Raw genomic sequence first — 54,777 nt, 5'->3', positions numbered from 1 at the left:
CAGATCGGCCCGAACGAGCACATCCTGTACAAACCCCGCTGGAGCGCCTTCTTCCGCACCCGGCTGCTGGAGCACCTCGCCGAACGCGCGGTGAGCACGGTCGTCGTGGCCGGCTGCAACTACCCGAACTGCCCGCGTTCCACGCTCGTCGATGCGACCCAGCACGACCTGCGCACCGTCGCCGTGCGCGACGCGGTGTCCGGCTGGACCGCCGACGCCGACCGCGAGATGACCGGCATGGGCATCGCCTGCCTGGACACGAGCGAGGTCGTCGCCGCCATCCGGACGGGCGCGGCGTCGCGCGCGTGACGGGGCGGCGCGGCCTCGGCCGGCGGCACCTTTAGACTTGTCCGACGTGACCGCCAAGCCGCGTAAGCCGCGTATCCCGAATGTCCTGGCCTCCCGTTATGCCTCCCCGGACCTGGCCCTGCTGTGGTCTCCCGACCACAAGGTCGTCGCGGAGCGGCGGTTGTGGCTGGCGGTGCTGCGGGCGCAGGCCGAGCTGGGGGTGGCGGTGCCCGAGGGCGCGATCGGCGACTACGAGAAGGTGGTCGAGCAGGTCGATCTCGACTCGATCGCGGCTCGCGAGCGGGTGACGCGCCACGACGTGAAGGCGCGCATCGAGGAGTTCAACGCGCTGGCCGGGCACGAGCAGGTGCACAAGGGCATGACCTCGCGTGACCTGACCGAGAACGTCGAGCAGTTGCAGGTGCGCGACAGCCTGCTGCTGGTGCGCGACCGGGTGGTGGCGCTGCTGGCGCGGCTGGCCGAGCTGGCGGGCGAGCACGCGGCGACGGTGATGGCCGGCCGCTCCCACAACGTGGCGGCGCAGGCGACCACGCTGGGCAAGCGGTTCGCCTCGGCGGCCGACGAGCTGCTGGTCGCCTACGGCCGGCTGGAGGAGCTGATCGAGCGTTATCCGCTGCGCGGCATCAAGGGCCCGGTGGGCACCGCCCAGGACATGCTGGACCTGCTCGGCGGCGACCGCGAGAAGCTGGCCGAGCTGGAGGGCCGGGTGGCCGCCCACCTCGGGTTCACGCGGCGCTTCACCAGCGTCGGCCAGGTCTATCCGCGCTCGCTCGACTACGAGGTGGTCAGCGCGCTGGTGCAACTGGCGGCGGCGCCCTCGTCGCTGGCCAGGACGATCCGGCTGATGGCCGGGCACGAGCTGGTCACCGAGGGGTTCAAGGAGGGGCAGGTCGGCTCGTCGGCGATGCCGCACAAGATGAACACCCGCTCCTGCGAGCGCGTCAACGGCCTGGCGGTGGTGCTGCGGGGCTACGCCTCGATGACCGGCGAGCTGGCGGGCGACCAGTGGAACGAGGGCGACGTGTCGTGCTCGGTGGTGCGGCGGGTGGCGTTGCCGGACGCGTTCTTCGCCTTCGACGGGCTGGTGGAGACGATGCTGACGGTGCTGGAGGAGTTCGGCGCCTTCCCCGCGGTGATCTCCGCGGAATTGGATCGCTATCTGCCGTTCCTGGCGACGACGAAGATGCTGATGGCGGCCGTGCGGGCCGGTGTCGGCCGGGAGACGGCGCACGAGCTGATCAAGGAGCACGCGGTGGCGTCGGCGCTGGCGATGCGCTCGCGCGGCGCCGCCAACGAGCTGCTGGACCGGCTGGCCGGAGACGCCCGCTTCCCGCTGGACCGGGCGGGGCTGGACGCGCTGCTGGCCGATCGGGTGTCGTTCACGGGGGCGGCGGCCGACCAGGTGGAGGCCGTGACGCGGCGGGTGGCCGACGTGGTGGCGGCGCATCCTGGGGCGGCGGCGTACCGGCCGGGCGCGATCTTGTGACGATCCGCGAGTTGCTCGACCCCGCCGAGGTGGCGGCGGCGTGCGGGGACGACGATCTGCTGGTCTGGGTGGCGCAGGGCCTGCGCGGCGGCGCGCGGGCCTGGACGCTGGAGACCGGCCGGGGCAGCGCGGTGGTGGCCGCCGCTCCCGGCGTGTCGCGGCGCGACCGGCTGGGCATGTGGGGCGACGCCGCGTGCGCGGTGCCGCTCGTACGTCACGTGCTGGCCGAGATGGGGCCGTCATATCGGCCGTTCGGGGAGCGTGAGCTGGTGCGCGAGGTGGCGGCCCGGCTGCCGGGCGTGCGGCCGGCCGGGCGGTTCTCCTGGATGAGCCTGTCCGGGGCCGCGCAGGAGCGCGCTCCTGCGGCTGTGGCCGGCGAGGTCGGCTGGCTGGCGAAGGACGCCGACGCGCAGGTCGCGGCGCTGCTCGCGGCCGAGGCGCCCGATTCGTACGCGGTGCCGGGCCTGCCCGGCGTGAGCCGGTGGGCGGGCGCGAACGTGGCGGGCGAACTGGCGGCGGTGGCGGCGGAGGCCTGGTCGGCGCCCACGGTCGGGCTGCTGGCCGGGGTCGCCACCCGGGCGCGCTTTCGCGGGCGGGGGCTGGCCGAGCGGGTGTGCCGGTGGGTGACGGGGGAGCTGCTGGCCGCGTACGGGCGGGCGGCGCTGATGGTCGACGACGAGAACGCGGCCGCCATCACCGTCTATGAGCGGATCGGCTACCGGCGGCGGCTGGTGATGGCCTCGCATGTGACGGCCTGACCAGGGCCACCACCACGCCGCCGTCCTGCCCGGATCGGGCGACGGTCCGCGCTCGGCCGTCGCGCGGGCGAAAGGCCGGTTCACAGCCCTCCTTCCCCTGAGCGTCGAGCCGGCTCCGGCGGGTGGAGGGTGGTGATGCCGGTGAGGATGAGGTCGATGCCGGTGAGGAACTGTTCGCGGTCGTCGTGCTCGCGCATCTGGTCCGCGATGGCCCGCATGAACGGGTAGTCGTCGGGGTCGAGATCTTGCCATGCCCTGGACGCGGTGCCGAGGAACTCGGCGCGCTCCGCCTCGGAGCTGGGGACTCCGGTGCTCTGGGAGGTCTGGGCGGTGGCGCCGAGGATGTAGTGGACCAGCGTCGAGGTCGTGGTGAACCAGACGCCCTGCGGCACGCCCAGCGTGCGGACCGGCCGGCCGATGTTCTCGAAGATGCGCAAGGTCACCGGCCCCCAGGGGTTGCGGGTGAGCTGCGCCGCGAGCTGGGCGGCGAGCCATGGGTGCTCGGTGACCGCGTCGAACAGGCCGAGCGCGACGGCGCGGATCTCGTCCTGGGGCGAGCCCGCTCCGGCGGGCCGGGTCGGCCGCGTGGCCAGGGCGTCGGCGACGACGGCGTCGGTCGCGGCCTCCAGCAGCTCGTCCATGTTGCCGATGTGCCAGTAGATCGCGCCGGACCCGGTGGCCAGGCGGCCGGTCAGCGCCCGGACCGTCAGGGCGTCCTTGCCCACCGTGTCCAGCAGCTCGACGGCGGTCTCGACGATGCGCTCCCGGGTGAGCACCTGCCTGCGTCGCTGTGATTGACGTGTCCGTGTGGCCATGCCCGCCATTCTCGCATCCGTTGGAGCATCGATCCAACATGGAGTACTGTTCCATTCTTGGAGCGGTGCTCCACAACGCCCGGGATCTCGCCGGGCGGTCTCGAGCGAAGGGGGATTCGACGTGTACGACGTGGTGATCGCGGGGGCCGGCCCGGTGGGCCTGTTCCTTGCCGGTGAGCTCGCGCTGGCCGGCTGCTCGGTCCTGGTGCTGGAGCGGGACCAGGAGCAGGACTCGCCGTGGAAGGCGCTCCCGCTGGGAATGCGGGGCCTGAACGCCGGATCGGTCGAGACGTTCTACCGCCGCGGGATGCTGGAAGAACTGCTGAAAGCCTCGGGCGCCGACGGGCGGCAGGTCGGCGCCGACCCCGGCGCGCACGAGCCGCCGGCTCCTCGCGGCGTGAGCCACTTCGCGGGCATGCGGCTCGACCCGGCCGGCATCGACGCCGCCCTCCCGTACCGGCTGCCAGGCCCGGCGATGGAGGGCGTCATGACCAGCCTGGACGCGGTCGCGACGGTGCTGGCCGGGCGGGCGGCCGGGCTCGGCGTGCGGATCCTGCGGGGCGTGCCGGTCGAGGCCGTGACCCAGGACGGCGACACCGTCGTCGCACGGGCCGGCGGGGGCGACCACCGGGCGCGCTGGCTCGTGGGATGCGACGGCGGGCGCAGCACGGTGCGCGAACTGGCGGGCTTCGACTTCGTCGGCACCGAACCGCTGTTCACCGGCTACGCCGCCCGCGTCACCTTCGCCGACCCGCAGCAGCTGGACCTGGGCTTCAACCTGACGCCGACCGGCATGTACCTGCGCACGTCCTTCGAGGGGCACCTGGGCATGATGGACTTCGACGGCGGCGCCTTCGACCGCTCGCAGCCGCTGACGCGCGAGCACCTCCAGACGGTGCTGCGCCGGGTCTCCGGCACCGACGTGACACTCACCGAGGTCCATCTCGCCTCCAGCTTCACCGACCGCGCGATGCAGGCCACGACCTACCGCGACGGCCACATCCTGCTCGCCGGCGACGCCGCCCACATCCACTCCCCGCTCGGCGGCCAGGGGCTCAACCTCGGCATCGGCGACGCCATGAACCTCGGCTGGAAACTGGCCGCCACCGTCCACGGCACCGCACCGGACGGCCTGCTCGACACCTACACCGCCGAACGCCACCCCGTCGGCGCGGCGATCCTCGACTGGTCACGCGCTCAGGTCGCGACCATGAACCCCGGCCCCAACGCCCCGGCCCTGCGACGGCTGGTCCACGACCTGCTCGGCACCCGCGACGGGACCACCCACGTCTTCCGCAGCACCTCAGGACTGTTCCACCGCTACGACGTGGGCAGCGACCGGCCACTCGCCGGCCGAACCGCCCCGGACTTCCGTCTGGCCGACGGCACCCGCCTCGGCGACCTGCTGCGCGAAGGACACGGCGTCGCGCTCGACTTCACCACCGGCCGGCGCCTGCACGACGCGGCGACGAGCTGGAAAGGCCGCATCCGGTACGCGTCCGGGCCGGTGAGCGACGACCTCGGCTTCGGCGCGCTGCTGATCCGGCCCGACGGCATCGTCGCCTGGACCGACGGCCACGACCCCGACCCCGAGGCGTTCCGGCACGCCGCGGCCGACTGGTTCGGGGACCCGCAAACCTGACCGGACGTCTCAGAGCCCCCCGGCGCGCGTCGGGCGAACCGGCCCCAAGCGCCCGTATCCACACCGATTTCCGGGGCACCGTCGACAAGAAAGGGACCTTCCATGCCGAGTGAGAACCCGACGCAGCCCGAGCTGAACAAGGAGGTGGTTCGCCGCTTCTACGAAGCCGTGCTGCGCGTACCCGGCAGCCCGGACTTCGCAACGATCGAAGAGCTGACCGACGAGCAGGAGATCGAGCTCAACTGGGGCCACCCCGCCAGCGGCGTCCACAGGGGAGCAGCCATCGGGCCGGCGCGGCACCGCATGCACGAGCTGACCGGGTTGGACATCCAGGCCGTCAGCATCGAGGAGCTCGTCGCCGACGGTCCCACTCGCGTGGTGGTGGTGGCCACGAACGGCGGCACCGACATCCACGGCAACCCGTGGCGGATGACCGTTCTCGAACTGGTCGACGTGGCGAACGGCAAGATCACCAGGAAGCGTTCGTTCTACCAGGACACGGCGCTTCTCCGGGACATCTCACTCCAACGCGAGGCCGCACTCGCGCGCAAGGCCGGAGAGGCCTGATCACCCAGCCGCCGCTTCGGGCGGGTGGGTGCGCGGTCCGCCGTCATGCGGTGCCCCGGATGCCGGCGGGGAGGTCGTGCGCGTCACGCCGGCGGCCGGGCGAGTCTGGCGGCCACGGCGTCGAGGACCCAGTCCAGCCCGGTCGCGAAGGACTCCTCGGCGTCCACCTCCGTGCCGTCGTGCACCATCTTGGCCACCGTCGGGAAGCGGCCCGTGGCCAGCATCCTGCTCAGGTGCGGGCCGGAGGCGCGCTGCCACTCGCGCACGGACAGGCCCGTGGCACGCTCGGCCCGCAGGTTCGCGATCTCGCGCCTGATCGCGCCGGTGAAGTAGGCGTTGACGGTCTCCACGGCGCGCATGACGGTGTCGATGTCGGCGAGGCCGTCGAGAGCGGCCAGCACGGCCTCGCCCGCGGCGAGGGCGTTCGGGCCCAGCGCCGGACGGCCGCCGAGCAGGTCGGCCAGCCATTCGTGACGGAGGGCGGCCCGCCTCGTGCGGTGGGCGCGTACGCGCAGCACCTCCCGCCAGTCGCCCGGCTGCTCCTCGGCGATGATCTCGGTGTGGACCTCGTCCACCATGAGGTCGAACAGCTCCTCCTTGGTGGAGATGTATCCGTACAGCCGCATCGGTCCGACGTCCAGCCGGGCGGCGACCTTGCGCAGCGACACCGCCTCCAGCCCGCCCTCGTCGGCCAGCGCGATGGCGGCCGCGACGATTCGCTCCCGGTCGAGCGGCGCGGGGCGAGTCGGCGGCTCCGGCCGGTCCCACACAGTCATGGATACATCGTACTGTTGCAATACACTGTATTGGCACAATACGGTGTATCGACATGAGTCACCGTATCGCCGTGGTGGGTGGCGGCCCCGCCGGCCTCACCTTCGCCCGCGTCCTGCACCGCCACGATCGCCCCGTCACCGTGCTCGAACGCGACCCCGGCCCGGACGCCAGGCCCCCGGGCGGCACGCTGGACCTGCACGACAAGCTGGGCCAGCTCGCGCTGGACAAGGCGGGGCTGCTGGCGGAGTTCCGGGCGCTGTCGCGTCCCGAGGGGCAGGCCATGCGCATCCTGGACGTGGACGGGACCGTGCTGCGCGACTGGCGGCCCCGTCCGGACGAGCAGGCCAATCCCGAGATCGACCGCGGGCAGCTCCGTGACCTGCTGCTCGGCCCCCTGGACGTCCGTTGGGGGCGGGGCGTCGCGGAGGTGGTGCCGGGGACCCGGGACGGCGTGCTGGTGCGTTTCGCGGACGGGCGGCAGGAGACGTTCGACCTCGTGGTCGGCGCGGACGGCGCCTGGTCCCGGGTCCGCCCGGCGCTCTCGTCCGTGAGGCCGCACTACACCGGCGTCACCCTGGTCGAGAGCTCCCTGGACGACGTCGACACCCGCCATCCCGACCTCGCCCGGCTGATCGGCGACGGTTCTGTCGCCGTGTACGGGGTGAACCGCGCCATCGTCGCCCAGCGCAACAGCGGCGGCCACGTCAAGGTGTACGCCCAGTTCCGCGCGCCGCTGGACTGGCACACGGACCTGGAGCGGCATCTGGGCCTGAACCGCCGCGCGCCCCTGTCCCCGGGCCTGTCCCCGGGCCGGGACGGCGGCCGGGACGCGGGGCTGGACCCGGGGCTGGGGCGGGGGCTGGGGCGGGGGCTGGATCTGGCCGACGTCGAGGCCGTGCGATCAAGCCTGCTGGCCCTGTTCGACGGCTGGGCCGCTCCCGTCCTCGGCCTCCTGCGCCACGGCACCGCCTTCGTCGTCCGCCCCCTCTACGTCCTGCCCGTGTCGCACACCTGGGCCCACGTCCCCGGGGTGACCCTCTTGGGCGACGCCGCCCACCTGATGCCCCCTCTGGGGGTGGGCGCGAACCTCGCGATGCTGGAAGGCGCCGAACTCGCCGAGTCCGTCGCCGCCTGCGGCCCCGGCGATCCGGACGAGGCCGTCCGCGCCTTCGAGGAACACATGTGGGCGCGGGCCGGCAGGTGGGCGAAGATGACGGCGGCCGGTCTTGAACGCCTCGTGAGCCCGGACCCCGCCGACGCCCTCGCCCTCTTCGACGAGGTTCAGCCATCCTGATGGCGTCCGCGACGCCGCTTGACCCTGACGCAGGGTCAAGCTTTCAGCATGGTGGCATGACCGACGAAACCAGTGACATCCAGGCCCCCGGATCGCCCACGCCGTACGGCGAGCACGACGCTATGGGAGACCGGGCGCAAAGAGGCGACAGGACGATGCGGCACTTCACGATCGAGCACGACGGCGTCACGATCCCGGTGTCCCGCGGCGGTCGGGGACGGCCGCTGGTCCTGTGCCCCGGGCTGAACTCGACGCAGGCGGACCTGCGCGAGCTGGCCGAGCTGCTGCGGCGCGACCATGACGTGGTGACCTTCGACCTGCGGGGCCATGGCCTCGCCTCGGCTGCCGGGCGGTACTCCTTCGAGGACTTCCTCGGCGATCTCGCCGCGGTGATGGCGGGACCGGCAGGCCGCGGCCTGCCCGCGGCGCCCGTGCTGGTGGGCTACTCCTTGGGCGCCGACCTGGCCGTACACTATGCCAGCGAGCATCCTGACGCCGTCGCCGGGCTCGTTCTCATCGACGGGGCGAACCCGGTGCCCGAACCGTTCATCACCGAAGCCGTCCTGCCGGAGTTCCGCGCCATGTGGGAGGAGCTGGCCACGCGGCAGGAGGCCGAGCGGGGCACCGCCCGCCAGGTGCTGCTCACCGCCCAGCAGATTCTCGACCTCAACCTGGAGATCGACGTGGTCCGGTCCGAGATCCTCGACCGGTACGGAAAGATCGACCGGCCCATCAGCATGATCATGTCGACGTCGATGGCCGGCGACGGTGGCGACGGGCACGCGCGGCGGTTCAACCAGAACTGGCGTGCCGGCGTCGAGCGGCTCGTCCGCGAGCATCCGCACATCGCCACCACCTGGCTCGAGGCCGATCACCAGCTGGTCTTCACCCACGCCCCGGAGATCGCCGACATCATCCGCAACGCACCGGGCCTGGCCTGGTGACCTCGTAAGCAGCTCGTGGAAGGCTGATCTGATGCTGACCATCGGCGAACTGGCCTCGTACGCCGGAGTGACGGTGCGCGCGGTGCGGCACTACCACGCCAAGGGGCTGCTGCCGGAGCCGGAGCGGGACCACTCCGGCTACCGCCGGTACGACGCCGGCGCCGTGGTCGAGCTGATCAGGATCCGGACCCTCGCCGAGGCCGGGGTCCCGCTGGCGCGGGTGCGGGAGCTGCTGCACGTGGGGGAGGAGGAGTTCGCCGCGGCGATCGCGGACATCGACCGGCGGCTGCGGGCGGAGATCCGCGAGCGGCAGCGGCATCGCGAGCGGATCGCGCGGCTCGCCGCCGGGGACAGCCTGGCGCTGCCCCCGGAGGTGGTCGAGTACCTCGACCGGCTGCGGGCGCTCGGGGTCGACGAGCGCATCGTCCGGGCCGAGCGCGACGGCTGGATCCCGCTGGCCGCGCGCTCACCCGAGCGGGTCCCGGAGTGGATGGCGCGCAAGCGGGAACAGATCGCCGACCCTTTGTTCGTCGACTTCCACCTCAGCCTGAGCCGGGCTCTCGACCGAGCCGGCGACGACCCCCGGCTGGTCGAGCTGGCCGACAAGCTGGCCGACTACATCACGCGGATGGCTGACGAGCGGGGCGAGGACTATGTCGATGACACCGATATCGACTCACCGCTCGTCAAGCTGATGGACGCCCTGGCGTTCGCCACCGTGCCGCCGGCGCGTCAGCTGATCGAGCTGCTGGAGCAGCGAGGCTGGACGGGGTGGACCAAGCTCGAACGCGTGGCCTCCACACGGCCCAGCCGCGGTCCCGGAGAAGGTGCCTGACCTGCACGGATGAGCGGTTCCGCGGGCCGGCCTGCCCGTGAGCCCATGGAGCTTGCATCTCCTGGAACGCGAGGTAACATACAACTGGAATTGAAGGTTACCTCTCACTCAGAGGAGGCTTTCCGATGCTGTTGACCTCGATCGACCCGTTCGTCCAGGAATTCGAGCGCCAGTTCACCCGCCTGGCGCGGCAAGCCTTCGACGCCGGTGCCGCGGCCATGCCCATGGACGGGCTGCGCCGTAAGGACGACGTGGTCCTGCGCTTCGATCTGCCCGGTATCGACCCCGAGTCCATCGAGGTCACCGTCGACCGCGGCGTGCTCAGCGTCAGCGCCCGCCGCGAGGAGGAGATCGCCGAGGACGAGCGGCTGTTCGTCCGAGAGCGCCCCACCGGCACCTTCACCCGCCGCGTCTACCTGTCCGAGCACCTCGACAGCGACAAGATCGACGCCGGCTACACCAACGGCGTGCTCACCGTCCGCATCCCGGTCCTCGACCGCGCCAAGCCGCGCAAGGTCGAGATCAGCCGCGGCGGCGACACCAAGGCCATCAAAGCCTGACCAACCGGGCGGGTGCCGGCCCACGATCGCGCATGGCCGGGAGCGGCCGGCCTCCCGATCCCGCCTGGTCCGGCGCAACGCGTGGACCGGCCGCTCACCCGGCGGGCGGCGCCGCTGCTCCCGCCGCGACATCGGGCTGTCGCGGCACGTCACCACGACGACCGGCACCGCCCGTTGCATCCTCGGGCCGGATGCAGGAGACCGGTGAACCGCATGCGGCCCGAAAGCACCCTCAATCCACTGACCGGGAAAGGAGGCATCTGTCGTGATCGAAACCGCTCCGGTCGTCGCGCCGCCGTCCGTGGCCGGCGACCGGCCGGTGGTCGGCTCCTACGACACCTACGAGCAGGCCCGCGAGGCGGTCGCCTTCCTGGCCGGCAACGACGTTGCGGCGCACCGGGTCGGCATCGTGGGGGAGAATCTGCGCCTGAAGGACGATGTTCTCGGCCGCATGACCGCCCCTCGCGCGGCGGGTGTGGGCGCGGCGCTCGGCGCGTGGTTCGGCCTCCCCTCCAGCCTGCCTGTCCTGCTGGCCGCGGGCCCGTGGGCGGCGCTGCTGGCGGGGGTGGTCTTCGGCGCGCTGCTCGGCGCCGTCTTCGGCCTGACCGCGTACTGGACCGCACGCGGCCGAGGCGACCTGCCGGCCGGCCGGTCCCTCGTGGCCGCCCGCTACGACGTCGTCGCCGACGTGGCCGTCGCCGACGATGCGCGCAACCTGCTGATCGGGTACGGCCGGCGTACCGGCTGATGTGGCGGCCGGCGGGAACCAGCGGGACGGCACCGCGCCGGGACCCCGTTCACCTCGACGTCGATCGCGCTTCCTGCCGCGCATGGCGCGCGCCCGCCTGCCCGGATCGGGGGTTCGCGCCGACGAGGGGCAGCCGCCTGTCGGCCGCCCAGACGGCCAGCGCGCAGGCCGCGAATCCGGCTCCGAGGAGACTGGAGCCCGCCCACCCGTGCGCGGTGAAGACGGCGGTGGTGGCGGCCGCGCCGAGGGCGGAGCCGAGCGAGTAGAAGACCATGTAGCCGCCGATGACGCTGCTGGTGCGGTCCGGATACGCGGCCGTGAGCAGGTGCTGGTTGCTCACGTGTACGGCCTGGACCGCGAGGTCGAGCAGCACGATTCCGGCGACGAGCAGCCCCAGTGACCACGGCAGTTGCGCTGTCGCCGCCCAGGAGAGGATGAGCAGGGTGAGCGCGAGGCCGGTGACCGGGGCGGCCCGTCCCGCGTCCGCCCACCGTCCCGCGCGTGCCGCGCCGAGCGCGCCGGCGAGCCCGGCGATGCCGAACAGCCCGACCTGGGTCTCGCCCATCCGCCACGGCGCGTCCGCCAGCGGCAGGGACAGCCCGCTCCACAGCGTCCCGAACGATGCGAACAAGAAGAACGCGATGAGCCCCCGCGTCAGGAAGACGCGCTGCCCGAACAGCCCGCCGAGTGCGACGAGGGCCCGCCCGTATCCCGCGGGCCGGTCGGGGCGCTGCTCCGGCGGCAGCGCGAGGAGGACGAGGGCCGCGAGCCCGAGTGACAGCACCGCGAGCAGGGCGTAGACGCTGCGCCAGCCCCACATCTCGGCGAGCGTGCCGGTGACGACCCGCGCGCCCAGGATGCCGACCACGACGCCCGAGGTCACGAAACCGATGTTCCGTCCGCGTTCGGCGGGCGGCGAGACCGACGCGGCGTAGGTCACCGTGATCTGCACGACGACCGCGAACACCCCGGCCGTCGCCAGCCCCGCGAACGTCAGCCACGCGGCTGACGCCGAGGCCGTCAGGATCGAGCCCACCGCGGTGAGCGCCAGGTGCACGGCGATGAGCCGGCGCCTGTCGACCACGTCGCCGAGCGGCACCAGCAGCACCAGCCCCGCCAGATAGCCGACCTGGCCGGTCGCGACGATCCATCCGGTGAGTTCCGCCGACATGCCGAGATCGCGCCCCATCGGCCGCAGAACCGGTTGCGCGGCATAGATGCTCGCCACAGCGACACCGCACACCACCGCGAGCAGCAACCGCCGCCACACGTCCATCGCACTCCCAATCCAATAAGTAGCAGATTGCAACCAATTTGACCGTACGGCATAATGGTTTCAATCTGCAACTCATCGGGAGATGCCATGTCGACTACCGCCCTGCCCGCCCCGGACGCCGAGTGGACCGACCCCGACTGCCCCGTGGCCCGCACGCTCGACCTGGTGGGTGACAGGTGGAGCCTTCTCGTCGTCCGCGATGCGATGGACGGGGCCCGATCGTTCACCGAGTTCCAGCGACGCACCGGCATCGCCCGCAACATCCTCACCGACCGTCTCCGCAAGCTCACCGCTCACGGGCTCCTCGCCCAGCGCGCCGCACCGTCGGGCCGCCGCCAGGAGTACGTGCTCACCGACGCCGGCCGTGACCTCTTCCCCGTCATCCTGACCCTGCGACAGTGGGGGGAACGCCACGCCTTCGCGCCCGGCGAGGCCCACTCCACCCTTGTCGACCAGCACGGCAGCCCTGTGCCGGAGATCGCGCCGACCAGCGCCGACGGCACCCTCCTCGGCACCGACACCACCCACGTGCGGAAGGTCCGCCGGTAGCAAGGCGGTTCCCCGCGGCCCACGCACCCGGAGGCGGCCGGCGACCCGGAGCCTGACATCGACCTGGGTTTCATGGGGCGGATCGCATGGGGCTGACGGGGCGGTGGTGGAAGCCGCCCGCGCCGAGCATGCCGGCGGTGTGGCCGCGACTTTCGGGGTGAGGGGTCACGCCGGCTCCTCAGGAGGCGGTGGCGGCGCTGTGCACTGCGGCGGCGAGCCGGTCGTGCTCGGGGTAGGACCAGCCGAACCCGAAACGGCGTCGGGTGTAGCCGAAGGCGATGCCGGTACGAGGGTCGGCGAAGGCCTCCGAACCGGCCGAGCCGTCGTGGCCGAACGCGTTCGCGCTGAGGAACGCGTACCGCAGACCCTTGGCCTGGAACCCGACCGCGTAGTTGCCCTGCTCGCCGCGGACCAGGTCGGCGCCGGTGGAGTGCAGCATGGAGAACTCGCCGACGGTGTCCGGGTTGAGCAGCGGGGGGCGCCCGTCGACGCCCCACACGGCCGCCGCGTACAGGCCGGCCAGGCCGCGCGCGCTGCCGACGCCGCCGGCTGACGCCTGTCCGTTGGCGCGGACGGCGCGGGTGTTGGCGAAGGCCGCCTGGTCCAGCGGCGGCGTGCTGTTGAGCCCGTAGCCGATGCCGAGGATGCTGTGCGGACCGGGCAGGTTCGACCAGAACGCGGCCTCCTGCTCCGGCGTCGCCGTCCACCACTGGATCGGCCGGAACCGCTCCTCCTCGGCCGCGGGCAGCCCCAGGTAGAGGTCCAGCCCGTACGGGGTCCGGATGCGCTCGTCGTAGACCTGCTGCAGCGACTGGCCGGTCACCCGCCGGATCACCTCGTTCACCATGGCGAACGCGACGAACCCGCCGTAGCCGTAGGCCGAACCCGGCCGCCAGTAAGGCCGCTGCCCGGCCAGGCGGCGCGCGATCACCGCGTCGTCGGCCAGGTCGGCCGCCGGCAGCCCGCCGTCGACGCCGATGACGCCGGAGCGGTGGGTCAGCACGTCCCGCAGCGTGATCCTGTCCTTGCCGGCCGCGGCGAACTCCGGCCAGTGCCGGGCCACCGGCTCGTCGAGATCGAGCACACCCTCCTGCACCAGCAGCGCCGCCACCAGCGTCGCGGCACCCTTGGTGGAGGAGTACACGCCGGTCAGCGTGTCACAGCTCACCTCGTCCCCAGCCCACAGGTCGACCACCCGCCGGCCGTGCGCGTACACGGCCAGCTGCGACCCCGCCCGGCCGTCCTGCTCGGCCACCACGGCGGCGTACGCCTCGCGCACCTGCTCGAAGCCGTCCGCGACCGTCCCGTGGACATCCATCCTGCTCATCGTCGGCAACCCTTCATGAGTGAGTGTCGGTCGCCGGCATGACGGATGGTCCGCAGGAAAGGTGACCGGTGCGTCCGCGGTCACCTTTCACGGGTTTGCTGCGTCAGCTGTCTGACATATGGCTGAGATGAGAGGAATGCAATGGTGACGCCCCATGGGACTCGGGTGACATCGACAATCTCGGTGGCTGGCTGACCACCGTGGTCGGCCGGGTGTGCCTGGACATGCTCCGCGCCCGCAGGTCCCGGCGCGAGGAGCCGCTGGAGGAGCGCCTGCCCGATCCGGTGATCAGCCGCGCGGATGCCGCCGACCCGGAGCAGGAAGCGCTGCTGGCCGACTCGGTGGGCCTGGCGCTGCTGGTCGTGCTGGAGTCGCTGACCCCGGCCGAACGGCTGGCGTTCGTGCTGCATGACATGTTCGGCCTGCCGTTCGAGCAGATCGCGCCCATCGTGGACCGAACCCCCGTGGCGGCCAAGAAGCTCGCCAGCCGTGCGCGCCGGCGCGTCCGTGGCGCGACTCCGACTCCTGACCCTGATCTGGGCGGTCAGCGCCGGGTGGCGGACGCGTTCCTGGCCGCCGCACGTGGCGGCGACTTCGACGCGCTGCTGGCCATCCACGATCCTGACGTGGTGCTGCGCGCCGACGGCGGCGTGCTCACCGGCGGCATGAAGGTCATCCGCGGCGCCGCGGCCGTGGCCGGACAGGCCGCCACCTTCCAGCGCATGGCCACCAGCGCCGCCACCCGCCCGGCGCTCGTCAACGGCCTCGCCGGCCTGGTCAACACCATCGACGACCGGCTCATCTCCGTCATGAGCTTCACGATCTCCGACGGCAAGATCGCCGCGATCGACATCCTGTCCGATCCCGACAGGCTGGCCCACCTCAACGCAGCGCGGGTCAGCCGTTGGTGACCCAGTCCATGTGGTCGATCCAGTGCTCGAGCAGCGCCCGGTCCCCCAGCACTTCCAGCGTTGGAGCAGCGTCCAGGGGGCGACGCCTGCTGATCACGAGCAGCAGCTCGGCGGCCGGGCCGCGTACCGCGACGTCCGCCTTGGTGTGCGCGCGCTCCAGCGCGACCATGTCCGGTTCCCGGCGTGCCACCCACTCCCCGGGCGCGTCGGTCGCGTGGAAGTGCAGACTCTGACCGTCTCCGCGCATCGCATCGGCGAAGCCGTGCCTGTTCTCCCAGTAGCCGCGGGACGTCAGCGTCTCCAGCCAGTCCTCGATGGCCGCGACGGCGAGCTCCGGCGCCAACTCGTACGGCATGCCGAGCGCCGCGGCCGCGTCCGCGCGATGCACGCACACCTCGCCGAACAGCCGACGTGACCAGAACGGCACGCCCGCGGCGCCACCCGACGGGTCCCACACCGGCGCGTCATCGGAGACCGAGGCGAACGCCTGGCTCGCCTGGGCCGCGCCGTCGCTGAGCCAGGCGCGCCACCGGCCCGAGTCGGCCGGGCCCGGGACGTGGCCGGCGAACGCCCTGCTCGGCTCGGTCATCTGCTCGCCCACCAGCATCGCCACCATGCGCTGTGTCCCGCCGACATGGTCGACGAGATCGGCCAGCGTCCACTCCGGGCATGTCGGCACCGGGGCCGCCGCATCCCTGCCGTGCACCCCATCGGCGAACGTGCTCGTCTGCTCGACGACGGCCTTCACATACGCGGATGTGTCCATCGCTGCACCTCCAAGTGCCTTGTGATCTACCTGAAGTCCGCGGGCCAGGTCACCCAGGGCCGGCCGCCGGCCTGTCCGGAACACCTGGCGAAATCGCGGCGAGCACCAGCGCTGCCCGGCTTTCTCCGATACTTCATCATGCTTTTCCCGCCGGGCCGAGCCGCGCGGTATCGCGCGGTCAAGTGTCGAATGCGGATGATGGCCGGTCCAGGGCTGAAGCCGGACATTGACCGGCCATTCCCCACGGGTACTTGCAAGGCCGGCCTGGTTCGGGCCGCATGACGACGTTCGTCCGCGCACCCCGACCAGGGGCCGGGCGGGCGGGGAAAATCGGGTGAGGTTCGCGCGGTGAGGGTGCACAGTTGACGGCGTGATGTGCGATTTCGTACCTGGTATCGAGTTGTCGCGTTCCTTTTACCGCGAAGTGGTGGCGCCGCTGGTGTCCGGGGTGGCGCATGACGCCGCGCTGGTCGGGCCGGGTTCGGAGGTCCTGGCGTTCGACACGGCCCGCTCGGCCGACCACGACTGGGGCCCCCGGGTGCTGGTGTTCGTGGCCGCGCCGCAGGTGGAGGAGGTACGGGCCGCGGTGACGGCGGGCCTTCCCGAGCGGTTTCTCGGGTTTCCGACCGTGTTCGGTTACCACGGCAGCGTGCAGCCGGGGGTGACGGTGACGGAGCTGGGGTCGTGGCTGGTGGAGCGGCTGGGGTTCGACCCGCGTGGCGGGGTGTCGCTGCTGGACTGGCTGTCGGTGCCGTGGCAGAGCCTGGCGGAGATCACCTCGGGGGAGGTGTTCCACGACGGGCTGGCCGGTGAGGGGCTGGTGGTGGCGCGGGAGGCGTTGCGCTGGTATCCGCGGGACGTGTGGCGGTACGTGCTGGCCTGCCAGTGGCGGCGCATCGCGCAGGAGGAGGCGTTTCCGGGCCGGTGCGGCGAGGTGGGCGATGAGCTGGGCTCGGCTGTGGTGGGGGCGCGGCTGGCACGGGACGTGATGCGGCTGGCGCTGTTGCTGCGCCGGCGCTACCCGCCGTACGCCAAATGGCTGGGCAGCGCGCTGGCGCGGCTGCCGGGCTCGGCGGAGCTGGGCGAGTGCCTGGGCGCTGCGGTGGCGGCGCGTTCGTGGCGGCAGCGGCAGGAGGGGCTGTCGGGCGCGTACGCCCGGGTGGCGGCGTTGCAGAACCGCACGGCGCTGGCCGAGCCGCTGGACGAGCGGGTACGCGGCTACTTCGACCGGCCGTTCGAGGTGATCGGAGGGGACAGGTTCGCCGAGGCGTTGCTGGCGTCGGTGGGGGACCCGGTGATCAAGGAGTTGCCGGTGGTGGGATGTGTGGATCAGATGTCGGACTCGACAGACCTGCTGACGCGGCCGTGCACGGCACGGCGTGTGACGGCGGCGGTTCTGGGGCTTTGAGCTTAATAATCTACATTGTAAAGGCGTCGGGCGAGCGCTGTACCCATCACCTCAACAAAATTCCAAACCCACGACGAGACGGGCCGCGTCGGCCGTCGGTGTCGGTGTCGTGTGGAGCCTGCCCTGGCGCATTCACGTGTAGGGGTTGCCGTAGCATCCGCCGAACATCCAACACATTTGCCTGATCAGCAGAAACGACAGACGTAGACGATGTTGCGGCAAGGCTCGGCAGGAGATGAGTACGGAGCTCACCCCGTGGTCGTCGACACTGCGGCGGCTTCGCCGTGTTCGCGCAGCATCCGCAGCAGGGGGACGGCCGGAATACGCCGGAAAGACACCGCGGGGCCTGAAGGCCGATCGTTAGGATGATCGTCGTCGTGTTGGTGGCGGTCTTGGAGGTTTCGGGTGACCTCGGTCGATCGGACGGCATATCCGGGGTTCGCCAGGGTGGTGTCGGCGCGAGAGTTGGCCGAGGCGTTCACGCCGACCGAGGCCGAGGTGGCGTGGGCTCGTGGCCGGACCCAAGACGAGCACCATCTGCTGGCGCTGGTGGTGTGGCTGAAGTCCTACCAGCGGCTCGGGTAATTTCCGAAGGTCGAGGACGTTCCGGCGGCGGTGGTCGGGCATGTGCGTGGCGTGCTGGGGCTGGCCGGAGAGGTGGAGCTGCGGCGGGCGGCGCCGATGTCGGCCAGTCGACATCGCGCGTTCGTCCGCGAGCGGTTGGGCGTGGTGTACGACGCGCCCCGGGTCCGGCGGATCGCCGAGGAAGCGATCCGCGAGGCGGTGCAGTCCAAAGACGATCCGGCCGATCTGATCAACGTGGCGCTGGAGGAGCTGGTCCGGCGGCGGTGCGAGCTGCCGGGCTACACCACGCTGGACGCGATGGCCGCGTCGATCCGCGCCGAGGTGAACACCGGGTTCTTCCAGACCGTGGCGGGGCGGCTGGACGGGGCCGCGCGGCGCGGCTGGCCCGGTTGCTGGTGGTGGACCCGGTGACTCGCGCAGCGAGTTCGATCGGCTGAAGGACGTGGCCAAGGCCGCGTCGCTGAGCAGGTTCAAACAGCGGCTGGCGCTGCTGGCCGACATCGAGGCGATCGGGCCGACCGGGGTCTGGCTGGAGGCGATGACGTGGTGACGATGTTCTGCAAGCGGATCGCGGCCATCCACAAAGAAGGGCCGTGAGCTTCTGGAGGCGTTGCGGGAGGCGCACCGGGCCGAGTCCGAGCGGCTGCTGGTGGTGTTCGGCCCGCTCCGACACATCCCGCGCCGTCGGCGCCGCGACCACCACCGGGCGCCACGGCGTCCGGCGCGACGGTGCCGCCATCGCCTGGCGGGGAGCTGCGCTCGGCGGTGGTGGCCTCCAACTCGATCGCCTCGGCCAGGGTGAACAGCGCCGGACGGTGTGAGCGGTAGTGCACCTCCAGCAGCGGAAGGTAGTTGTTGCCGTGGTGCGCCGAGACCGCCTCGTGCGCACTGGCCAGCGCCTCCACCCCACCGGACTGCTCCAGAGTCTTCAGCACCAGCCGCCCGCGTGCTGGAGGCGGTGGAGTTCCTGCTGGAGCTGCGCGGCGCCAAGGCCGCGTTCGTGTACCGGAGGAGATCAGTGAAGCATAGTTTTCGTACGCGGATAATGAGACATGCTTGCGAGGCCGAAGATCAAGGGCCGGGCTGTGGCTGCAGGGTGTCTCAGAAATGATCGATTCCGTACAAGATCACAGTGAGGGCGTCGTCCGAGAAGCCGCTCGTTTGGGGCTCATGACACGCTTCTTACCAGCGCCCCTACCTGGGGGAGGAACGCGCCGGCCACCAGGCGTGCGAGTACCTGGAGCGGTGGCTGCCCGGCGCCGTCGGCCGCCTAGCCGTACGGCTGCGGCCGTGCGGCGAGAACCACCACCCGGACGGCGCGCGGCGCGACGACGCCGAGCTGGTCGACCGCAGCATCGCCGAACTGTGGCGGCTGTGACCTCGCGCGTTACCGGCTGGGGTGGCTGGCGCGCAGGGCCCGGGTCACCACCGGGATGGCGGCGGCCGCGGCGGTCAGCCGGGCGCCTTCGGCGCGGTAAACCTGGAGCACGTCGGCGATCACGTGCGGGGGCAGGTGCGCCTTGAGGTCCACGCTCGCCGTCTGGTAGCCGGTCCGCAGCTCGGCGAGCGCCTGGTCGACGTGGCGAGCGGCCATCCGGCCCAGCACGTATGGGTCGTGCACGATCTCGTGGGCGCGGTAGCCCGGCGGCGTTTGCGAGCAGGCGCCGTGTCCGGGTGGGGTGTGTGTCCGGCTTGCGCGCGGCGGTGCGGGGGCCTCCTCGGGGCAGGGTTCGTAGCCAGTGCTCGGTCTCGGCGCGGATGCCGTCGGCCAGGCCGTCGAGCTTGCGCTCCAGCCAGGCTTCGAAGGAGGGACGTCGGTCATCGATGAGCACGCCCATCTCGGTCAGGACCTCGGCCACCCGCTCCCCGCTGATGTCCATGGCCCGGACGTCGGGGAACAGCTCGGAGTAGCGGATGACGTCGCCGGCGGTGCGCTGGGACAGCACGACGGTCAGGGCCCGCCGGACGTTGTCGTGCATGCCGCGCGGCCTGCCCGCTCGCCTGGGACGAAGCAACGAATCGGGCGCGTAGCGACGGCAGGAATATCGACTGCCCGACGAGGCGTTGGCGTGCGCTGTGAGCATTGAGCGAGTCATCATCCTGCACGGCTACATGGCATCCCCGTCCAGCCACTGGTTCGAGTGGCTTCATGACGAACTGACGCCCGAGGGAGTCGAGGTCGCGATCCCGGCGCTGCCGAACTCGACTGCTCCCGAGCCCGAGGCTTGGATCACGGCGGCGGCGAGGGTTCTTGGCGAGCCCAACGACCGCACCGCTGTGGTCGGCCACAGCCTCGGCTGTGTCACTGCGCTCCATGCCCTCGACCGCCTCGACGGAACCTGGAACCTCAGTACCCTGATCGCGGTCTCCGGCTTTGTCAGCCCTGCGCCCGCACTTCCAGAGCTGGACCCGTTCACCAACACTGTTCCTCATATTGCGCGCGTCGCTGGGAACATTCGGCGTCGCGCCGTCGTTCGCTCCGACAACGACACGTTCGTCACGCCGTCGCTGACCACGGAGCTAGGCCAGTTGCTGCGCGCTGAGGAAATCGTCGTGCCCGGTGCAGGGCACTTCCGCGCCGCCGAAGGGATCACCTCTCTCCCGGAGGTGGCTGCACTTCTGCGTAGCTAAGGACAGCGACCTGAAGCCGCAAGAGTGGGACCGCCAGAAGGCGATGATCAAGTCAGTCATGAACTGGGATCAGGCCACCTCGACCTGGTGGCACGGCCCAGCAGCTCACACCCCGAACACGTCGCCCATGTCCTCAACACCCTGTTCGAGGCTGCCCGCCTGTACGGCACCGCCGTCACGCGAGGGAGATGCCAGCACGACCGCCCGAGGCCAGGTGACCCGTTGTGATGTGGGATGCTGATCGTCCTGCGTCTTGCCGAGCGGCCTGCTCCACCTCAGCCAGTCATGTGGATGAACGTGCCCACGGTCTCCGCGAAAGCGGTTCCAGTGAGGAGCCCCGAAGTGGCAGCGGCGGCGAGTAAAACGACGAGCAGCTTACGCATGGTTGTCTCCTAGTTGAGTCGCTGGATCTTCTGCGATGAGAATCTCGCTCGCAGAAGGGGCAGTCAAGATCTGATGTGGCCTGAGGGGTGTCGTGGGGCAGGTGCATGTTCACGGCCATGTTTCCGCCCAGTGCGGGTTTCTCCTGCAAGGGAGAGTCGGCCAGCTCCTGAACCGCCTTGTCGAGTGTGTCCACGCCCGGCCTCACCCGAGCGTTGGTCCCGCCCCGTTGATCACCGTCTGGCCGTGACCGCCGAGCTGGACCAGGCGCACGCCGATCTCGACGCCGGCGACTCGGGAGGCGTCCTGCCGACGGAGGATGGGAGCCCGCGCTCGCCCGCCGCACCGCCTGACCACCAATGCTCCCCCGGCGGCCTCCGACACGCCCACCCGCGTGGGTAGGTGATACCCGGGAGGACGCCCAACGGGTGGCACACGGGCGTTCACGCCTGTGTCACGGATCTTGTACAGGGTCTCCGTAGCATCCGCCGAACATCCAACGCATTTGGCTGACCAGCAGAGACGGTGGAGGAAGACCCATTGTGGGTGGGCGCGGCAGGAAATGAAGGGGTCCGCTCACCCCATGGTCGTCGGCACTGCGGCGGCTCCGTCGTGTTCGCGCAGCATGCGTAGGACGGTGGCCGGGGACGGGTGCTGGCCCTTCTTCTTGCCCTTGGTGATGACGAGCCTCGCCGCGATGTCGCGCAAGCTGAGGTTCTGCTCGCGCAGGTGCAGGGCCATGGACAGCATGGCCTCGTCGGTCACAGCGGCGCCGCCGATGGTCCTGCCGCGGGCGCGCGCCGATTCGTGGCCTTCCAGGGTGCGGTCGCGAATGTACTCGCGCTCCATCCCGGACAGCGCGGCGAGCACGGTGAACACCACCCCGGACGGGTCGTGCGAGCCCTGCAGTTCGCCGGTGAGGAATTCCAGGTTGATGCCGGCGGCGCGCAGTTGCTCGGCCAGGGCGGCCAGGTCGAGGCCGCGGCCGAGCCGTTTGTGCTCGTGCACGACGAGGGTGACCGCGACGCCGGCCGCGCGGAGCTCGCGGGCCAGGTCGATGGCCTTGTCGAGTTCGGGGTGGGTGGTGGCGCGGGTGGAGATCTTCTCGGCGAAGACGCGGGTGACGCCGGCGGCCTGGAGCGCGTCGAGCTGGGTGTTGAGGGATTGGCGGACGGTGGAGGCGCGGGCGTAGCCGATGCGTACGTGCCCAGCCGGTTCGGTGCCGGCCGCGATAGGGCGGGGCAGCTCGATCCAGAGCGTGCCCGGCTTGCGGATGGGTGGGGTGGCCACGGTGAGCGCCTTGGCGAGCGCGGGCACCAGCCGGAAGCGGGCGGTGTGGTACTGGACGGCCACCTTGCCCTTGCCAGTCCGGCACGGGGATCCGGCGGGGGCGGCGCGGTGCCGTCAGCCGGCAGGCATGTCCGTGTCCGCCGACGGTCGGCCTACCGGGGAGGATCGGGTGCCAAGCTCCCGTCGGGGGCGATGTGATCGAAGATCTGGCCGATCAACGTGATCACATGCGGGTCCTCTACCGCGTACAGGGTCCGGCGGCCGTCCCGGCGTGCGGTGATCAGGCCGGCCAGGCGGAGCTTGGCCAGGTGCTGGGAGACCGTGGCGATGCTGATGCCCGCGTGCCTGGCCAGTGTGCTGACGTCGTAAGAGGCGTGGGTTATCAGCCACATCAGGTGCAGCCGTACCGGGCTGGCCAGCAGGGCGAACGTCTCGGCCGCCGCCCTCAGCTGCGCCGGGGTCGGAGGTGGGTGCTCGACTCCGGGTGAGCCCGGAGCGGGGGAGGTCGACATCGTTCCTCCATTGTCTCGCGCCGACGGCTTGTCTCTCACTCTATATTTCGATACTTGCGCGATTTCCGAAATGTGTGGGAGATTGGGGGCACTCCGAAGGGGAGTAGTCCGCAACGCCCGCACGTCGACACGCTGAGAACCTCGCGTTCTCCGGCGGCGGGGACCGGTCACCGGCCGGTGGACGAGACCTTCGGCCACGCAGTCATGCCTGGCCGAGTCCTCCCCGCGGGTGCCCGGCCGGGTCGTCCACCGCCCGGGAAGGACTTCGCCACGTGGTTCCCACCAACGCTGCCGCGCCCGCTGCTGTGCCCGCTGCTGAGCTGCGCGTTGTTCACCTTGCCCGCGTTCATCGTCCGCCTCGGGCCATCAGGGTCTCACCCCGGTAGACGCCGGTCACCGACGCTGTGACCCCTGCCGGGCCTTGCCCGTCGTGCCACGCCCGGCCCCACGACCATCACCTGGCCATCACCACCTGGCCATGAAGGGACACCACAGCACCATGAAGATTTCGACGTTGCGGCTGCTCGCCGACGCACGCTCCGCCAAAGCGGGCGGCGAGCAGGCGATGGCCGCCCGGCAGCGGACTCGCCTGACCGAACTCGTGGCATGGGCCCGCGCCCGCTCCCCCTACTACCAGCACCTGTACCGGGACCTGCCGGCCGGCGCGGCCGACCTGGCCCTGCTGCCGCCCACCAGCAAGCCCGAGCTGATGGCCGCCTTCGACGACTGGGTCACCGACCCGGCCGTCACCCTGGCCCAGGCGCGGGCCTTCGCCGACGATCCGGCGCGCATCGGGCAGCCGTTCGCCGGCCGCTACACGCTGTCCACCACCTCCGGCACCACCGGCACGCACGGCATCTTCCTCCAAGACGCCCGCGCGAGCGCGGTGACCTCCGCGATGATGGCGCGGATGCTGGTCGGCTGGCTGAGCGTGCGGGACGCGGCCAGAATCGCGCGTGGCGGCGCCCGGATGGCGCTGGTGATACCCGAGGGCGGGCATTTCGCCTCCACCGTGGCCGCCGCCCGGCTATGCGGCCGCTCCAGGGTCGCCGCCTTCAGCGTGCACCAGCCGCTGGCCGACCTGGTGGCCGAGCTCAACACCTTCCGTCCGGCGGTGCTGGCCCCCTACGCCAGCATCGGCGCGCTGCTGGCCGGCGAGGCCGAGGCCGGACGGCTGCGCATCGACCCGGCCCTGGTGATGCTCACCGCCGAAGGCCTGCCCGTCGGCGAGTACGCGCGCATCGCGGCCGCGCTGGGGGCCAAGGTGCGCACCAGCTACGCCTGCAACGAGTGCCCATTCCTGTCCTCCGGCTGCGCGGAGAGCTGGATGCACCTCAACGCCGACTGGGCCATCCTCGAACCCGTCGACGAGCAGTACCGGCCGGTGGCGGCGGGCGAGCCCTCGCACACCGTGCTGCTGACCAACCTGGCCAACCACATCCAGCCGACCCTGCGCTACGACCTCGGCGACAGCGTCCTGCTCCGGCCCGATCCGTGCCCGTGCGGCCACCCCGGCCCGGCCGTCCGCGTCCAGGGCCGCGCCGCCGACCTGCTCACCTTCCCCGGCCCGGCGGGGGAACAGACGCCCGTCACGCTCGCCCCGCTGCCGCTGGCCACCCTGCTGGAAGCGGTGCCCGGCCTGGAGCTGTTCCAGATCGTCCAGACCGCGCCGGCCGCCCTGCGCATCCGGCTGCATCCCGCCCCCGGCGCCGACCCTAACGCCCTCTGGCGCCAGATCGAGACCCGCATGCGCGACCTGCTGGCCCGCCACCACCTCGGCCACGTGCGTCTCGAACGCGCCGGCGAACCGATCCAGCACAGCGCGGGCGGCAAGGTACGCGCCGTCATCCCCTTCTCCGTCACCGGCAGGGACCCCGCCGGCTCCGCACACCCCTGACCACCACACACCACCCCACCGGCACCGTGGTCGCCGACCACGGCCATGCCCCCATGGCCCCCATCGACGGGCGGGCCGATCGCCCCGCCCTTCCCCGCCTCCCACGAACGGAGACGTCTTCGTGCTGCCCGACCTCCTGGCCTACAGCGTCCGGATCCTGCCCGGCCTGCTGCTGATCGGCGCATGCTTCGCGCTGGCGCGCGCCGCCCGGGACCCGCTGCTGCGCATCCTGACCCTCATCTTCGGCTTCATCCTGATCAGGGACGCGATGACCCCGCTCGGGTTCTGGCGCCTGGGCGCCGCGGCAGGCGTGCCGTGGCTGCGCTTCACCGACCAGGCGGGCATCCTGCTGCTGTTCGGCCTCGGCACGGTGGCGCTGACCGCCGCCGTGCTGAAGCTGGACAGCGGGCTGCGCTCACTGGTGCGCTGGGGCCGCTTCACCCCGATCGCGCTCGCCTGGGGCATCGGCGGTGGCGTGCTGGCCGCCGCTCCGGCGCTGCTGCTGTCCCTGCCCACACCGCTGGCCGCGCGGGGCGGCGCGGTCGCCGTCACGCTGCTGCCGGTGCTGCTGGCCTTCAGCCTGGCGGGCAACCTCGCCGAGGAGGTGCTCTTCCGCGGGTTCCTGCAGGGCCGGCTGGAGCAGCACGCCGGAGCCGTTCGTGCGGCGTTGCTGTCGGCCCTGCTGTTCGCTGCCTGCCACGCCTTCCTGGCCTCGACCGTGACCGACGTCGGCTGGCCGCTCCTGGCCTTCACCCTCTACGAAGGGCTGATCTGCGCCTTCCTGCGGGTACGGAGCGGCGTCATCGCGGCCGCCCTCGCCCACGGAACCGCGATCTTCCTGCTGGCCAGCGCCCTGGTCTGAGCCGCTGATCGCGTCACCGGGAGTACCAGCAGATGGTCTGCACGCCCGCAGCGTGCAGACCCCTTCGCGCATCCGTGCAGACGACTTCGAAAAGTGACACCAGGTCATCATGGGGGAGGGGCGACGGCCCGTTCGAAGGAGCGCAGTGGGCGGTAGCCGGTGGCGTCGAGCTTGGCCAACTCGGTGTCGATCTCGACACTGATGGCGCCGAAGAAGTTGACCGTCTCGCTGCGGGCCGGGGAGATGTGGGCCAGTGCCTCGTCGTTGACGTAGCGACCCTCGGCCCGCAGCGCGGCTACCGCCAGCCCCAGGTAGTCGCTGGTCCAGGTCACGACCGCGTTGGTGAGCAGGGTCAGGCACCAGGCCTGTTCGCTCTGCCCGGTCAGGTGCGGGCTGCGGAAGGCGCCGCCGTGGGCGTAGCGCAGGTCGCGGCGCAGTGCGTGCAGGCTCTCGCCCTTGTTGAGCTGCCTGGCGATGCGCCGCCGGTAGGCCTCGTCCGACAGGTAGCGGGCGGCGTAGACAGTACGGCGGATCATGCCGTACTCCTTCAGCGCGGCCGCCATCGCGTTCTGCCGGGAGGAGGCCGACAGCTTTCCCACGATCAGCGACGCAGTGGCCTGGCCGAACTTGATGGAGCCGGCCAGGCGCAGCAGGTCATCGAACTGCTCGGCGATCAGGTCGAGGTCGAAGCGGCGGGTCAGCAGCCGCCCGGCCAGCGGCCAGGCCCGCTCGGTGGCCGGGCGTGAGCCGAACCGCCCCATGGTGATCTTGCCGAGGTCGCGCATCCGCGGCGACAGTTGCAGACCGACCAGGTCGAACAGGGCAAAGTTGACCAAGGTCACGCCGTGCGTGTCGGTCGCGTGCTCGGTGATGGGCAGATCGGTGGCGTTGCCCATGATGTCGTCCAGCACGTACTGCGCCTCCCGGTGTGTGACCACGATGACCTTGGTGCCGTAGGTGGAGAACTGATCGGAGGCGTGGGTGTAGGTGGACAGGCCCCGGTCGGCGAACCACCGATTGGAGGGGAGCCGTGATGTTGCGCGCTGGCGGCCCGGGCCTTGCCCGTCTTCGTCGTGGTGATGCCGGTCCTGATGGCCTGGCTTGTGGGGAGGTTCATGGGGGTTCAGCCGGTCGTGGTGGCGGGGGTGGACTCTCCTTCGGGGGGAGGGTCCATGCTTGGGGTGTGGATGAGGAGTTGCTGCCGATCGGGCAGTTCGCGCGGTTGGGCCGGTTGAGCGTCAAGCAGTTGCGGCGTTATGACGAGTTGGGGGTGTTGCGTCCGGCGTATGTGGATGTGGAGACGGGTTACCGGTATTACCGGGCTTCGCAGGCGCGGGAGGCGTTGTCGATCGGGTTGTTGCGGTCGTTGGATGTTCCGCTGGCGGTGGTGGGGGAGGTGTTGTCGGGGTCGGCGGGGGCGCTTGAGGGGGTTCGTGAGGGTTTGGAGGTGGAGTTGGCGCGTCGGCGGCGGACGTTGGCGTCGTTGGAGCGGGTGATGGCGCAGGGGTTGCCGTCGGAGCCGGTGCGGGTGGTGAGTGAGCCGGCGGTGCGGGTGGCGGTGGTGCGGGAGATCGCGGCGGGTGTTGAGGATGTGGGGCGGGCGACGTCGGCGGGGGTGGCGCGGTTGCTGGGTGGTGGGGTGGAGCCTCCGGTGCGGTTGATCGGGTTGTTCCCGGTGGATCTGCAGGAGGTGGTGGAGGTGGAGGTGGCGCTGGTCCTGGGTGAGGGGGACGGCGCCGGTGGCGCGGAGGTGCGGGTGCTGCGGGGTGGCCGGTTCGCATCTGTGACGCATGTGGGGCCTTATGACCAGATTTCCTTGACGGCGTACGCGCTGCTTGCGTGGTGTGCCGAGCGGCGGTGTGGGGTGCGGGGTCCGCTTCGTGAGGTGTACGTGTCGGATCCGGCGGTCACCGCGCCGGATGATCTGGTGACGCATTTGATGATCGGTCTGGAGGAGTCATGACGGTGGAGATCGTTCCTGAGCTGGTGTCGTACGGGCCGGTGACGTGCCTGAACGTGACGGGTGTGGGGGAGCCGGGCGGGGCGGAGCATGTTTCGGCCATCGGGGCGCTGTATGCGGTGGCGGGCGCGATGGGTGGCGGCGCCGGGCCGCTGGAGGGGTTGTGGTGGGTGGAGGATGATCGGCCGGCGTTGCAGGTGCCGCGGGAGTCGTGGCGCTGGCATCTGCTGCTGCCGTTGGCGGGGGTGCCGGAGCCGGGTGTGGTGGAGCGGGCGCGGGAGGTGTCGCGGTCGTCGGGGGCGGCGGTGGATCGGGTTCGGGTGGCGACGTTCACGGAGGGGGAGTGCGTGGAGTTGCTTCATGTGGGGCCGTACAGCGAGGAGCATCGGTCGCTGGCGGTGATGGACGCTTTCATGGCGGAGCGGGGGCTGGTGGCCAATGGGCCGCATCATGAGGTGTATGTGACGGCGTTCGACCATCCGGAGCCGCGTACGGTGTTGCGGCAGCCGGTGCGGGTGGGGGGAGCCACTACGTAGGTACTCGAAATAGGTACCTAGGAGGGGATTTTTCACCTCTCTTGGTGGCAGGTGGAGAGGCATGATGAAGGTGTAGGAAACGGCTGAATGTGAGGAACGGGGGATCCGCACCATGTGCATGCATCAGCCTCCCTGCCCTCCGGCGGACGCGATCGACCACCAGGCCGCGCGCCTGGTGGCCTACCACCCCGAGCAGGGGTGGGGCCTGCTGTGCAACGGGGTCGTGTTCTTCGACGACACGGGTGAGCTGCTGCCCGACGGCCGCAGCGTCGTCCCGGCCCTGAGCGGGCAGGCGGCATGATCACCTCGCCGGCGTCGTGGACGTTCACCCCCCGGACCGGGTCGGTGCGCCAGGCCCGGCACGCCGCCCGCGCCCAGCTCCTGGAATGGGGGCTGCACCAGGCGTGCGAGTTCGCCGAGCTGCTGATCAGCGAACTGGTCATCAACGCGGTGCGGCACGCGCGCGGGATCGTACGGCTGAGCATGTCGGCGGCCGACGGGCTGCTGCGCTGCGAGGTGGAGGACGCCAGCCCCCTGGTGCCCCGCCCCCGCGCGGCGGCCGTTGACGAGGAGGGCTCGCGCGGCCTGCTCCTGGTGGAGGCGCTGTCGTCCGGCTGGGGCAGCGTGCCGACGGGCCGCGGCAAGATCGTCTGGTTCGAGCTGCCCCTCCCCGCCGTAGCGGTGGCGGCCGCCGCCTGAACCGGGCCGGTGATGGAACAGCCTCACGCCGGTACGCGCCGCCTGAGACGAAGGGCACCGCGCAAGCCGCGCGATGGCGCGCAGGCGCGGGAGTGCCGAGGGTTTCCGCCAGGCGGGCGGCTTCGCCGGAGGGCGAGGCCGCCTTCGATTTAGGTGTCGACGCGCTCTCACAGATGGCCGGGAATCGGCTGCGGGGCCGGGCCGTCGTCAAGGGCGGGATGCCGTCGCGTCATGCGACGGCCAAAACTTGTTGTGGCTTCTTGACCGTGCTCGTCTGCCATAACGGCCGGGACATAACCTGGGTGGGACGACGTGGGATGCGGTCCGATGGCGACCCGCCGGCCGCGTCGCGGAAGGCGCCAATGACAGCGGTGACTGCCAGCACCTGCCGGGGACGGCCCAGCGGCGGGCTGCCTGCCGAGGTGACGAGCTTCGTGGGGCGTCGGCACGAGGTGGCCGAGGTCAAGCAGCTGCTGTCCGCCTCCAGGGTGGTGACGCTGACCGGGGTGGGCGGTGTCGGTAAGACGCGGCTGGCGCTGCGGGTGGGCGTGGAGGTACGGCGGGCCTTCCGGGACGGGGTGTGGCTGGTGGAGCTGGGCGCGCTCGACTGCCCGGCGATGCTGGACCAGGTCGTGACCGAGGCGCTGGAGATCCGCGACCACACCGGTGATCCGCCGATGCGGGTGCTGACCCGCTTCCTGCGCGACAAGCAACTGCTGCTCATCCTGGACAACTGCGAGCACATGGTCGGTGACTGCGCCGTGCTGGCCGAGGCGTTGCTGAAGGCCGCGCCTGACCTGCGGGTGCTGGCCACGAGCAGGCAGGCGCTGGGCATCGCGGGCGAGCAGGCGGTGAGCGTGGCGCCGTTGCCGCTGCCGGGCCGGGAGGAGCCGCGGCCGCCGCTGGACGCGCTGGTACGGCAGGACGCGGTGCGGCTGTTCGTGGAGCGGGCCCGCGCGGTGCTGCCGTCGTTCGAGATCACCGAGGACAACCGGGACGTCGTCACCCGTATCGTGCGCCGTCTCGACGGGTTGCCGCTGGGCATCGAGCTGGCGGCGGTGCGGCTGCGGGCGCTGTCGGCCGAGGAGCTGCTGCAGCGGCTGGATGACCGGTTCCGCCTGCTGACGGCCGGGTCCCGGGCGGTGCTGCCCCGGCACCAGACGCTGCGGGCGCTGATCGATTGGAGTTACACGCTATGCCTGGATCACGAGCGGCTGCTGTGGCAGCGGGCCTCGGTGTTCGCCGGCGGCCTGGACCTGGAGGCGGCCGAGGCGGTCTGCAGCGGGGACGGCATCGCCCGGGAGGACGTCATCGATCTGGTGATCGGCCTGGTGGACAAGTCCGTGCTGATGCGCGAAGGCCACCCGGGCGGCGTACGGTACCGGATGCTGGAGACGCTGCGCCAGTACGGCCGGCAGCGGCTGGCCGACTCCGGCGCCGAGGCCGAGCTGCAGACACGTCACCGTCGTTATTACCGCGATCTGGCCGCGCGGGCGCGGGCGGAGGTGTTCGGGCCGCATCAGGTGGCCTGGTTCGGGCGGCTGCAGCGGGAGCACCACAACCTGCGGGCCGCGCTGGACAGCTGGCTGAGCACGCCGGCCCAGACCGGCGCCGCGCTGGGCATGGCCGGCGACCTGCTGTATCACTGGATCACCAGTTATTACCTGGGTGAGGGGCGTGACTGGCTGCGGCGGGCGCTGAGCGCCGACGCGGCCTCGCGCGGCGCGCCGGAGCCGGTGCGCGGCCGCGCGCTGTGGGCCGCCAGCTGGCTGGCCGTCATCCAGGCCGACATCCCGGCCGCCACGGCGATGCTGGAGGAGGCCCGCCGCCTGGGGGAAGGGGCGGGCGATGAGGCGGTCCTGGCGTACGTGGCGCTGTTCTCCGGGATGGTGGCCATGTGCGAGGGGCGGACGCCGGCCGCGATCGAGCTGTACAGGGACGCCCTGGCCCGCCACCGCCGCACCGGCGACCCGGCGGGGATCGCGCTGTCGCTCATCCGGCTGACGCTCGCCCACTCGTTCTCGGGTGACTCCTCGCGCGCCGTGGCGGCGGGCGAGGAGTCGCTGTCGGTGTGCGAGGCCCATGGGGACGCCTGGCACAAGGCGTACACGATGATGGCGCTGGGGGTCGAGGTGTGGCGGCAGGGGGACCTGGCGCGGGCGACGGAGCTGGAGACGGAGAGCCTGACGTTCAACCGGGTGATGGGCGACCGGCTGGGCGCGGGGCTCAACATCGAGGTGCTGGCCTGGATCGCCGCCGGTCAGGGCCGGTCGCAGCGGGCCGCGCGGCTGCTGGGCGTCCTGGAGGGGATGTGGACGTCGGTGGGGGCGCCGCTGTCGGGTTACGGGCATCTGATCCGTTACCACGAGGAGTGCCGGGCGGCGCTGCGGGAGGAGCTGGGGGAGACGGCGTTCGAGGCGGCGCTGCGGCGGGGGGCGCGCATGCCGACGGAGGAGGCTCTGGCGTACGCGCTGGGCGAGGAGGGCCGCGCCGAACAGGCGGGCCGGGAGGAGCCGGCGGCGGCGCCGCTGACCCGCCGGGAGAAGGAGATCGCCGAGCTGGTGGCGCAGGGCCTGACCAACAAGGAGATCGCCGCGTCCCTGGTGATCGCGCAGCGCACGGCCGAGGGGCATGTGGAGCACATCATGACCAAGCTGGGTTTCACGTCGCGGGCGCAGATCGCGGTGTGGGTGGGCGAGCAGGCCCGCGCGGACGGCCAGGACGGCCTTTCCTGACCGTCACCCTGACCGCCGCCCTGATTCGTCGCCGGCCCGGTCAGTACGGCCCGATCAGTACGGCAGGGGCCGGCCTGACGGGGTGCGCAGGTCCATGCTCGGGGCGGGGCGGCGTGGCTGCTTGGGGATGCGGATCTTCCTCTGGTGCACGGTGTGCGGCTCCCTTCCTCCCGGGTCCGGTGCGAGGGTCAGTGGCGTTCTGATGTGAGGAGTTCGAACCAGACGATGCGGCCGGCGACGCCCCAGCAGCAGGCCAGCCGGTCCAGCAGCGGATTGTGGCGCGGCAGGGCGGGCGGGACGCGGGCGCCGAGGTCCTCGGCCTCGCTGCGCAGCAGCCCGTCCTCCACCCACAGGGCTAGCCTGATCTTGCCGGTGGCGTGCCGCAGCGCCTCGCCCACCAGCTCGCCGACGAGCCGGTCGGCGATGGCGGCCTGCTCGTGCAGGCCCCATGCGTTCAGCCGGACGGCCGTCATGCGGCGGGCGCTGGGCACCGCCGACGGGCGTGCCGACAGCAGCCACGACGCGGCGCGGTCCTGTCCTGCCCATCCGGCGCGGACGGCCAAGTTGTCTCCCAGGGCCAGCAGCCCGTTCCAGGACCACATGCGAAGCGCCGGCTCTCCGGCGCCGGCTGTGCCGTGCTCGACGTGTGGCTGCGACATGACTGGCACTGATATCCCCTCCCCGTGTCGACGCCTGTTCAGAGCACGTCTTCAGCTTGCTCCGCCACCCCCACCACCGAAGACGGGATAAATCCCCATATAGGTACCTATTCACCCCCATGTCCGCATACGTACTCGTGTGGTGGGTACGCGGCAGGCGACCGGTCGGTGCGGCGGCGGGCCCGTTTGGCCTCGCGGCTGAGCGCCCAGGAGTCCGCCACCGGGCCCAGATGCCCGAGCTTGTCGGGGTTGGTCACTGAACGGATCGTCTGGATCCGCCCGTCCAGGATGTCGAGCGCCAACGTGGTGACCACCCTGCCGTCCCCATCGCGCAGGACCGCGCCCGGCTGGCCGTTCACCTCGTGCGGCTCCAGCACGACACCGAGCCGCTCCAGCGGCGAGACGACCGCGGCCAGCACCCGGGCCACCTTCCTGGCCCCGGCGACGATCCTGCCCACCTGCGGGGCCTTGCCGCCGCCGTCGCCCACCATGTGGACGTCGGCCGCCAGCAGTTCCCTGAGCGCGTCGACGTCGCCCTCCCGGAAGGCGTCGAAGAAGCGCCCGGCCAGCTCCTCCCGCTCGCGCCGGTCGGCCTCGAAGCGGGGCCGGCCCGCGTCCATGTGGCGGCGCGCCCGCACCGCGAGCTGGCGGCAGGCGGCCTGCGAGCGGCCCACCGCCGAGGCGATCTCGCCGAAGCTGAACCCGAACACCTCCCGCAGCACGAACACCGCCCGCTCGGGCGGGCTCAGCCGCTCCAGCAGCAGCAACGCCGCCATCGACACCGAGTCGGCCAGCTCCGCCGAACGCTCCGGGTCCTCGTACGGGTCGCTCAGCAGCGGCTCGGGCAGCCACGCCCCCACGTACTCCTCCCGCCGGTGCCGCGCCGAGCGCAGCACGTCGATCGAGATCCGGGTGACCACGGCCGCCAGGAAGGCCTTGGCGGAGGTGGGCTCGTCCGGGGTGGACTCGTAGCGCAGCCAGGTCTCCTGGACCGCGTCCTCGGCCTCGCTCACGCTGGCCAGGATCCGGTAGGCGATCGCGAACAGCAGCGGCCGCAGCTCCTCGAACTCCTGCGCCCGGCCCACCCTGCTCGTGGGGCTCATCCGAACTGGCCGGGCCGGTAGTCGCCGGCGGGCTGGCGGGTGATGACGTTCAGGCGGTTGAGGGCGATCAGCGCCACCAGCGCGGCCAGCTGGTCCTCCTCGTAGTGCTCGGCGGCGCCGGCCCAGGCCTCGTCGGTGACGCCGCCGGCGGCGTCGGCGAGGCGGGTGCCCTGCTCGGCCAACTCCAGCGCGGCCCGCTCGGCCTCGGTGAAGACCGTCGCCTCCCGCCAGGCCGCCACCAGGTGGAGCCGCACCGGCGTCTCCCCGGCCGCCGCCGCCTCCTTGGTGTGAATGTCGACGCAGGCGGCGCAGCCGTTGATCTGGCTGGTCCGCAGCGCCACCAGCTGTTGCGTGCCAGCCGGCAGCGCCGACCCTGTCACGGCCGTGCCGGCCGAGACGATGTGTTTGAGGAACGTGGCGGCGACCGGGTTGCCGTGGTGGTCGAGGCGGGCGTCCATCGTGAGCTCCCTGTCGGAGATGGCCTGTCGGAGATGGCCTGTCGGAGATGGCCTGTCGGAGATGGCCTGTCGGAGATGGCCTGTCGGAGATGGCCTGTCACCTCCCACGACGAATCAGCCCGGCACGCTGTGACAGCCGCCGCGTGTGATGCTCGTCTCCCCCGGGGGTCAGCCGCGCGGGGCGTACATGATGAGCAGGACGCCCGCCAGGCACACCAGTGCCCCGGCCACGTCCCACCGGTCCGGCCGGAACCCGTCCACCACCACACCCCACAGCAGCGACCCGGCCACGAACACGCCGCCGTACGCGGCCAGGATCCGCCGTACGCGGCCAGGATCCGCCCGAAATACGCATCGGGCTGCAACGTCGCGACGAACCCGTACAGGCCGAGCGCGATCACCCCGGCGCCCGCCCACACCAGGCCCCGCTGCTCGCGCACCCCCTGCCACACCAGCCATGCCCCGCCGATCTCGAACAGCGCGGCCAACGCGAACAACACCAGTGAACGGATGACACTCATGCCCGCCATTGCACCAGCCCGGCGCGGCCCCCGGATCCTCAGCAGGGTCCGCAGCCGGTTCCCTCAGCCGGTTTCTCAGCCGGGGCTGAACCAGCGGGTGAGGGCCGCTTTCAGGCCGTCGGGGTCCGCGCCCGCCCAGGCGACGTAGCCGTCGGGCCGGATGAGCAGGGCGGGCGCCGGGGCCTGGCCTGCGGCGGTCGCGCTCACGCGGCGTACCCGGTCGCTCCAGGCCTCGGCGGTGGCGGCCAGGTCGTCGCCGCCGGTCAGGTCGAGCAGCAGGGGACGGGCCTGGCGCAGCAGTTCGGCCAGGCGGCGCGTGCGCCCGTCAGCGGTGGTCACCTCCAGGGGTGGCACGAACCGGCCGGTGGGCGCGGCGGGCCGCTCCTCGCCCATGTCGTGGCGGACGTCGGCGCCCGCCAGCAGCGCGGCGACCAGGCGCAGGTTGTCGGGGCTGTCGAGGAGTTCGGCCAGGAGGCGGCGCAGCGCGGTGACGCCGCCGCCGGGCGCCATGAGCGCGGTCGCGGCCTGGGTGTGCAGCAGGACGCGTTCGGCGGCGGCGTGGCGTTCGCTCTCGTAGCTGTCCAGCAGGTCCCGCGGCGCCCAGCCCTGCACGGTGGCGGCGAGTTTCCAGGCGAGGTTGGCCGCGTCCTGCAGCGCCGCGTTCAGGGTGGGGCCGTGGCTCACGTGCGCGGCGTCGCCGGCGAGGAAGACGTGGCCCTGGCGCAGGCGCTCGGCGAGGCGGGAGTTGCGGCCGCACTGGCGGCGCAGCAACGTGGGCGCGCCCTCGGGCGGGGCGCTCAGGGGCAGGCGCACGCCGAGGACCCGCTGGATGCTGTGCTCCATCTCCTGCAGCGTCATCGGCGCGCCCGGCCCCGGGAAGTCGCCCGCCGGGTGGTCCTCCCATTCGGCCGTGTTGACCAGCGGCCGCTGCGGGTCGTGCGCGAGGAGGGTGAACACGCCTCGATCGGTACGGTGGAAGGCCGCCGGGATCTCGCCGAGCCCGTCGATGGCGACCCGCCCGCCCGGCAGGACGTGGAAGCGGTCGCTCGGCCCGATCAGGGCGGTTCGGTCGACGACGTGGTCGTCGCTGAGGCCGGGGAAGGCGATGCCGGCCTGCTTGCGGATCGTGCTGCGGGCGCCGTCGCAGCCGACCAGGTAGCGGGCCGTCAGCGTCGTCTCGGCCCCGCCCGGGGCGCGCGCCACGACCTCGACCCGCTCGTCGTTCTGGCCGAAGGACAGCACGTCCCAGCCCCGCCGGACCTGTGCGCCGAGTTCGGCCGCCCGCTCGTCCAGCATCCGTTCGAGGTCGCGCTGGTCGACCGGCAGGAGGTACATCGGGTTGTCCTGGCCGAGCCGGTGCAGCGGCAGCGGCAGCCCGCCGAAGAAGAACCCGGGCGCGGGCGCCGGCGCCGCCTGGCCTGCGCAGCGTTCGAACAGGCCGCGGTGGTCCAGCAGCCGTACGACCTGACCGGCCAGGCCGTGCGCCTTGTCCGACAGGTCGGGTCGCGGGCGTCGTTCCAGCACCAGGGGGCGTACCCCTGCCAGGCGCAGCTCGCAGGCCAGGAAGAGGCCGGCGGGTCCACCGCCGGCGATGATGACGTCGACCATCACTGACACCCCTTAGGGTACGCGTCTGTATCTAATGGCGGACACCGTAGGGCACCGCGATAAGATACGCAAGTGAATCCTCAGCGTGAGCGGGCCGCGGGCGAACGCGGCACCACGCGCGATCGCGGCGCATCGCGCCGGCGCGGCTCCGAGCTCGAAGACGCCATCCTCGACGCCGCGTGGGAGGTCCTGGTCGAGCACGGATACCACGGCTTCACCTACGAAGCGGTCGCCGACCGCGCCGGCACCAGCCGCCCCGTCCTCTACCGGCGCTGGCCCCACCGCGACGACCTGCTGCTGGCCACCCTCGCCACGTACTGGCGGCCGATCGCGATCCCCGACACCGGCAGCCTGCGCGAGGACGCGATCGGCTTCCTGCGCAACGCCGACGCCGACCGCGCCGGCATGATCACCCTGATGAGCGTGCAGCTCGGAGACTACTTCCGCGCCACCGGCACCAGCCTCGGCGAGCTGCGCGACGCCCTCCTCGCGCCCGGCCAGGCCACCCCCTTCGAGATCATCGTCGGACGCGCGGTCGGACGCGGCGAACTGCCCGACGTGCCGCGCTCGTCCCGCATCGTCAACCTGCCGCTGGATCTGCTGCGCCACGACATGTTCATGACGATGCGTGCCGTGCCGGAGGAGGCGATCATCCAGATCGTGGACGAGGTGTGGCTACCGCTGCTGGCACTCCCCGCAGCCCCGCCCGCTTGACCCGCGCCGCGGGGGCCTCGGGCGGGCAGGACCAGCGGGCGTGCGGGGCCCGGCGAGGCCCTGCGGCGTCCTGTGGCGAGCGCCCGGGCGCGAGGGGGCGCGCCGGCTGTTTCGACGCGAAAGTTCGGCGCGAAAGGCCGTCCGGCGGGTCCGTCTAGCGGGTCCGCGCGAGCAGGGTGGTCAGGGTGTCGGCGACCCGCAGCCTGTCGTCGCCAGGCAGGTCCGCGGCGAGTGCCTCCAGCCTGGCGACGATCTCCCCGTGCACCCGTACGGCGAGGTCCTCGCCCTCGGGCGTCAGCTCGGCCCGGCACGCGCGCCGGTCGGCGTCATCGCGCACGCGGCTGACCAGGCCGCGCCGCTCCACCCGGTCCACCAGCCCGGTGAGGCTCGGCTTCTCCAGGTGCAGGAGCCTGCTGAGGTCCGTCATCCCGACCCCGGCCCCGTCGCCGCTCGTCAGCACGCACAGCAGCTGGGCCTGCTGCGGGGTGACGTCGTGCTCGCGGCTGACGTCGGCGAAGACGTGCTGCACCAGGTGCGACATCCGCACCAGCGCCGCGGCGAAGCCCAGCCCGGCCTGCGCCCCCGCCTGTGCCCCCGCCTGTGCCCCGGCGTGCGTCACGCTCTCCGTCACGGTCTCCATCGGCACCTCCTGCCGCCGAGTGTAGTTGCGGACAGTTCGTTGTCCAAACTATGTTGTTAGCACTACAAACTATTCGTAGTGCTAACCAAATGTGGAGGTGTGACCATGCCGGCATCCCCCCGGCGGATCGTGGCGGCGCTCGTCACGACGGTATTCGGCTACTCCCTGATGCAGACGGTCGTGGTTCCCGCACTCGGCCTGCTCACCCGCGAACTGCACACCACGCCGGCCTGGTCGGCCTGGATCCTCAGCGCGTTCCTGCTGTCCAGCGCGGTGCTCACCCCGATGCTCGGACGCCTCGGCGACCTGTACGGCAAGCGGCGCGTGATGGTCGGCGTGCTCGCCGCGTACGCCGTCGGCATGGCCGGCGCGGCGCTCGCCCAGGACATCGCCCAGCTCATCGCCGCCCGCATCGTGCAGGGCGCGGCGCTGGCGGTGGTGCCGCTGTCGATGGCGATCCTGCGCGAGACGCTGCCCAGGCAGCGGCTGGCGTCCGCGATGGGCCTGGTGTCCGGCATCGTCGGCGCGGGAGCCGGAGCCGGGCTGGTGGTGGGCGGGCTGCTCGCCGACCGGCTGTCATGGCGCTACCTGTTCGTCCTCGGCGCGCTGCTGGCGCTGACCAGCCTGGCCCTGGTCGGGCGATGGGTGCCTCGCGGCGAGCGCGCCGCCGCCGGCGGGCTCGACGTGCCGGGCTCGCTGCTGCTGGCGCTCAGCCTGGTCGCCGTGCTGCTCGCCCTCACCCAGGGCCCGTCCTGGGGGTGGTCCTCGGCGCCGGTGCTCGGCCTGTTCGCGCTCGGCGTGCTGCTCGCGGCCGCGCTGGCGGCCCTGGAGCGGCGCAGGCGTGACGCGCTCATCGACGTCGCGGAGCTGACCGATCGGCCGATGCTGGCCACGCATCTGGCGGCGCTGCTGTTCGGCGCCGGGTCGTACTTCTTCTACGTGGCGATCCCGCTGTTCGCCCAGCAGCGGCCCGGCCCGGACGGCGCCGGCTTCGGCGCCTCGGTCACGGTTGCCGGCCTGCTGATGCTGCCCGGCATGCTGGCCATCATCCCGGCGGGCATGGCGGTCGGCCGGATCTCGGAGGCGTTCGGTTCCCGCTGGCCGCTGGCCATCGGATTCGCGGGGATGGCCGCGGGATCGGCGCTGATCGCCATGGCGCACGGCGCGTACTGGCATCATCTGGTGTTCTACGGGATGGTCGGCGCGGGGTCCGGGCTCGTCATGGGCGCGCTGCCCAAGCTGATCGCCGACATCGTCCCGCCGGCCAGGACCGGCACCGCGAACGGGCTCAACAACATCGCCCGCACCGTCGGCGGCGTCGTCGGCAGCCAGCTCGCCGCCGCCGTCATCGCCTCCGGCAGCGGCGGGCGCGCCGCCGCCGTGCCCGGCTCGGCCTTCACCGCGCTGTTCTGGCTGGCGGGAGGCGTGGCCCTCGTCGGCGTCGCGGTCTCACCGTACGCCGTGCGTGTCCTGCGGACGGTGACGGCGTGAGCGTCTTCAGCGAACGCGAGCTGGCCTACCTGCGCGGCGAGCGGCTGCTGGGGCGCCTGGCCACCGTCGGCGCCGACGGCATGCCGCACGTCGTACCCGTCGGCTGGTCCCTCGACGCGACCGGCACGCTCATCGAGATCGGCGGGCGCAACCTCGTCCGCTCCGGGAAGTTCCGCGACGTCGCACGCAACGGCCGCGCCGCGCTGGTCATCGACGACGTGCTCCCGCCGTGGCGGCCGCGCGGTGTGGAGATCCGCGGGATCGCCGAGGCCATCGACGGCGAGCGGCCGCTGATCCTGCTGCGCCCGGCACGGATCGTCAGCTGGGGCCTGCACAGCGGCGCCACCATCGAGGACACCTACCGCGCACGCGCCGCGGGACGACCCGTCGCCCCCTGACCCCACGGCCACGATGTGTGGCTGCCCCTATAGAGGAAGCCTCGGCGGGATCGCTCGGCGGCAGGAGCCGGCAAGCCGACGCCCCGAAGCCGATGGCAGCCGGGCCGGGTCAGGTGGGCCGGGTCAGGTGGGGGCGGGGGTGGAGCGGGTGGCCAGCCGGTCGAGCGAGATGCCCAGCACGTCGGCCAGCGACGCGATCGTGAAGAACGCCGGCGTCGCGATCCGCCCCGTCTCGATCTTGCGGAGGGTCTCGGCCGACATGCCCGCCGCCGTGGCCACCTCCACGATGCTGCGATCACCGCGGGCCTGGCGCAACAGCCCGCCCAGCTGCTCACCGCGCAGCCGCTCCTCGGGGGTCAGCGGAGGTCGCACCATGCGTCCTAGTCTATACCCCGGGATACAAATACCGGCCAGAGCGTCGACCGGGCGGCCCGGGCCCGTACTCGTGCGCACGCTCTATGGGGCGCCCGACGGCCATCTGTCGACCGCCGCCCGCCTGATGCGTACCACGATCATCAGCTGGGACCTGATCAACGGCGAGTCGCAGGAGAAGCGGGCGTGACGTTTCGGGGGGCTGCGTTGTCGTACTGGTGAAGAGAGAGGACCGGTGGCGATGACCACGCAACGAGAGCTCGACGAAGCCCAGATCAGGCGGAACATCGACGGGATCGTCGAAGGGATCCGGGCGAAGGACCTTGAGGGACTAAGGCGGCTCTACGCGGCCGACGTCGTGTCCTTCGACATCGACCCGCCGCTGCAGCATGTCGGGATCGAGGCGAAGATGAAGAACTGGGAGAGGGCGTTCGCGTTCTTCCACGAGGTGACCTATGAGGTGCGCGACCTGACGATCACCGTGGGCGATGACGTGGCGTTCGGGCACGGCTTCGGCCGGCTCAGCGGCACGCTGGAGGACGGGACGGCGGCGGGCGGCATGTGGGTCCGGGGCACGTTCTGCTTCAGGAAGGTCGATGGCGCCTGGCTGATCGTGCATGACCAGGCTTCCGTGCCGCTGGACATCCGGAGCGGCAGGGGAGTGACCGACCTCAAGCCCTGACCGGCAGGACGCACGTGCCGGGCGGGGAGACGGGTCGGGGAGCGATCCCGCCGACGCGCCCGCCCCGGCACGCCGGCGCCCTCGACACCTCTCCCGAAGCGGCCGGGTCAGGACCTTCGTCGAGGCGACCAGCGGGCTCGTCACCGCATGGGGCCGCCCGGCGGCAACAGCTCAACGCTGACACGACCCAGGCGGGCCAACTCGCCTTGGACGCACAGGAAAGGGACACGACATGATGAACGGCTACAGCAGGCCGGCCAGGATCTTCGTCCAGGTGGCCGTGGTGGTCGGCGCGCTGACGATGCTGGTCTTCGGCGTGTGGATGCGCATCGACCCGGCGGGCTTCGCGGTCTTCGCCCGGTTCCCCAATCACGTGCACTTCCTGCACGACGCCGGGATCTTCCAGATCGGCATCGGGCTGATGATGCTGAGCGCGCTGGTATGGCGTGACGTGCTGTCGATCGTGCTGGTCGGGTTCTTCGTCACCAACACGCTGCACGCGGTGAACCACGCGGCCGACCTGGACCTCGGCGGCAGCCCGGACAACTGGTGGCAGCTCGGTCTCATCTCGCTGCTGGCGCTGGCCGGCCTCGTGGTGCACCGCAGGCAGCTCAGCCGGTCACGGACTCCTGCGTAGCCGGGTCAGGACCGGCCCGCTCCAGACGACGGCGGCGCCCGGCCGGCGCATCACGCGCTCGCCGGGCGCACGTGCCGCAGGCCGTCCCGGCAACTCGGATACTCCGGCCGCCAGCCCAGCTCCCGCTTGGCCTTCTCGTTGGACAGCCGGATCCGGGTGCCCGCCATGAGCGCGTACATGTAGGGCGCCGGGCGCAGCAGCCAGCTCGGCACGGTGATCGGCGCCGGCGCGCCAGCCGCCTCCGCCACGGCCGCGACGAAGTCCGCGAACCTCACCGGGGTGTCGTCCACGACGTTGTACGCCTGCCCGGCCCTGCCACGGTCGAGGGCCGCGACCGTGGCCGCCGCCGCGTCGGCGATGTGGATGGGCGAGGTGACCCCGGACGGCCTCGGCGCCGGCAGCATGCGCCTCGACGCCATCGCCATCAGCTTGCGGGTGCCCGGCTCGGGACCGTAGAAGAGCCCGTAGCGCAGCGCGATCCCGTCGATCCCCGGCGTGCCGAACGCCAGCCGCTCGTTGGTCCGCATCGAGCGCAGGTGCCGCTCGAAGGCGCCGCGGCCGGTCGGCGCGAACTCGTGGTCCTCGGTCAGCTCCGCCTCGCCGTGATCGCGGTAGCCGTAGCCCAGGAAGAACGACTGCGTGACGAACCGGTGCGCGCCGACCAGCTCGGCCGCCCGCAGCAGGTTCGCCGTCCCCTGCTCGCGCAGGTCGTCGGTGGCGTGCAGGTCCCGGTGCCGCAGCGGCGTGCCGGTGATCGCGGTCGCCTGGTGTATCACCGCGTCGGCGCGGTGTCCGCGCAACGCGTCCAGCAGCCGCCGCTCGTCCATCACGTCGACCACCCGCGTCTCGACGCCGGCGTCCTGCAGCAGGCGCGCCTTGCCGGGGGAGCGGGTCAGGCCAAGCACCGAATGGCCGGCGGCGAGCAGTCTCGGCACGAGTTCGCCGCCGAGAGTGCCCGTCGCTCCCGCGAGCACGACCTTCATGTGCGGTCTCCTTCTGGCTGGTGGTGTGTCATTGAGCGCGTTCCCTTCCCGCGGCCACGGCCGCAGTGCCTGTCTACGATCAGACGCTGGAGCGCCGCGCACTGTGACACCGTGATGCGCCGCGGTCGGCCGGTTCGGCAAGGTGCGCAGGCCGCGTGCGGTCCACATCGGCCCGTGGCTGCCTGAACCGCTGTGGACCGACGAGCCGCTTGCAGCCCGCTACCGGCATGCGGGCCGTTCGCTGATCGGGATGTCATGTGGATCTCGGGCGTCGGTGTCCCCTCGGGGTGGGCTCGTTCGTCGTTGGGGTGACAGCCAACACCGCAGAGGAGATCTTCATGCAAGCGCGACTCGACATCTCCGAAAACCCGGTCACGAGCAAGCCGGCGAAGTACATCACCTGGAACCGTCTGAACGTCATCACCCGGCAGAGCCCCATGGCCGACTACCAGCCGGGACGGTGGCGATAGCGGCGGCGTTTCGCGCTCAAGTCGGATGAGGGACGCGCGCTCCGCTCTCATCCGTCCTTCCGCGACCACCCCATCCCCGCCGCCGCCGGCCGGTGGCTTCGGCCGCTTTGGCGAGGGCCGGGTGAGCAGCGGGGAGATCATGGGCGACCTTCACCACCTCATGCACCTGGTGCTCAACCGACGTGGCACCCTCCCAGGCATCGGCGGGCGGAGCCTTGACCCATCTCACGCGCCGGGCATGTCACGTTCCCGGCGGCTCATCTCGTCCGCGTAGTGCGCCACCGGTCTATCGCTCGCACGGACAAGGGGACCATCGTGTTCGCCGTCTACCTCGTGATCACTTCTCTCGCCTCGGCCGTCGTCGGCCTGGCCGCCATCGCCAACCTCATCGGCCATGACTACCCCAAGAAGCAGGCGGACCAGCTTCGCGTGCCGCGTTCCTGGATGCTCCCGCTGGGCGTGATGCTGGCGGCGGGCTCGCTGGGACTGCTGGCCGGGTTCGCCGTTCCGGTGCTGGGCCTGCTCGCCGCCGCCGGCCTCGTGTTGTACTTCCTCGGCGCGTTCTGCGTTCACCTGCGGGCTCGTGACCACCGCTTCGGCGCCTGGTCCGTGTACTTCGCGCTGGCGGCGGCCGCCTTGGCCGTGAACGTGGCCTACTACTGAGTTCCGATTCAGATCTTGCGGGCTTCCTGAGGCCGGCGCTCATGAACGCCGCCGCGCCAATTCGTCACTGCGGTGTGAGCCCCATCACGTTCGCCGCCCGTCCCGACGCGCCGGACTCATTCGTCGATGTTCTGTACCCGCCGACGCGCCCTGCAGCACCCTCCGGCAGCAGCCCGATGCCGTCATCCATCACGTTCGCAGAAGAGAGGAAACCGATGAGAGATCTGCAGACCATCGCCGACCGCGTCGAGATCGAGGCACTGCGGGGCGAACACGTCGACGCGGCAATGATCGGCGACTACGACCGTTTCGCGTCGCTGTTCACCAGGGACGCGGTGTGGCGGATCCCCCCCGCCAACGTCGAGTTCAGCGGGCGGAAGGAGATCCGCGCCGGTATCGAACGGCTGCAGGGTGCGTGGGAGTTCTGGGTGCAGACCGTGCACCCGGGCACGATCCAGCTCGATGGTGACACCGCGACCGGCCGGGAATCCATCTTCGAGATCGGTCGCCAGCGCGACGGCAGGTCGGTCGTCATGTACGGCCTGTTCCACGACCGCTACCAGCGCACCCCGGATGGGTGGAAGTTCACCGAGCGCGTCCTCGAACCCAGGTACCTCGACACCACTGCGCTGACGGGTTCGCCTCACGTGACCTGGGACCCCGCCGGCCCGGAGGCCGCAAACGCCTCCTCTACGGAGGAAACCCGATAACCGCGGCTAAACCGATCTCCCGATGCCCTTCGGCATCTGGACGAGCCGCATCAGGGATGTGATCCTGCCGGCTGATCCGGCAACGCAGCATCTCCGAAGGTGAGGCGACCTGTGGGGCGACGCGCCAGCCTCACAGGTCACTTCGCTGTCCTGTCGAACTGCCCGCTGGCATGCCGTGTCCCGGCGGCCGGCCGGCCAGGGTCGCCGGTCGTGTCTGCATGGACCGGCTCTCCTCGCCACGCGTCCGGTGCGAGACCTACGTGGGCGAATGGATCCCCGAGCCGCGTGACGCTCGAATCGATGCCCCCGGCCCAGCGCGTCGTGCTCATCCTCCGCGATGCCCTCCGATGCTCCTTCGCCGAACTGTGCGCCTGCCGAAAACCACATCCATTGCGCGCGTTCGCGCCCGCGCCCGCGGCGGCGGCCCGGCCGATCAAGGAGTGCACGAACCCCGGCGAGGGCCGCGCCAGTGACCCGCGCAGCAGGCACACCCGCCGGTCGCGACGCGGTGTGCACGGCACGGCGCCCTTGTCAGTTCTCGATGACCTCCAGGTGGAGTTCGCGAAGGTGGTCTCGGTCTGCGATCAGGTTGATCTCGGTGATCCGCCCCGCCGCGATCGTGAAATCGAACGCCATGCGCGGCTGCCCGCCCGCTGACCAAACGGCTCCGGCGGCCCCGTCGATCAGCGCCAGTCGCGCGCCGTGGGCACGGCCGCGGAAGGTCTCGGCCACCGCCGTAGCGCCGCGGAGCCGCCCGGACGCGCCCGTCAGCACGGCCGCACGATCGGCGTGCAGCACCACGTCCGGGTCGAGCAACGCGAGCAAGGCGCCGAAGTCGCCGCCCCGCGAGGCCGCGAGGAAGGCGCTGACGATCTCCCTCTGCCGCAGCAGGTCGGCACCGGACGGTGGGTCCGCCCCCTGGACCCGCCGCCGGGCCCTGCTGGCGAGCTTCCTGGCTGCGGCCGGGGAGCGATCCACGATCGGTGCGATCTCCTCGAACGGCACGGCGAAGACGTCATGCAGGACCAAGGCCAGCCGCTCGGCGGGAGCGAGCATGTCCAGCACCACCAGCATCGCCAGGCCGACCGAGTCGGACAGCAGCGCCGCCTGCTCCGGATCGCTCCCGCCGTCGCCGGCCGAGGCCGGAGCCACTGCCTCCAACGGGTCCTCGCGCAGGGTGCTGCGCGAGCGCAGCATGTTCAGCGAAACGCGGGCGACGACCGTGGTCAGCCACCCCCTCAGATTCTCCACCTCGCTGGTGTTGGAGCGGCTGAGCCGCAGCCACGCCTCCTGGACGGCGTCATCGGCCTCACTTGGTGACCCGAGCAGTTGGTAGGCCACCGCTCGCAGATGATGGCGATGCTCCTCGAATCGGTCGGCCAGAAACTCGTGGTCATCCATCGGTCACATTCCTTCGTCGGGTCGTGTCATGTCTATGACCCGTCGGCCTTCGCCGATGTGACCGGCAATCACGAGGAGCAGGTCATGAACGATGGCATCAAGACTGTCATTCACCCGGTCAGGGATCTCGCCGCCGCCAAGGCCATGTTCAGCGCACTGCTGGGCGTCGAGCCGTACATGGACGAGCCGTACTACGTCGGTTTCTCCATGAACGGCCAGGACATCGGCCTGGACCCGCAGGGCCACAAGAAGGGGATGTCCGGGCCCGTCGCCTACTGGCATGTCGACGACATCGAGGCGAGCCTGCGGGCGCTTCTCAACGCGGGGGCGCAGACGTCGCAGGAGGTCAAGGACGTCGGCGGGGGCAAGCTGGTCGCTTCGGTGACCGACGCGGACGGCAACGTCATCGGCCTCATCCAGCCGGCCTGAACCGGCGGCATCCATGTTCCGGACGAGTTACTTGGGAGGAAACCATCATGTCCACCCGCGTGTGGCCACGACGACTGCTCACGGCCTTCTACTGGTTCGTGGCATTCACGTTCTTCATGGGCTTCGTCACGAAGTACTGGCCCGGCCCCACGTTCTTCGGGCCGGCGTACTCGGTGAAGTTCGTCGAGTGGGGGTACCCGTCCTGGTTCAGGTTCGTGGTCGGGACCATCGAGGGGGTGTGCGCCGTGTTGCTGGTCATTCCCCGCCGGCGATTCAAGTTCATCGGCGCGACCACCCTGTTCCTGGTCCTCACCGCCGCGACCACGACGCACATCGTAGCCGGCAGCGAACTCTACGAACGCGTCGCCGCCCCCACCAACATGGTGATCATGTTCATCTTCGCCCTGATCAACTGGCCGGCCGATTGGCGGGACCTGCTGCGCCAGGAACGACAGCCCAGCGTGTCCCACCGTGCATGAATGGAGATCAGCACCCGCCGGACGCACGTCTTCGACGTGACCGAGCATCCGACCAGGCCGTGGGTCGCGCAGCAGGCCAGGAACCTGATGATCGAGCCGGGGGACAGCCGGCTCAGAGCTGTTCGAGGCGCCGGGTCAGGAACCGCCGCTCGGGGGTCGAGGCGGCCAGTTCAAGGGCGCGCCGGTAGGCCGTCCGGGCCTCGGCGTCACGGCCCAGACGCCGCAGCAACTCCCCGCGCGTCGAGTGGAAATACAGGTAGCCGTCCAGGTCGAGGCCATCGACGGCACGCAACGCCGCGGCGGGATCGCCGGCCTGGGCGACCGCCACGGCACGGTTGAGCTCGACCACCGCCGAGCCGGTCAGGTCGGCCAGCCGCCGGTATAGCTCGGCGACCTGCGGCCAGTCGATCCGCTCACGCGCCTGGAGCGAGGCGATGGCGGCCTGCACGACGTACGGGCCGCGCCCGCCCAGCACCATCGCCTGATCCAGCACCGCCCGGCCCGCCGCGATCTGTCGCAGGTCCCACAACGACCGATCCTGATCGTCGAGCAGTACGAGATCGTCACCGGAGAACCGGGCCCGCCGCCGCGCGTGGTGGATCATCATCAGCGCCAGTAACCCGTGTGCCTCTGGCTCCCGCGGCATCAGCCCGGCCAGCACCTGCCCCAGCCGGATGGCCTCGGCGCCGAGATCGACCCGGCCGCTGTAGCCCTCGTTGTAGATCAGGTAGATGACCGCCAGCACCGCGTCGAGCCGTTCGGGCAGCAGATGCGCGCCCGGGACCGCGAACGGGATCCCGGTCGCCTTGATCTTGGCCTTCGCGCGGGTCAGGCGCCGCTTCATGGTCTCCTCCGAGACCACGAACGCTCGGGCGATCTCCGCGGTCTGAAGGCCGCCGAGGGCACGCAGCGTGAGCGCCACCTGCCCCTCCAGCGGCAGCGCCGGATGACAACAGGTGAAGATCAGCTCAAGCCGTTCGTCCTTGATCAGCGTGTCGTCGAAGTCGTCCATGATGGCCTCCGGCACCGGCAGCAGGTGGATCTTCTGGGCCAGGGTGCGCTCCCGGCGGATCCGGTCGATCGCCCCGTTCCGGGCAGTCGTCACCAGCCACGCGCCCGGAGCGTCCGGCACGCCTGAAACCGGCCAGCGTTCCGCCGCGATGGCGAACGCCTCCTGCGCCGCCTCCTCAGCCCGGTCGAAGTCACCGAGGAACCCGACCAGCGAGGCCAGCACCCGGCCCCACTGGTCGCGGAACACCCCCTCCAGCTCGCTCAGAGCCGCACCACCGGCCTGACCTCCACGGTGCCGCCGAACCGCAGGGCCGGGACGCGTGCCGCCAATTCGAGCGCTTCGTCCAGGTCGGCGGCCTCGATCAGGCAGAAGCCGCCCAGCACCTCTTTGGTGTCGGCGAACGGGCCGTCGGTCATCAGCGTCCGGCCGCCGGACAGCCGCACGCAGGTCGCCATCTCCGCGGGCTGCAACTGCGCGGCACTGACGTAGCGGTCGTCGTCAGCCATCGCGAAATACTCGGCGTACGCCGCCTCACGCTCCTCATCCGACGACGTCTCCAGGTAGCCGGGCTCGGCGTAGATCAGCAGGGCGTACTGCATCGCAACCTCCAGGGCAGTGGGCTCTCACCAGCACGACGAACGAGCGGCCGCGCAAGGGACACCACCCGTATTGTGCACATGTAACGATTTCCCGCCCGCCCCCTGACTCCGTACGACACCGTTCAGGCGTGCGCGGGGGCCGGCCGCGCGGGACCGGGGTGGGCGAAACCGCGATGGGCGAGATCCATCTCCTTCATCAACGCCACCTTGCGCTGCCACCGTAGGAACAACCGGGAGACTACCGGCATCTTGAGCATCCGCACCCGGGCCGCCGCCGCCCGGTCCGGTCGATGTTGTAGCTGACACCGTCCGGATCCCGGTCGGTCAGCCCATCGAGGATGCCCAGGCGCTCGGCGGCGGCCCGCCCGGCACCGAATAACGCGATGAAGCATCCACCGGACCGTCGCCCGGCACTTCCGCTCGACGATGACCGGCGTCCACCGGTCACCCGGCCCTCGCCAAGGCGACCGAAGCCACCGGCCGGCGGCGGCGGGGGTGGTCGGGGAAGGCCGGATGAGAGCAGAGCGCGCGTCCCTCATCCGACTTGAGCGCGAAACGCCCCCGCTATCCGCCGTTCCGATAGCCAGCCCGCCGATTCGTTAGTTCGCCGTTCCGCCATCTCGACGATCCGTGGTTCGAGCCGGCGCATCCGGCGCGCCGTGAACTCCGGAGGTGGTGCACGCGCTGGCGAACCGCCTCGGCAGGCTCGCGGTCGCCCTTCCGAACCTGGGACCACCGCGTGCCGGCCGACCTTGAGCCGGGCGTCCTCGCGATCGGCTCCGTATTCCCCGCTCCGCTGCTGTCCTGCTGCGCGGTCTCCTGCGAGGGTGTGAACGCCTCGCTAGGCGTTCGGTCCGGCGAACACGCCGAGTTGCCGCATCTGCGACATGACATCGACGACCGCCCAGGTCTCGGCGACCCGCCCGTCGACGAAACGGGCGATGAGGATCTCTTTGTACGTGATGGACTTGCCGGTCGGCGGCACGCCCATGTACTCACCCCGGTGCGTCCCTGTGACCGTGTTCCTGGTGACGACCTTGTCCCCTTCCGCTATCACGTCCTCGACCTCGACGTGGAGGTCAGGGAAGGCCCGGCGCAGCACCGCGAGCACCTCCTTCATCGCCGACGTCCCCGTCGTCTCGATCGGCAGCGGCGTGCGGATCTTCACGTCCGGTTGGACGACCTCGTCGATCGTCCTGGAGATGATCTCTTCGTCGCCGGTGCTGACGGCATCGTGGAAGCGGCGGAGCGTCTCCTTGTTGCGTTCCGCCGTAGTGATGATCGACATGTGGTCTCTCCTTGGGCTCATTGGGGTGTTCGGTGAGGGTGTCCGCCTGGAGCGGGCAAGAGGCCTTCAGTCAGCCGCTCGCTCGCACCGTCCAGCACCCAGGGCAGGATCCGCGCGGTGCCCGGACCAACCAGGCGGGCGTTGACCTGGCCGAAGTGCAGCCACTGTGCAGCCACTGCGGCTCGGTGACGATCGCCTGGACCAGCGGCAGCGCCTCATCCTCCTCTGGCGGTCACCCGGCGTAGGGGCCGAACCGGCCCCAGGCGACGAGCGCGGCGAGCGCGAAGAGGATGACGGTGACCAGCAGCCCGGACGGTTCCTTGCGGCGGATGTGCACGGCAGCCGCCGTGATCATCATCACCGCCAGGCCGGCCGCGGCAGTCGGCGTCAGGACGGGCGCGATCCCGGTTACGGCGGGCAGGATCAGTCCGACCGCGCCGAACAGTTCCATCACGCCGATGAGCCGCACCGCCCGCTGGGAGAACGTCTCCATCCACGGATACCCGCCGACCAGCTTGTCCTTCGGCCGGGTGAGCTTCGCCAGACCTGATAGGGCGAACGAGGCGGCCAGGAGCGCCTGCACGATCCACAGGAACACGTTCATCGAGGTGTCTCACCCTCGGCTGGGGATCTGGAGGCCGATGTCGATGCGGCTGTGCCGCCCGCGCGGGAGGCCGGAAAAGTTGTCGCTCATATCCAGGCGACGAACGGGCGGCCTCCCGGGGGACACCTCGGGCCTCAAGCAATTCAGAGCTGTTCGAGCCAGTGGGTCAGGAACCGCCGCTCGGACGTCGAGGTGGCCAGGCCGAGGGCGCGGCGGTAGGCCGTCCGGGCCCCGGCGTCGCGGCCGAGGCGGCCGAGTTTGGCCGGCTCCCCGAACCGCGTCAGCTTCTGCGGGTCCGCTGCCGCGTGGATCCGGCTCACCCGCCCGTTCTCAACCACCCGCTCTCAACCACCAGGCTCACCGCAGCCACTGGCGCCAGGGCCTCCATCAGCTCCTTATATGTGGTCTCCCAATGTGGCAGGGCATGTGCGCACTTCGAGCGTGCGGGACGCCGGTGGCACCCGGGGTGGGAGCGGGCGTGGTGATCGGGGCGCGTCAGTCCGTCGTCCAGTGACGTAGTTTCTCGGGGTTGCGCACCACCCAGATGTGCTTGATCCGGTCACCCACGACGTCGAACGCGAACACCGTCACGATGGCGCCGTCTTGCTCAGCCACCAGGCCGGGCTGACCGTTGACCGTGCGGTCCAGCAGCGTCATGTCGCCGCGCCTTCGGCGGGCGATTTCGACCCAGGCGTGCGCGATCTGCTCGGCGCCCTCGATGGGGTGCAGGAAGGTCATGGTGAGGCCGCCGCCGTCGGCGATCGCTGTGGCGTCGGGGTCGAGCAGGCCGATGAGGGCGTCGATGTCCTTGGCCTCCCATGCCTGTTTGAAGTCCCTGACGATGTCGGCGCGCCTGGTCGCCGGAGTCACGGAAGGTTGCGAGGCCCGGATGCGGCGGCGGGCCGAGGAGGCCAGCTTGCGGCATGCTCCCGGGGTACGGCCGACGATCTCGGCGACTTCGGCGAAGGAGTGGCAGAAGACATCATGCAGGATGAACGCGACGCGTTCGGCCGGGGTCATCGATTCGAGCACGACCAGGAAGGCCAGGTTGACCGACTCGTCCAGGGTGACCCGGTCGGCCGGGTCGGCGGTGGTGCCGCCCGGCCGTCCGGTGCTCTGCTGCGTACGTTCAGGTAGCGGTTCGGGCAGCCAATCGCCCACGTAGGTCTCTCGCCGGGCCCGGGCGGAGTTGAGCACGTTGAGGCAGATGCGGCTGACGACCGTCGTCAGCCAGGCGCCAGGGGATTGGATGGCGTCCTGCTGCTGCGGGGACATGGCGTACCAGCGGGCGTATGCCTCTTGCACGGCGTCCTCGGCCTCGGCCAGGGAGCCCAGCAGCCGGTAGGCGATATTGATCAACTGGCGCCGCTCGCTCGTGATCGCGTCCAGGCCGGGATGGGGCCGGCCGTGTCCTGGCCGGGATCGGGCGGTCATGGTGCCGGTAGCTCCCTTGGTCGTATCTGTCCTCATCGGTTCGACAAGACAACCCGCCGGAATGTGAGGCGACGCACCGGCCTCACATTCCGGGGGGTTGTCTTGTCGACTGCGGAGAAGAACACACCTCCAGCGAACAGGAAGATCACAGACATCATGACCACCTCAATGCCGGCAATCCCGTTCACCGACCCGGCGTCCGGGCAGCGCCTGGAGCGGGCGGCCGCTGCGCTGACCGCACACGGCTTCACCGTGGAGGTTCTCCACGACGCCGCCGCCGCGCGTACCCGCGTCAAAGAGCTGATCCCGGAGGGCGCCGGCGTGTTCACCGGGGCCAGCGAGACCCTGCGCCTGTCCGGCATCGATGAGGACATCAACGCCGGCGGGCGGTACCGGGCCATCAAACCACGCCTCCTGGCCATGGACCGCGCCACCCAGACGGACGACATCCGGCGGCTGGGCGCCACCCCGGACGTCATCGTGGGCAGCGTGCACGCGGTCACCGAAACCGGCTCCCTCGTGATCGCCTCGGGCAGCGGAAGCCAGCTTCCCGGCTACGCCGGCGGCGCCGCCCGCGCGATCTGGATCGTCGGGGCGCAGAAGGTGGTACCTGACTTGGACACCGCGCTGCGGCGCGTCGAGGACCACTGCCTCCCGCTGGAGACCGCCCGTACCCAGAAGGTCCACGGGTGGCCCAGCGCCGTCAACCGCCTCCTCATCCTCAACGCCGAATTCCAGCCCGGGCGCGGCACCGTCCTGCTGCTCCGCGAAGCGATCGGATTCTGAACCCGCACTCCTCATCGGGGAACCCGTGCGCGGTGTCATGCCCCTGAAACAGGTCATCGGGGCGGCCGAGGCGCTCAGGACTCGACGCTGCCGGCCGCCTGGGCCAACGCCGCCAAGCGGGTGACAAGGTCGTGTTCAGCAACGCGGTCACCGGGATCCACCATGGCGGGTCCATGGGCGTACCGCCGACCAACGCAGCACCGTGTCGCATGTCGCGGCGGGGTGGACGGGGCCGGTCAGCGGCCGGGCTTGCCGCGCAGCAGCGGGTGCGTGCGCATCGCCACCTCCAGCTCGCCCGGCAGCTCGTCACGGTAGCGGCCCAGCGTCGACAGGTCGCTGTGCCCCAGCACCCGCCGCACCGCGTCCATGTCGACCGCGTCCGCCAGCAGGTGCGTCGCCGTCGTGTGCCGCAGCCCGTGCGGGGTCACCGAACGCCGCTGGTCGGGATCCACCCGCCGCTGCACCCGATCGATCACCGCCTGCACGTCGCCCCGCGCCAGCCGCCGCCCCCGCCACGACAGCAGCAGCGCCTTCTCCTCCCCGGCCCCGGCCAGGGCCGGCCGCCCCCGCGCCAGATACTCCCGCAGCACCATCGCCACGTCGTCGGGCAGCGGCACATCGCGGGTCCGCCCGCCCTTGCCGAAGATCCGCCAGTAACGCACCCCGTCGTTGGTGAAGAAATGCTCCACATCCGCGCGCACCAGCTCCGACACCCGCGGCCCCAGCGTCGACAGCAGCAACACGATCAGCGCGTCACGCAGCTCCGTGCGCTGGTCACGCCGCTTGCCCACCTCCGGCGCCGCCCCCGGCAGCTCCCGCGCCGCCCCGATCAGGCCCTGCGCCTGCTCGCGCGTCAGGGCCCGCCGCTGCGGCCGCAGCCCCCCACGCTCCTTGGCCGTCACCGTCGAGACCGTCATCGGGTTGACCTGCACCCACCCCGCCAGCGCCGCGTGCTTGAACAGCGCCGAGATCGACCGGCGAAAACGCGCCTGCGACGACGGCGACTGCCCGCCGCTCGGCGTGCGCAACCGGCCGTCCGGGCGCCGCGCGAACGCCAGCAGCAGCGCGTCGACGTCCGCGCCCGTCAGGTCGTCGAGCACCACCTGCGCGCCGGCCAGCTCCACCAGCGTCGCCACGTCCCGCGCGTACACCTCGGCCGTGGACGGCGACAGCGCCCCGGTCACCGTCTTGGCCCGCACCAGCTCCACATAACGGTCCGCCGCCTGCGCCACCGTCAACCGCTCGAGCTCCGCAGGCCGCACGGCCACCCCTTTCCCTCGCGCACGACAAGATCCAGAGATGACGGTAGCGGCCCGCACCGACAAAAAGCCGCCGGACGCCGGGAGCCCGGAGCGGGGGAGGGTCAGATGTCGCGGAACGTCTCGATGCGCGCCCCCAGCGCGTTCAGCCGCTCCGCCAGATCCTCATACCCGCGGTTGATCACGTACACGTTCCGCAGCACCGACGTGCCCTCCGCCGCCATCATCGCCAGCAGCACCACCACCGCCGGCCGCAGCGCCGGCGGGCACATCATCTCGGCGCTGCGCCAGCGCGTCGGCCCCTCCACCAGCACCCGGTGCGGGTCCAGCAGCTTCACCGACGCCCCCAGCCGCGTCAGCTCCGTCAGGTAGATGGCCCGGTTGTCGTACACCCAGTCGTGGATCAGCGTCGAGCCCTGCGCCGAGGCCGCGATCGCGGCGAAGAACGGCACGTTGTCGATGTTCAGCCCGGGAAACGGCATCGGGTGGATCTTGTCGATGGGGGAGATGAGCTTCGAGGGCCGCACCGTCAGGTCGACCAGCCGGGTGCGGCCGTTGGCCGCCGGGTACTCGCGTCCCCGGTCGCAGTCCAGGCCCATCTCCTCCAGCACCGCGAGCTCGATCTCCAGGAACTCCACCGGCACCCGGCAGATCGTCAGCTCCGAGGAGGTCACGACCGCCGCCGCCAGCAGGCTCATCGCCTCCACCGGGTCCTCGGAGGGGGAGTAGTCGACGTCCCGCTCGATCTCCGGCAGCCCGTGCACGGTCAGCGTCGTCGTCCCCACGCCCTCCACCCGCACGCCGAGCTGCTCCAGGAAGAAGCAGAGATCCTGCACCATGTAGTTGGACGACGCGTTGCGGATCACCGTCACCCCGTCGTGCCGCGCCGCGGCCAGCAGCGCGTTCTCCGTGACGGTGTCGCCCCGCTCGGTCAGCACGATCGGCCGCGACGGCGCCACCGCGCGGTCCACCCGCGCGTGGTAGAACCCGCCCGTCGCCGTGATGTCCAGCCCGAAGTGCTTCAACGCCGACATGTGCGGCTGGACCGTGCGGGTGCCCAGGTCGCAGCCCCCGGCGTAGGGGATCTGGAACTGCTCGGTGCGGTGCATCAACGGCCCCAGGAACATGATCACGCTCCTGGTACGGCGGGCCGCCTCGGTGTCCATCGCCTCCAGCTCCAGCCGGGCCGGAGGCACGATCTCCAGGTCGCTGCCCTCGTTGATCCACCGGGCGCGCACCCCGATCGAGGCCAGCACCTCCAGGATCCGGTACACCTCCTCGATCCGCGCCACCTTGCGCAAGATCGTCCGCCCGGAGTTGAGCAGCGACGCGCACAGCAGCGCCACGCACGCGTTCTTCGACGTCTTCACATCGATGCTGCCCGACAGCCGCCGGCCGCCCACCACCCGCAGATGCATCGGCCCGGCATAGCCCAGCGACACGATCTCGCTGTCGAGCGCCTCGCCGATCCGGGCGATCATCTCAAGACTGATGTTCTGGTTGCCCCGTTCGATCCGGTTGACCGCGCTCTGCGACGTCGCCAGCGCGTCGGCCAGCTGCAGCTGCGTCCAACCACGATGCTGACGCGCATCCCGGATCAACCGGCCGATCCGCACAAGATAATCGTCTGCCACACACGAGACCATATCTCACATATGAGATTCCCCGTCGTCACCGGCCATCGACGCGCCGGACAACTCCCGATGACCCGCCAGATGCTCCGGCGTCGCCTCCGCCCGCATCTTGTGCACGAACGCCCGCCGCGCCTGCCGGAACCCGTTACGGTCCTCGAACATGTCCCGGCTCATCTCCGCCAGCTCCTCGGCCCGGTAGGCGTCCAGCGGCTTGCGCCGCTCATCGACCTCCCGCACCTGACGCCGCCCCGCCAGCAACCGCTCATAGCCCGCATCGGCCGCCAGCCGCTCGGCGTACTCCAGCACCCTGCGCTCGAAGTCCAGCCGCGAGCCGCCCAGCATCCGATCGGCCAGCCCGATCTCCACCGCGTCGGCCGCGTCGATCGGCAGCGCCTGCCGCGTCAGCCGCCGCGCCGTCTCCGCGCCCACACGCCGCGGCAGCACGTACGTCCACAGCTCACTGCCGAACAACCCCATCGTCCGGTAGTGCGGATTCAGCACCACCGAGTCGCGTATGATCACCCGGTCCGCGCCCAGCCCCATCATCACGCCGCCCGCGCCCGCGTTCCCCCCGATCGAGGTCACCACCAGCTGCGAGGAGCAGCGCACGATCTCCCGGCACACCGCGTTGATGGCGTTGATGTTCATCCACGCCTCCAGCTCCGGCTGGCGCGCCGCCTCGA

The 54,777-nt window shown here is 71.3% G+C and carries 58 protein-coding genes and 3 pseudogenes (2 of these 61 cut by a window edge); 33 read left to right on the top strand and 28 right to left on the bottom strand.

Features of this window, described 5'->3' with window-relative positions; genetic code table 11:
• The 3 genes in view from FH608_RS54565 to FH608_RS42160 are tightly spaced (at most 46 nt apart) and all read left to right on the top strand, a layout consistent with a single transcriptional unit that may run on beyond the window.
• A protein-coding gene (locus FH608_RS54565) for a cysteine hydrolase family protein (RefSeq protein WP_226900386.1) crosses the window boundary here: on the top strand, nt 1–309 show its 3' end. It extends 390 nt beyond the left edge of the window; only the last 309 of its 699 coding nucleotides appear in the window; the start codon falls outside the window, past its left edge; its stop codon occupies nt 307–309.
• A gap of 46 nt (nt 310–355) precedes the next feature.
• Entirely contained in the window at nt 356–1,795 is a 1,440-nt protein-coding gene (gene purB / locus FH608_RS42165) for an adenylosuccinate lyase (protein WP_139636408.1), read from the top strand.
• On the top strand, nt 1,792–2,553 hold the full coding sequence (locus tag FH608_RS42160) for a GNAT family N-acetyltransferase (protein ID WP_139636406.1): 762 nt from the start codon (nt 1,792–1,794) through the stop codon (nt 2,551–2,553). The genes purB and FH608_RS42160 overlap by 4 nt, the downstream gene beginning before the upstream one ends.
• A gap of 80 nt (nt 2,554–2,633) precedes the next feature.
• On the opposite strand, the gene FH608_RS42155 is transcribed toward FH608_RS42160, so the two are convergent.
• A complete protein-coding gene (locus FH608_RS42155) occupies nt 2,634–3,368 on the bottom strand; it encodes a TetR/AcrR family transcriptional regulator (RefSeq protein WP_139636404.1) in 735 nt (244 codons plus the stop codon).
• Nucleotides 3,369–3,489: 121 nt separating this feature from the next.
• On the opposite strand from FH608_RS42155, the gene FH608_RS42150 reads away from it, so the two are divergent.
• Nucleotides 3,490–5,010, top strand: a complete 1,521-nt coding sequence (locus FH608_RS42150) for an FAD-dependent oxidoreductase (RefSeq protein WP_139636402.1) — start codon at nt 3,490–3,492, stop codon at nt 5,008–5,010.
• Between the two features lie 102 nt (nt 5,011–5,112).
• The gene (locus FH608_RS42145; protein ID WP_139636400.1) at nt 5,113–5,577 is read left to right on the top strand and encodes a nuclear transport factor 2 family protein; all 465 of its coding nucleotides are present in this window, start codon (nt 5,113–5,115) and stop codon (nt 5,575–5,577) included.
• An 83-nt stretch (nt 5,578–5,660) separates the two neighbouring features.
• Here the strand turns inward: FH608_RS42145 and FH608_RS42140 are convergent, their stop codons facing one another.
• Nucleotides 5,661–6,353, bottom strand: coding sequence for a TetR/AcrR family transcriptional regulator (locus tag FH608_RS42140; protein ID WP_139636398.1), 693 nt, complete (start codon nt 6,351–6,353; stop codon nt 5,661–5,663).
• A 53-nt stretch (nt 6,354–6,406) separates the two neighbouring features.
• Between FH608_RS42140 and FH608_RS42135 the strand changes: the two genes are divergently transcribed.
• The 5 genes from FH608_RS42135 to FH608_RS42115 all read left to right on the top strand — a co-directional run bounded on the left by FH608_RS42135 (nt 6,407) and on the right by FH608_RS42115 (nt 10,735).
• Nucleotides 6,407–7,648, top strand: coding sequence for an FAD-dependent oxidoreductase (locus FH608_RS42135; protein WP_139636396.1), 1,242 nt, complete (start codon nt 6,407–6,409; stop codon nt 7,646–7,648).
• A 56-nt stretch (nt 7,649–7,704) separates the two neighbouring features.
• Complete coding sequence (locus tag FH608_RS42130; protein ID WP_139636395.1) at nt 7,705–8,592, top strand: alpha/beta fold hydrolase; 888 nt, start codon at nt 7,705–7,707, stop codon at nt 8,590–8,592.
• 31 nt (nt 8,593–8,623) lie between these two features.
• A complete protein-coding gene (locus FH608_RS42125; protein WP_139636393.1) occupies nt 8,624–9,427 on the top strand; it encodes a MerR family transcriptional regulator in 804 nt (267 codons plus the stop codon).
• A gap of 125 nt (nt 9,428–9,552) precedes the next feature.
• Nucleotides 9,553–9,987, top strand: coding sequence for an Hsp20/alpha crystallin family protein (locus FH608_RS42120; protein ID WP_139636391.1), 435 nt, complete (start codon nt 9,553–9,555; stop codon nt 9,985–9,987).
• A 265-nt stretch (nt 9,988–10,252) separates the two neighbouring features.
• Entirely contained in the window at nt 10,253–10,735 is a 483-nt protein-coding gene (locus FH608_RS42115; protein WP_139636389.1) for a general stress protein, read from the top strand.
• Nucleotides 10,736–10,784: 49 nt separating this feature from the next.
• On the opposite strand, the gene FH608_RS42110 is transcribed toward FH608_RS42115, so the two are convergent.
• Nucleotides 10,785–12,011 (bottom strand): MFS transporter, encoded by a 1,227-nt coding sequence (locus tag FH608_RS42110; protein WP_139636387.1) that lies wholly within the window; start codon nt 12,009–12,011, stop codon nt 10,785–10,787.
• 87 nt (nt 12,012–12,098) lie between these two features.
• Between FH608_RS42110 and FH608_RS42105 the strand changes: the two genes are divergently transcribed.
• Nucleotides 12,099–12,560 (top strand): winged helix-turn-helix transcriptional regulator, encoded by a 462-nt coding sequence (locus FH608_RS42105; protein ID WP_139636385.1) that lies wholly within the window; start codon nt 12,099–12,101, stop codon nt 12,558–12,560.
• Between the two features lie 178 nt (nt 12,561–12,738).
• Here FH608_RS42105 and FH608_RS42100 read toward each other — a convergent pair whose 3' ends face one another.
• Complete coding sequence (locus FH608_RS42100; protein ID WP_139636384.1) at nt 12,739–13,887, bottom strand: serine hydrolase domain-containing protein; 1,149 nt, start codon at nt 13,885–13,887, stop codon at nt 12,739–12,741.
• Nucleotides 13,888–14,087: 200 nt separating this feature from the next.
• On the opposite strand from FH608_RS42100, the gene FH608_RS42095 reads away from it, so the two are divergent.
• Nucleotides 14,088–14,798, top strand: a complete 711-nt coding sequence (locus tag FH608_RS42095) for a sigma factor-like helix-turn-helix DNA-binding protein (protein ID WP_226900385.1) — start codon at nt 14,088–14,090, stop codon at nt 14,796–14,798.
• On the opposite strand, the gene FH608_RS42090 is transcribed toward FH608_RS42095, so the two are convergent.
• Nucleotides 14,785–15,564 (bottom strand): maleylpyruvate isomerase family mycothiol-dependent enzyme, encoded by a 780-nt coding sequence (locus FH608_RS42090; RefSeq protein WP_139636382.1) that lies wholly within the window; start codon nt 15,562–15,564, stop codon nt 14,785–14,787. The two genes, FH608_RS42095 and FH608_RS42090, sit on opposite strands and share 14 nt — an antisense overlap.
• Before the next feature lie 400 nt (nt 15,565–15,964).
• Between FH608_RS42090 and FH608_RS42085 the strand changes: the two genes are divergently transcribed.
• The gene (locus FH608_RS42085; RefSeq protein WP_226900384.1) at nt 15,965–16,972 is read left to right on the top strand and encodes a DUF4037 domain-containing protein; all 1,008 of its coding nucleotides are present in this window, start codon (nt 15,965–15,967) and stop codon (nt 16,970–16,972) included.
• A gap of 405 nt (nt 16,973–17,377) precedes the next feature.
• Nucleotides 17,378–17,968 (top strand): annotated as a pseudogene (locus FH608_RS53380) (DUF4158 domain-containing protein).
• A 976-nt stretch (nt 17,969–18,944) separates the two neighbouring features.
• Here FH608_RS53380 and FH608_RS42065 read toward each other — a convergent pair.
• Nucleotides 18,945–19,178: a hypothetical protein gene (locus tag FH608_RS42065; protein ID WP_139636374.1), complete on the bottom strand. Its 234-nt coding sequence runs from the start codon at nt 19,176–19,178 to the stop codon at nt 18,945–18,947.
• A 455-nt stretch (nt 19,179–19,633) separates the two neighbouring features.
• Here FH608_RS42065 and FH608_RS42060 point away from each other — a divergent pair, with 455 nt between their 5' ends.
• A complete protein-coding gene (locus FH608_RS42060) occupies nt 19,634–20,188 on the top strand; it encodes an RBBP9/YdeN family alpha/beta hydrolase (RefSeq protein WP_139636371.1) in 555 nt (184 codons plus the stop codon).
• Nucleotides 20,189–21,145: 957 nt separating this feature from the next.
• Here the strand turns inward: FH608_RS42060 and FH608_RS42055 are convergent.
• From FH608_RS42055 to FH608_RS42050, 3 genes and pseudogenes are all read right to left on the bottom strand, one after another.
• Entirely contained in the window at nt 21,146–21,859 is a 714-nt protein-coding gene (locus tag FH608_RS42055; protein ID WP_455430076.1) for a recombinase family protein, read from the bottom strand.
• Nucleotides 21,860–21,949, bottom strand: a pseudogene (locus tag FH608_RS54765) (zinc finger domain-containing protein); the annotation flags it as partial.
• A gap of 62 nt (nt 21,950–22,011) precedes the next feature.
• A complete protein-coding gene (locus FH608_RS42050) occupies nt 22,012–22,371 on the bottom strand; it encodes an ArsR/SmtB family transcription factor (protein WP_139636368.1) in 360 nt (119 codons plus the stop codon).
• Nucleotides 22,372–22,870: 499 nt separating this feature from the next.
• Between FH608_RS42050 and FH608_RS42045 the strand changes: the two genes are divergently transcribed.
• Nucleotides 22,871–24,268, top strand: a complete 1,398-nt coding sequence (locus tag FH608_RS42045; protein ID WP_139636366.1) for a phenylacetate--CoA ligase family protein — start codon at nt 22,871–22,873, stop codon at nt 24,266–24,268.
• Nucleotides 24,269–24,389: 121 nt separating this feature from the next.
• Nucleotides 24,390–25,130, top strand: a complete 741-nt coding sequence (locus tag FH608_RS42040) for a CPBP family glutamic-type intramembrane protease (protein ID WP_226900383.1) — start codon at nt 24,390–24,392, stop codon at nt 25,128–25,130.
• Nucleotides 25,131–25,237: 107 nt separating this feature from the next.
• Here FH608_RS42040 and FH608_RS42035 read toward each other — a convergent pair whose 3' ends face one another.
• Complete coding sequence (locus FH608_RS42035) at nt 25,238–26,257, bottom strand: transposase (protein ID WP_226900393.1); 1,020 nt, start codon at nt 26,255–26,257, stop codon at nt 25,238–25,240.
• A gap of 56 nt (nt 26,258–26,313) precedes the next feature.
• Between FH608_RS42035 and FH608_RS54010 the strand changes: the two genes are divergently transcribed.
• From FH608_RS54010 to FH608_RS42010, 5 genes are all read left to right on the top strand, one after another.
• Complete coding sequence (locus FH608_RS54010; RefSeq protein WP_264372949.1) at nt 26,314–27,093, top strand: MerR family transcriptional regulator; 780 nt, start codon at nt 26,314–26,316, stop codon at nt 27,091–27,093.
• A 2-nt stretch (nt 27,094–27,095) separates the two neighbouring features.
• Complete coding sequence (locus FH608_RS42025; RefSeq protein ID WP_193318930.1) at nt 27,096–27,626, top strand: GyrI-like domain-containing protein; 531 nt, start codon at nt 27,096–27,098, stop codon at nt 27,624–27,626.
• 112 nt (nt 27,627–27,738) lie between these two features.
• Nucleotides 27,739–27,927, top strand: a complete 189-nt coding sequence (locus tag FH608_RS42020) for a DUF5999 family protein (protein ID WP_139636359.1) — start codon at nt 27,739–27,741, stop codon at nt 27,925–27,927.
• Nucleotides 27,924–28,325 carry an ATP-binding protein gene (locus FH608_RS42015; RefSeq protein ID WP_139636357.1) on the top strand — a complete coding sequence of 134 codons (402 nt, stop codon included), beginning with the start codon at nt 27,924–27,926 and terminating at the stop codon, nt 28,323–28,325. Before FH608_RS42020 ends, FH608_RS42015 begins: the two co-directional genes overlap by 4 nt.
• A gap of 362 nt (nt 28,326–28,687) precedes the next feature.
• Entirely contained in the window at nt 28,688–31,060 is a 2,373-nt protein-coding gene (locus tag FH608_RS42010) for an ATP-binding protein (RefSeq protein ID WP_139636355.1), read from the top strand.
• Nucleotides 31,061–31,248: 188 nt separating this feature from the next.
• Here FH608_RS42010 and FH608_RS42005 read toward each other — a convergent pair whose 3' ends face one another.
• The 5 genes and pseudogenes from FH608_RS42005 to FH608_RS41985 form a co-directional block, all read right to left on the bottom strand.
• Nucleotides 31,249–31,719, bottom strand: a complete 471-nt coding sequence (locus FH608_RS42005) for an ATP-binding protein (RefSeq protein ID WP_139636353.1) — start codon at nt 31,717–31,719, stop codon at nt 31,249–31,251.
• 107 nt (nt 31,720–31,826) lie between these two features.
• Nucleotides 31,827–32,822: an RNA polymerase sigma-70 factor gene (locus FH608_RS42000; RefSeq protein WP_394367735.1), complete on the bottom strand. Its 996-nt coding sequence runs from the start codon at nt 32,820–32,822 to the stop codon at nt 31,827–31,829.
• Complete coding sequence (locus tag FH608_RS41995) at nt 32,819–33,280, bottom strand: carboxymuconolactone decarboxylase family protein (RefSeq protein WP_139636351.1); 462 nt, start codon at nt 33,278–33,280, stop codon at nt 32,819–32,821. The genes FH608_RS42000 and FH608_RS41995 overlap by 4 nt, the downstream gene beginning before the upstream one ends.
• A 168-nt stretch (nt 33,281–33,448) precedes the next feature.
• Nucleotides 33,449–33,801, bottom strand: a pseudogene (locus FH608_RS41990) (YnfA family protein).
• Between the two features lie 75 nt (nt 33,802–33,876).
• Entirely contained in the window at nt 33,877–35,409 is a 1,533-nt protein-coding gene (locus tag FH608_RS41985; protein ID WP_139636349.1) for an FAD-dependent monooxygenase, read from the bottom strand.
• A gap of 72 nt (nt 35,410–35,481) precedes the next feature.
• Between FH608_RS41985 and FH608_RS41980 the strand changes: the two genes are divergently transcribed.
• Nucleotides 35,482–36,123, top strand: coding sequence for a TetR/AcrR family transcriptional regulator (locus FH608_RS41980; protein ID WP_139636347.1), 642 nt, complete (start codon nt 35,482–35,484; stop codon nt 36,121–36,123).
• A 154-nt stretch (nt 36,124–36,277) separates the two neighbouring features.
• Here FH608_RS41980 and FH608_RS41975 read toward each other — a convergent pair whose 3' ends face one another.
• Complete coding sequence (locus FH608_RS41975) at nt 36,278–36,763, bottom strand: MarR family winged helix-turn-helix transcriptional regulator (protein ID WP_139636345.1); 486 nt, start codon at nt 36,761–36,763, stop codon at nt 36,278–36,280.
• Nucleotides 36,764–36,868: 105 nt separating this feature from the next.
• On the opposite strand from FH608_RS41975, the gene FH608_RS41970 reads away from it, so the two are divergent.
• Complete coding sequence (locus tag FH608_RS41970) at nt 36,869–38,254, top strand: MFS transporter (RefSeq protein WP_139636343.1); 1,386 nt, start codon at nt 36,869–36,871, stop codon at nt 38,252–38,254.
• Entirely contained in the window at nt 38,251–38,652 is a 402-nt protein-coding gene (locus FH608_RS41965; RefSeq protein ID WP_139636341.1) for a PPOX class F420-dependent oxidoreductase, read from the top strand. Before FH608_RS41970 ends, FH608_RS41965 begins: the two co-directional genes overlap by 4 nt.
• A 123-nt stretch (nt 38,653–38,775) precedes the next feature.
• Here the strand turns inward: FH608_RS41965 and FH608_RS41960 are convergent, their stop codons facing one another.
• Nucleotides 38,776–39,027, bottom strand: a complete 252-nt coding sequence (locus tag FH608_RS41960) for a helix-turn-helix domain-containing protein (RefSeq protein ID WP_139636339.1) — start codon at nt 39,025–39,027, stop codon at nt 38,776–38,778.
• Nucleotides 39,028–39,265: 238 nt separating this feature from the next.
• Between FH608_RS41960 and FH608_RS41955 the strand changes: the two genes are divergently transcribed.
• Nucleotides 39,266–39,706: a YybH family protein gene (locus tag FH608_RS41955; protein WP_139636337.1), complete on the top strand. Its 441-nt coding sequence runs from the start codon at nt 39,266–39,268 to the stop codon at nt 39,704–39,706.
• 232 nt (nt 39,707–39,938) lie between these two features.
• Entirely contained in the window at nt 39,939–40,343 is a 405-nt protein-coding gene (locus tag FH608_RS41950; protein ID WP_226900382.1) for a hypothetical protein, read from the top strand.
• Nucleotides 40,344–40,393: 50 nt separating this feature from the next.
• Here FH608_RS41950 and FH608_RS41945 read toward each other — a convergent pair whose 3' ends face one another.
• Nucleotides 40,394–41,326, bottom strand: a complete 933-nt coding sequence (locus tag FH608_RS41945) for an NAD-dependent epimerase/dehydratase family protein (RefSeq protein WP_139636336.1) — start codon at nt 41,324–41,326, stop codon at nt 40,394–40,396.
• A gap of 338 nt (nt 41,327–41,664) precedes the next feature.
• On the opposite strand from FH608_RS41945, the gene FH608_RS54005 reads away from it, so the two are divergent.
• The 3 genes from FH608_RS54005 (at nt 41,665) to FH608_RS41935 (ending at nt 43,169) form a co-directional block, all read left to right on the top strand.
• Entirely contained in the window at nt 41,665–41,796 is a 132-nt protein-coding gene (locus FH608_RS54005) for a hypothetical protein (protein ID WP_264372948.1), read from the top strand.
• A 315-nt stretch (nt 41,797–42,111) separates the two neighbouring features.
• Nucleotides 42,112–42,459, top strand: coding sequence for a DoxX family protein (locus FH608_RS41940; RefSeq protein ID WP_139636334.1), 348 nt, complete (start codon nt 42,112–42,114; stop codon nt 42,457–42,459).
• 41 nt (nt 42,460–42,500) lie between these two features.
• Nucleotides 42,501–43,169 (top strand): nuclear transport factor 2 family protein, encoded by a 669-nt coding sequence (locus FH608_RS41935; RefSeq protein WP_226900381.1) that lies wholly within the window; start codon nt 42,501–42,503, stop codon nt 43,167–43,169.
• Nucleotides 43,170–43,700: 531 nt separating this feature from the next.
• On the opposite strand, the gene FH608_RS41930 is transcribed toward FH608_RS41935, so the two are convergent.
• Nucleotides 43,701–44,570 carry a sigma-70 family RNA polymerase sigma factor gene (locus FH608_RS41930; protein ID WP_139636332.1) on the bottom strand — a complete coding sequence of 290 codons (870 nt, stop codon included), beginning with the start codon at nt 44,568–44,570 and terminating at the stop codon, nt 43,701–43,703.
• Between the two features lie 84 nt (nt 44,571–44,654).
• Here FH608_RS41930 and FH608_RS41925 point away from each other — a divergent pair, with 84 nt between their 5' ends.
• The gene (locus FH608_RS41925; protein ID WP_139636330.1) at nt 44,655–44,999 is read left to right on the top strand and encodes a VOC family protein; all 345 of its coding nucleotides are present in this window, start codon (nt 44,655–44,657) and stop codon (nt 44,997–44,999) included.
• Between the two features lie 47 nt (nt 45,000–45,046).
• Nucleotides 45,047–45,478 carry a DoxX family protein gene (locus tag FH608_RS41920; protein ID WP_139636328.1) on the top strand — a complete coding sequence of 144 codons (432 nt, stop codon included), beginning with the start codon at nt 45,047–45,049 and terminating at the stop codon, nt 45,476–45,478.
• A gap of 112 nt (nt 45,479–45,590) precedes the next feature.
• Here the strand turns inward: FH608_RS41920 and FH608_RS41915 are convergent, their stop codons facing one another.
• From FH608_RS41915 to sigJ, 6 genes are all read right to left on the bottom strand, one after another.
• Nucleotides 45,591–46,736: an RNA polymerase sigma factor gene (locus tag FH608_RS41915; RefSeq protein WP_226900380.1), complete on the bottom strand. Its 1,146-nt coding sequence runs from the start codon at nt 46,734–46,736 to the stop codon at nt 45,591–45,593.
• Between the two features lie 14 nt (nt 46,737–46,750).
• Nucleotides 46,751–47,089: a YciI family protein gene (locus FH608_RS41910; RefSeq protein WP_139636326.1), complete on the bottom strand. Its 339-nt coding sequence runs from the start codon at nt 47,087–47,089 to the stop codon at nt 46,751–46,753.
• An 841-nt stretch (nt 47,090–47,930) separates the two neighbouring features.
• The gene (locus FH608_RS41900; protein ID WP_139636324.1) at nt 47,931–48,377 is read right to left on the bottom strand and encodes an ester cyclase; all 447 of its coding nucleotides are present in this window, start codon (nt 48,375–48,377) and stop codon (nt 47,931–47,933) included.
• Nucleotides 48,378–48,609: 232 nt separating this feature from the next.
• The gene (locus FH608_RS41895) at nt 48,610–48,981 is read right to left on the bottom strand and encodes a DoxX family protein (protein ID WP_139636322.1); all 372 of its coding nucleotides are present in this window, start codon (nt 48,979–48,981) and stop codon (nt 48,610–48,612) included.
• Nucleotides 48,982–49,124: 143 nt separating this feature from the next.
• The gene (locus FH608_RS41890; protein ID WP_139636321.1) at nt 49,125–49,319 is read right to left on the bottom strand and encodes a hypothetical protein; all 195 of its coding nucleotides are present in this window, start codon (nt 49,317–49,319) and stop codon (nt 49,125–49,127) included.
• A gap of 157 nt (nt 49,320–49,476) precedes the next feature.
• A complete protein-coding gene (sigJ, locus tag FH608_RS41885; RefSeq protein WP_139636319.1) occupies nt 49,477–50,415 on the bottom strand; it encodes an RNA polymerase sigma factor SigJ in 939 nt (312 codons plus the stop codon).
• Between the two features lie 156 nt (nt 50,416–50,571).
• On the opposite strand from sigJ, the gene FH608_RS41880 reads away from it, so the two are divergent.
• The gene (locus tag FH608_RS41880) at nt 50,572–51,201 is read left to right on the top strand and encodes an LUD domain-containing protein (protein WP_139636317.1); all 630 of its coding nucleotides are present in this window, start codon (nt 50,572–50,574) and stop codon (nt 51,199–51,201) included.
• A 236-nt stretch (nt 51,202–51,437) separates the two neighbouring features.
• Here the strand turns inward: FH608_RS41880 and FH608_RS41875 are convergent, their stop codons facing one another.
• From FH608_RS41875 to FH608_RS41865, 3 genes are all read right to left on the bottom strand, one after another.
• A complete protein-coding gene (locus FH608_RS41875) occupies nt 51,438–52,463 on the bottom strand; it encodes a tyrosine-type recombinase/integrase (protein ID WP_139636314.1) in 1,026 nt (341 codons plus the stop codon).
• A gap of 101 nt (nt 52,464–52,564) precedes the next feature.
• Nucleotides 52,565–54,094, bottom strand: coding sequence for a helix-turn-helix domain-containing protein (locus FH608_RS41870; RefSeq protein WP_139636312.1), 1,530 nt, complete (start codon nt 54,092–54,094; stop codon nt 52,565–52,567).
• 15 nt (nt 54,095–54,109) lie between these two features.
• Nucleotides 54,110–54,777, bottom strand: the 3' portion of a protein-coding gene (locus tag FH608_RS41865) for an enoyl-CoA hydratase-related protein (protein ID WP_139636310.1). Its footprint extends 1,036 nt past the window's final position; only the last 668 of its 1,704 coding nucleotides appear in the window; the start codon falls outside the window, past its right edge; its stop codon occupies nt 54,110–54,112.

The organism is Nonomuraea phyllanthi (genome assembly GCF_006334985.2).
GTDB classification, from domain to species: domain Bacteria; phylum Actinomycetota; class Actinomycetes; order Streptosporangiales; family Streptosporangiaceae; genus Nonomuraea; species Nonomuraea phyllanthi.
This window is presented reverse-complemented; position numbering and strand designations above follow the sequence as displayed.

What these genes read in the sequence shown, in the direction of transcription:
- FH608_RS42135 (WP_139636396.1), top strand. Translation starts at nt 6,407, where the DNA reads ATGAGTCACCGTATCGCCGTGGTGGGTGGCGGCCCCGCCGGCCTCACC.
- FH608_RS42090 (WP_139636382.1), bottom strand. Translation starts at nt 15,564, where the DNA reads ATGGACACATCCGCGTATGTGAAGGCCGTCGTCGAGCAGACGAGCACG.
- FH608_RS42105 (WP_139636385.1), top strand. Translation starts at nt 12,099, where the DNA reads ATGTCGACTACCGCCCTGCCCGCCCCGGACGCCGAGTGGACCGACCCC.
- FH608_RS41920 (WP_139636328.1), top strand. Translation starts at nt 45,047, where the DNA reads ATGTCCACCCGCGTGTGGCCACGACGACTGCTCACGGCCTTCTACTGG.
- FH608_RS41910 (WP_139636326.1), bottom strand. Translation starts at nt 47,089, where the DNA reads ATGCAGTACGCCCTGCTGATCTACGCCGAGCCCGGCTACCTGGAGACG.
- FH608_RS42000 (WP_394367735.1), bottom strand. Translation starts at nt 32,822, where the DNA reads ATGAGCCCCACGAGCAGGGTGGGCCGGGCGCAGGAGTTCGAGGAGCTG.
- FH608_RS41985 (WP_139636349.1), bottom strand. Translation starts at nt 35,409, where the DNA reads ATGGTCGACGTCATCATCGCCGGCGGTGGACCCGCCGGCCTCTTCCTG.
- FH608_RS42015 (WP_139636357.1), top strand. Translation starts at nt 27,924, where the DNA reads ATGATCACCTCGCCGGCGTCGTGGACGTTCACCCCCCGGACCGGGTCG.
- FH608_RS42100 (WP_139636384.1), bottom strand. Translation starts at nt 13,887, where the DNA reads ATGAGCAGGATGGATGTCCACGGGACGGTCGCGGACGGCTTCGAGCAG.
- FH608_RS54005 (WP_264372948.1), top strand. Translation starts at nt 41,665, where the DNA reads ATGCAAGCGCGACTCGACATCTCCGAAAACCCGGTCACGAGCAAGCCG.
- FH608_RS41955 (WP_139636337.1), top strand. Translation starts at nt 39,266, where the DNA reads ATGACCACGCAACGAGAGCTCGACGAAGCCCAGATCAGGCGGAACATC.
- FH608_RS42145 (WP_139636400.1), top strand. Translation starts at nt 5,113, where the DNA reads ATGCCGAGTGAGAACCCGACGCAGCCCGAGCTGAACAAGGAGGTGGTT.
- sigJ (WP_139636319.1), bottom strand. Translation starts at nt 50,415, where the DNA reads ATGACCGCCCGATCCCGGCCAGGACACGGCCGGCCCCATCCCGGCCTG.
- FH608_RS41975 (WP_139636345.1), bottom strand. Translation starts at nt 36,763, where the DNA reads ATGGAGACCGTGACGGAGAGCGTGACGCACGCCGGGGCACAGGCGGGG.
- FH608_RS41960 (WP_139636339.1), bottom strand. Translation starts at nt 39,027, where the DNA reads ATGGTGCGACCTCCGCTGACCCCCGAGGAGCGGCTGCGCGGTGAGCAG.
- FH608_RS41925 (WP_139636330.1), top strand. Translation starts at nt 44,655, where the DNA reads ATGAACGATGGCATCAAGACTGTCATTCACCCGGTCAGGGATCTCGCC.
- FH608_RS42140 (WP_139636398.1), bottom strand. Translation starts at nt 6,353, where the DNA reads ATGACTGTGTGGGACCGGCCGGAGCCGCCGACTCGCCCCGCGCCGCTC.
- FH608_RS41880 (WP_139636317.1), top strand. Translation starts at nt 50,572, where the DNA reads ATGACCACCTCAATGCCGGCAATCCCGTTCACCGACCCGGCGTCCGGG.
- FH608_RS42050 (WP_139636368.1), bottom strand. Translation starts at nt 22,371, where the DNA reads ATGTCGACCTCCCCCGCTCCGGGCTCACCCGGAGTCGAGCACCCACCT.
- FH608_RS42130 (WP_139636395.1), top strand. Translation starts at nt 7,705, where the DNA reads ATGACCGACGAAACCAGTGACATCCAGGCCCCCGGATCGCCCACGCCG.
- FH608_RS41945 (WP_139636336.1), bottom strand. Translation starts at nt 41,326, where the DNA reads ATGAAGGTCGTGCTCGCGGGAGCGACGGGCACTCTCGGCGGCGAACTC.
- FH608_RS42010 (WP_139636355.1), top strand. Translation starts at nt 28,688, where the DNA reads ATGACAGCGGTGACTGCCAGCACCTGCCGGGGACGGCCCAGCGGCGGG.
- FH608_RS42110 (WP_139636387.1), bottom strand. Translation starts at nt 12,011, where the DNA reads ATGGACGTGTGGCGGCGGTTGCTGCTCGCGGTGGTGTGCGGTGTCGCT.
- FH608_RS41900 (WP_139636324.1), bottom strand. Translation starts at nt 48,377, where the DNA reads ATGTCGATCATCACTACGGCGGAACGCAACAAGGAGACGCTCCGCCGC.
- FH608_RS42020 (WP_139636359.1), top strand. Translation starts at nt 27,739, where the DNA reads ATGTGCATGCATCAGCCTCCCTGCCCTCCGGCGGACGCGATCGACCAC.
- FH608_RS41970 (WP_139636343.1), top strand. Translation starts at nt 36,869, where the DNA reads ATGCCGGCATCCCCCCGGCGGATCGTGGCGGCGCTCGTCACGACGGTA.
- FH608_RS41895 (WP_139636322.1), bottom strand. Translation starts at nt 48,981, where the DNA reads ATGAACGTGTTCCTGTGGATCGTGCAGGCGCTCCTGGCCGCCTCGTTC.
- FH608_RS41930 (WP_139636332.1), bottom strand. Translation starts at nt 44,570, where the DNA reads ATGGATGACCACGAGTTTCTGGCCGACCGATTCGAGGAGCATCGCCAT.
- FH608_RS41935 (WP_226900381.1), top strand. Translation starts at nt 42,501, where the DNA reads ATGAACGCCGCCGCGCCAATTCGTCACTGCGGTGTGAGCCCCATCACG.
- FH608_RS41950 (WP_226900382.1), top strand. Translation starts at nt 39,939, where the DNA reads ATGATGAACGGCTACAGCAGGCCGGCCAGGATCTTCGTCCAGGTGGCC.
- FH608_RS42005 (WP_139636353.1), bottom strand. Translation starts at nt 31,719, where the DNA reads ATGTCGCAGCCACACGTCGAGCACGGCACAGCCGGCGCCGGAGAGCCG.
- FH608_RS42155 (WP_139636404.1), bottom strand. Translation starts at nt 3,368, where the DNA reads ATGGCCACACGGACACGTCAATCACAGCGACGCAGGCAGGTGCTCACC.
- FH608_RS42045 (WP_139636366.1), top strand. Translation starts at nt 22,871, where the DNA reads ATGAAGATTTCGACGTTGCGGCTGCTCGCCGACGCACGCTCCGCCAAA.
- FH608_RS42125 (WP_139636393.1), top strand. Translation starts at nt 8,624, where the DNA reads ATGCTGACCATCGGCGAACTGGCCTCGTACGCCGGAGTGACGGTGCGC.
- FH608_RS41995 (WP_139636351.1), bottom strand. Translation starts at nt 33,280, where the DNA reads ATGGACGCCCGCCTCGACCACCACGGCAACCCGGTCGCCGCCACGTTC.
- FH608_RS42120 (WP_139636391.1), top strand. Translation starts at nt 9,553, where the DNA reads ATGCTGTTGACCTCGATCGACCCGTTCGTCCAGGAATTCGAGCGCCAG.